Here is a 55552-nt window from a genome sequence, read left to right as displayed (position 1 = left end):
CTGGACGTTGTTCGGTAATGGCCACGATCACTCCCGTCGCTGTGGGTGGGTCCCGGAAAGGTGACCGGCCCAGGCAGGGGTTTGTGACAGCGGCACCGATGCGGTGAGCACGGTCCGGCGACGGGTGTGTGCAGGTGTCACACCTTGACGGAGTCCTCGGTCACACCGTTGGGCCCACAGCCCACAGCCCACAGCCCACAGCCCACAGCCGGAGAGGAGCGACGGAATGACGTACGTCATCGCGCAGCCCTGTGTCGACGTCAAGGACCGGGCATGCCTGGCCGAATGCCCGGTGGACTGCATCTACGAAGGTGTCCGCACGCTGTACATCGACCCCGCGGAGTGCGTCGACTGCCACGCCTGCGAACCCGTGTGCCCGGTCGAGGCGATCTTCCCGGAGGACGGACTGCCGCCCGAATGGGCGCACTTCCGGTCCGTCGACGAGGAGTTCTCCGCCGGACGGCCGGGGCGAGCGGACGGCCCGCCGCGGGAGCCCGGCGACCATCCCTTGGTCGAGGCCCTGCCCCCGCAGCACCCGCGCCGGAAGGGGATCGCCGCGTTCGCCGTCCGCAAGGAGGAGGCCGCCGACGTCGAGCCCTGGTTCCCGCTCTGAGCGCTGAGGGCGCTCCGACCGCTCAGGGCGCGAGGGTGATCGTGGTGGGCGTGCCCCGCCACGCCATGCGCGCGTAGGGACACAGCCCGTCGGCCCGCTCCACCAGCCGCGTGGCCGTCTCGCGCGGGACGCCGGGCCATCGCACCACCAGGTCGACGTGGAGCAGATAGCCGCCGTCCCCGGGATCCCGTCCGAACGCGACGGTCGCGAGGACCGAGACGGCCGAGGGATCGAGCCTCTCCTGCCGTGCCAGCAGGCTCAGCGCGCCGTGGAAGCAGGCGGCGAAACCGGCCGCGAACAACTGCTCCGGGTTGGTGCCCTCACCGCTGCCGCCCAGCTCGGCCGGCATCCGCAGGTCCAGGTCGAGGGCGCCGTCGCAGGAGCGTGCCCGGCCGGACGCCCGCCCGTGCGCGACCGCACCGCCGTCCACGGTCACGGTCGTCGTGTAGAGGGGCGAGAACGCGTCCCCGGTGAAGTCCTTCGCGGTGGACAGGGCGGGCAGCGGGATCCGGTCGGTCACGGCATGGCTCCGGGGCGTGGTGGTCGGGTGGCGGCAGCGGGTCCGCCTCCTGCATGACCGGGGAACCGCCGCTCCTGTGACGCCGGTCAGTCCCGCAGGGAGTCCACGTACGGCGCCAGCTTGGCCGGGTTCATCACCCACATCACCCGGTCGACGCCCTCCTCCGAGACGTCCAGGGACAGCAGGCTGACGGCCTCCCCGCCGGAGGAGACGAGCACCGCCGGCAGACCGTTCGCCTCCACCCACCGGACCTCCGTGCCCGGCCAGAAGCGCGGGGCGAAGGCCGCGAGGTACCGCGCCACATGGTCCCGTCCGACCACCGGGATCTTCGACGCGCCCCGGATCCCGCCGCCGTCCGAGTAGCTGACGACGTCGGCGGCCAGGATGTCCTCCAGGACCGACAGATCGCCCGTGCGCGCCGCGGAGAGGAACACCTTCAGCAGCCGCCGGTGGGCGGTCGGCGCGACCCGTGCCGTGCGCTCGGCGGCCAGATGCTTGCGGCCCCGGCTCACCAGCTGCCGCGCGTTGGCCTCGGTCGTCTCCAGGATCTCCGCGATCCGGCCGTAGGGGTAGTCGAACGCCTCCCGCAGCACGTAGGCGGTGCGCTCCACCGGGTTCAGCTTCTCCAGGAGCATCAGCACCGCCAGCTCCAGCGCCTCGGCGCGCTCCGCCCCCAGCTGCGGATCCTCCGTCGTGTCGACGGGGTCGGGCAGCCACGGCCCCACGTACGACTCCCGGCGCACCCGGGCGGACTGGGCCAGGTTGATCGCCAGCCGGGTGACGACCGTGGTGAGGAAGGCCGCGGGTTCCTTGACCTTCGTGCGGTCCGTGTTCTGCCACCGCACCCAGGTGTCCTGCACGACGTCCTCGGCCTCCGCGACGCTCCCCAGCACGCGGTACGCGATGCCGAAGAGCTGGGGGCGGGCCCCGAGAAAGTCCTCCGTCGCCCGGTCGAGGGTGTCCGGTTGGCTGCCAGCGTGCATGAAGAGTCCCTTCCGGCTCGTGCCCACCATGTTACAAGCGGTGCGGTGGGACGGCCGCGCGGCCGACCGCCCGTCCCCACTCCTGACACTTCCCCTGTCACACCATGTCGTTCACGGCGCGTTCCCGGGGTGTCACGGATCGGTCGAGCGACTGGTCAATGACGGTGTACGGCACGGATTCCGGAAGGTGCACACAGTGTGGGAGATGACGTCCATGGCCACCCCCGTCGACGTCGAACACGGTTTGCTCACGGTGGTGTTCTCGCTCGTCGCGGCGCACGCGCTGTGGCAGGGCGCGCGGTTCCCGGGCGATCGGCGCCGTGACCGGGTCGACCACCTCCTGCACGGCGTGATGGCCGCCGCCATGGCCGCGATGCCCTGGAGCCTCGGCCGCGTGCTGTCCGGCCGGACAGCGCCCCTCCTCTTCACGGCCGCCGCCCTGTGGTTCCTCCTGACCGCCCTCGACCGCCGCACGGCGCACACCCCGGCGGCCGGGGCACGGCTGCCGTCCGCCGCGGGCATGGCGGCGATGGCGTGGATGCTGAGCCCCTTCCACCACCGCAACGGCGCGGTCACCGTCCTGCTGACGTCGTATCTCCTGGCCTGCGCGCTCCGGTCGTTGACCCGCCCCATGCCCTCGCTCCGCGCGGTCGCCCGCCGTACGCCCGGTGCCGTGGCGGCGGACGTGTACGGGCAGACGCGGCACGGGGCGATGGCGCTGGGCACCGCGCTGATGCTGCTCATGCCCCACTGAGCCCCGGCGGTGCGGAGCGGTCAGGGAAGGAGGCTCTCCAGGGGGACGCCGGCATCGGCGAGGACGGCGTCGTCGGTCTCCGCGCCGGACTCGACGAGGGCCCGGATCGGATCGATGACGTCCCACACGTTCACGCTCATGCCCGCCAGGACCCGCCTGCCGGACATCCAGAAGGCGACGAAGCGCCGCTCCTCCCGCGCGCCGCGGAAGACGACCCGGTCGTGGCCGCCCGGCTCCGTGTGGCCGGTGTACTCCATCCCGAGGTCGTACTGGTCGGTGTAGAAGTACGGCAGCCGCTCGTAGGCCGCCTTCTCGCCCAGCATGCTCAGCGCGGCGGTGCGCGGCTGGTGCAGGGCGTTGGCCCAGTGCTCCACCCGGATGTGGCGGCCCAGCCGCGGGTGATAGGCGTTGGCGACATCACCGGCGGCGTGGACGTTCTCGTCGGAGGTCCTCAGGCCCGCGTCCGTGACGATGCCGTCGCGGACCTCCAGGCCCGCCTCCTCGGCCAGCCGCACGTTGGGCGTGATCCCCACGCCGACGACCACCGCGTCGGCGGGCAGACGGGTGCCGTCGGCGAGCAGGACACCGTCCGCACGCCCGCCGCTCCCGGTGACCCGCACGAGTTCCGCGTGGGGCCGCAGCACGACGCCGTGCTCCCGGTGCAGGCCCGCGAAGACCTCGGCCGCCTCACGGCCCAGCACCTTCAGCAGGGGCAGCTCCCCGCGCTCCAGCACGGTCACGTGCGCCCCGGCCGTCCGGGCCGCCGCCGCGGTCTCCAGGCCGATCCAGCCGCCGCCGACCACCACGATCCGCGCGCCCTCGGTGAAGGCCGCCCTGAGCCGGTCGCTGTCGCCCAGGCGGCGCAGGTACAGCACGTTGTCGAGGTCCGCCCCGGGGACCGTCAGCCGGCGCGGCGTGGAGCCGGTGGCCAGGAGCAGCCGGTCGTAGGGCACACGGTCGCCGTCCTCCAGCGTCACCGTGCCGCCGTGCCGGTCGAGGGAGGTCACGGTCCGGCCGAGAAGCAGCTCGACATCGTGCGTCCGGTACCAGTCCTCGGGGTGCACATGGACCGACTCGCGGTCCTCCTTGCCCAGCAGATAGCCCTTGGACAGCGGCGGCCGGACGTAGGGCCGTTCCCGCTCGTCGCCGATGACGACGAGGGGTCCGTCGTGACCGTGCGCGCGCAGTTCCTCCGCGGCCTTGCCCGCGGCGAGACCGCCTCCGACGATCACGAACGTCTTCACACGCGACATGAGGGGATTCCCGTTCTGGAGAGTGCGGCCCGCACAGCGGGCCGTGTGGTGGGTCCGACCGGAAGACCGGACGGCGCGGGCAGGTGTGACAGAGCGGCGAAGGGACCTCCGCGCCACCGGTGTCTCACCGGTGGCGCGGCAGGGTGACGGCCAGCAGCCGCGGGTCCCCGGGGCCGGGGAGCGGGACGAATCCGTGCGGCGCGAGCTCCGCGGCGAGCCGGGAGCGGGTCGCGGGCCACATCCAGAACGTCTCGGTGTGTTCCCGCAGCACATGCTCCGCCTGCCTGACCCAGTAGTCGACGCGGGTGCGGATGCGGTGACCGGCCGCCGACATCGTGATGCGCCCGCCGTACGTGTGCTCCCCGACGCGTGTGTCCCCCAGCGGGCGCACGACCGCGCCGACGGGAAGCCGGGCCGGCGGCAGCTCGACGAACAGCGAACCACCGGGGGTGAGGGCGGCGGCGATCGCGGGCCACAACTCCTCGCGTACGGCGGGCGGGAGACAGCCCACCATGTTGTGACAGACGGCCACGTCCGCGACCGCGCGCAGCGGCGCCTCGTCCAGCGGGAGCGGGTGCACGGTCACCCGCTCCCGCTGGACGGCGGGCAGCGCGGCGAGCCGGGTCAGCAGCGACGTGCGCATGGCCCGGGCCGGCTCCACGGCGTGCACGTCGGCCCGCGAACCGGCCAGCGCCAGCATCGTCACCCGCCCGGTCCCCGCCCCGACGTCCAGCACACCGTGGCGGGCCCGGGCCACCTCACGGCCGTAGAGGCGACGGACCCGTGCCGCGTCCTCGTCGGCCTGGAGGATGTCGTAGAACTCCGCGGTGACCGCGTAGGAGTCCGGATCCCGCCGGAGGCCCGGCGCTCTGGTCATGACAGTGTTCATGCCCGATATGACAAGGTATGGGAACGACGTGTGACAGCCGGTCCCCTGGTGAGCCCCTGGGACGGCCCGCGACCGGGACGACCGCCCCGGTGCCCGGTGCCCGGTGCCCGGTGCCCGGTGCCCGGCGGCCGGTGCCCGGCGGCCGGGGAACGGGAGAACAACGTCACACACTGACACCGGACCCGGAAACAATGTCACACCTTTGCGTGCTCGCCGGTCTTGGAAGAGACGGCAGTTCACGACGAATGGTGACGAGATGGGCAACGACAGCCGGCCGACCGAGCCGGAGCGGGAGGAGCCCGCGGAACAGGGGCGTGGCGGGGACCGTTTCGCCACCTGGGTGGACGGCCGGACGGGCCTGCGCGCCCCGATCCGCTCCGTACGGCGCCTGGTGTTCCCCGGGCACTGGTCGTTCCTGCTCGGCGAGATCGCGCTCCACAGCCTGATCGTCCTCCTCGTCACGGGCGTCTACCTCAGCCTCTGGTTCCACCCCTCCTCCGACCTCGTGGTCTACGACGGCGGATACCTGCCGCTGCGGGGCCTGCCGGTGTCGGAGGCCTACGACTCGACCCTGCGCATCTCCTTCGACGTCCGCGGCGGTCTCCTCGTCCGCCAGGCCCACCACTGGGCGGCCCTGGTTTTCGTCGCCGCGATCTTCACGCACCTGATGCGGGTCTTCTTCACCGGCGCGTTCCGCAAGCCGCGCGAACTGAACTGGGTCCTCGGGTTCCTGCTCCTCGTCCTGGCCATGTTCGCGGGCCTGACCGGCTACGACCTGCCCGACGACCTGCTGTCCGGAACCGGCCTCCAGGTCGTCAACGGCACGCTCCTGTCCCTCCCGGTCGTCGGGACCTACCTGTCGTTCCTCCTGTTCGGCGGCGAGTTCCCCGGCGACGACCTGATCCCGCGCTTCAACACCCTCCACACACTGGTCATCCCCGCGCTGATCGTCGCCCTCCTCGCCGCACACGTGGCCCTGGCCGTACGCCACCGGCACACGCAGTACCCCGGGCCCGGCCGTACCGAACGCAACGTCGTCGGCCTCCCGTTCAAGGTGCGGGCCGTCAAATCCGCCGGCTTCCTCTGCCTCGTGTCGGGCGTGATCTTCTTCATGGCCGCCGTCGCCCAGATCAACCCCGTGTGGAACTACGGTCCCTTCCGTCCCGACCAGGTCTCCGCCGGGTCCCAGCCGGACTGGTACATGGGCGTCGCGGACGGCCTGCTGCGCGTCATGCCCGGCTGGGAGACCGACCTGTGGGGCCACACCCTGGCCCTCGACAACCTCGTGCCCCTGCTGGCCGGCACCCTGCTCTTCCTCGCGATGGGCGCCTACCCCTTCCTGGAGGCCTGGGTCACGGACGACGACCGCGACCACCACCTGCTGGACCGTCCCCGCAACCGCCCCGTGCGCACCGCCCTCGGGGTGGCCTGGCTCAGCGTCTACGCGGTGGCGCTCATCGGCGCCGCCAACGACATCATCGCCACCCGGCTGCACGTCTCCGTCGAGTCCGTGACCTGGACCGTACGCGTCGGCCTGTTCACCGTCCCCATCCTGGCCTTCGTGCTCACCAAACGCCTCGCCCTGGCCCTCCAGCGACGCGACCGCGACCAGGTCCTGCACGGCCGCGAGACCGGCGTCATCAGACTCCTGCCGCACGGCGAGTACGTCGAGGTCCACGAGCCCCTCGACCAGGCGCGCCTGCACACCCTCACCGCGCACGAGCAGTACCGGCCCCTGGAGAACGGGCCCGACCGGGACACCGGCGGCCCCGCCCCCACCCGCACCCGGCGTCTGCGCGTCGCGCTCAGCCGCGCCCTCTACGGCCCCGGCGCCCAGATCACCAAACCCTCCCGCACCGAGTACCGGCGGCTCACCGGCCGGCACCGCCCCTGACCTCCCCCCCCCGCATGGCCCCCTCACCACACGTCCACCCGCCTCCCGCCCGGGAGACGCGGGCCCCCGACCCGCCCGAAAGGCACCCGACATGACCCGTCCCGCCCTCACCCACCGGACCCGCATCGCGCTCACGGCGCTCGCCGCCACCAGCGTCTTCGCCGCACTGCTCGTCACCACGACCGGCCGGGCCGCCGCCGACAAGGGCTCCACCGAACGCCCCAAGCCCACCGTCGTCCTCGTCCACGGCGCGTTCGCCGACTCCACCAGCTGGGACGACGTCATCCGCAAGCTGCGCCACGACCACTATCCGGTGGTCGCCGTCGCCAACCCGCTGCGCTCCCTGAGCGGCGACTCCGCCTACCTCAAGGAGGTCCTCGCCGGCATCGACGGCCCCGTCGTCCTGGCCGGGCACTCCTACGGCGGGTCCGTCATCAGCAACGCCGCCACCGGCAACAAGAACGTCAAGGCACTCGTCTACATCGCCGCCTTCCTGCCCGAGAAGGGCGAGAGCGCGGTCGACCTGTCGGGGAAGTTCCCCGGCAGCACGCTCGGCGACGCGCTGCGACCGGTGCCGACCACCAACCCCGACGGCTCCCAGGTCAACGACCTCTACATCCAGAACGACAGGTTCCCGCACCAGTTCGCGGCGGACGTGCCCCGCGACAAGGCGTACCTGATGGCCGTCACCCAGCGGCCGATCACCGACGCCGCCCTCGCCGAGGGCGCCGCCGAACCCGCCTGGAAGACCATCCCCTCGTGGGTCCTGGTCGCCACCCAGGACCTCAACATCCCGCCCGCCGCACAGGAGTTCATGGCGAAGCGGGCCCAGGCCCACGTCTCCGGGACGAAGGCCTCCCACGCCGTGAGCGTCTCCAAGCCCTGGAAGGTCACCGAGGTCATCGAGGACGCCGCGCACTCGGTGCGCTGACCCCCGCCGCACACCGGCACCCGACACGCCCCGACGCCTCACGTGCGGACGGGTCCGCCCACGGCGGACCCGTCCGCACCTCGCGTCCGCCCACTGCGCGCACGCCGCCCACCGCGCCCACAAGGACCAGCCCATGCGCCGCGAACCGCGGATCACCCCCACCGGCCCCGCCGACCTCGCCGCGACCGTGGCCCTCCACCGCCGCTGCTCACCGCAGACCCTGTGGAGCCGCTACCACCGGGCGATGCCCGACCCCGCGACCTACCTGCCCACGCTGCTCAGCCGCCCCGGCTCGGTCCACCTGGCCGTACGCGACGACACCGGACGCCAGATCGCCGTCGCCCATCTGATGCCGGACCGCTCGGCCGCCGAGGCCGCCCTCCTGGTCCAGGACTCCTGGCAGGGCCGCGGACTCGGGACCCTGCTGCTGCGCGGACTGGCGCGGCACGCGGCCGACGGCGGCTGGGAGACCCTCTACGGGCTCTTCCTGTCCGGCGACGACGGACGGATCGACACGATCCTGCGCCACGCGGACGTCCCCGTGCACCGCACGGAGGAGGGCGACACCGTCACCGCCTGGGCCCGCGCGCGCGACCTCGCGGCCCTGCGCACGACAGGGGAGAGCCGGTGCGGTCCGTGAAGGACCGCACCGGCTCTCCCCTGCGTTCACGCCACCGTGCCGGCGTACGCGTCGCGTCCGGCGCCCCTCAGCGGTCGAGGCCGTAGCGCTCACGGGCCCGCCCGACCGTCGCCGGGGCCACCTGACCGGCCCGGGCCAGCCGGTCCAGGGCGGTCACGACGATCGACTCGGCGTCCACCCGGAAGTACCGGCGCACGTCCTCCCGTGTGTCGGACAGACCGAACCCGTCGGTGCCCAGGGAGTAGTAGTCCTGCTCGACCCACTGGCCGATCTGGTCCGGCACCTGCCGCATCCAGTCGCTGACCGCGAGCACCGGGCCCGGCGCACCGGCGAGCGCCCGGGTCACGAACGGGGTGCGCTCCTGCCCGCGCAGCGTCGCCTCGTCGGCGCGCATCGCGTCCCGGCGCAGCTCCGTCCAGGACGTCACCGACCACACGTCCGCACCCACGCCCCAGTCGGCGGCGAGGAGTTCCTGCGCCCGCAGCGCCCAGTGGACGGCCGTACCGGACGACAGCAGCTGCAACCGCGGCCCGCCGGCGCCCGGTTCGGCGGCCCGGAACCGGTAGATGCCCCGGACGATGCCCTCCTCGATGCCCGGCACGGCGGGCATCGGCGGCTGGCGCCGCGGCTCGTTGTAGACGGTCAGGTAGTAGAAGACGTCCTCGGGCCGCTCGCCGTACATCCGGCGCAGACCGTCCCGGACGATCACCGCGATCTCGTGCGCGAAGGCCGGGTCGTAGGCGACCGCCGCCGGGTTGGTGGCGGCCAGCAGATGCGAATGGCCGTCGCCGTGCTGCAACCCCTCGCCGGTCATCGTCGTGCGCCCGGCGGTGCCGCCGACCACGAAACCACGGCCCATCTGGTCGCCCAGCGCCCAGAACTGGTCGCCGGTGCGCTGGAACCCGAACATCGCGTAGAAGATGTAGAACGGGATCATCGGCTCGCCGTGCGTGGCGTACGACGTCGCCGCCGCCGTGAACTCGGCGACGGAACCGGCCTCGGTGATGCCCTCGATCAGGAGCTGCCCGGTGGCACTCTCCTTGTAGTGCAGGAGCTGGCCGGCGTCGACCGGGTCGTAGGTCTGCCCCTGCGGCGCGTAGATGCCGGCCGTCGGGAACATCGACTCCATGCCGAACGTTCGGGCCTCGTCGGGGATGATCGGCACCCAGCGCGCTCCGCTCACCTCGTCCCGCATCAGATCCTTGACCAGCCGGACCAGCGCCATGGTGGTGGCGATCTCCTGGTGGCCCGACCCTTTCTCCAGCTCCTCGAAAGGCCTGGCCGGCGGCTCGGGCAGCGGCCTGGCCGTCACCCGGCGCAGCGGGAGGGGCCCGCCCAGCGCGGCCCGCCGCTCCCGCAGGTACCGCACCTCGGGCGAGTCCGGCCCCGGATGCCAGTACGGGACCTCGTCCCCGGCGAGCGCACTGTCCGGTACGGGCAGCTCCAGCACATCACGCAACTCACGGAACTGACCCATCGTCAGCTTCTTCATCTGGTGGTTGGCGTTGCGCGACTCGAACGCCGAACCCAGGGTGTGCCCCTTGACCGTCTGGGCGAGGACGACCGTCGGCGCGCCCCGGTGCTCCACCGCGGCCCGGTAGGCGGCGTACACCTTCAACGGCTCGTGTCCGCCACGGGAGTTCTCGAACAGGTCGACGACCTGCGCGTCGCTCAGCGAGGCGGAGAGCGCGGACAGGGCGTCCCCCGTGAAGAAGGTCCGCCGGACGTACGCCGCGTCCCGCGCGGCCAGCGTCTGCATCTGCGCGTCGGGCACCTCGCCCAGCCGCCGCACCAGGTCACCCGTGGTGTCCCGCCCCAGCAGCGGGTCCCACGCCTCACCCCACAACGTCTTGACGACGTTCCAGCCCGCGCCCCGGAACCGGGCCTCCAGCTCCTGGACGATCTTCGAGTTGGACCGGACGGGCCCGTCCAGACGCTGGAGGTTGCAGTTGACGACGAACGTGAGGTTGTCGAGGTTCTCTCGGGAGGCGAGCGTCAGGGCGGCCGTCGACTCCGGCTCGTCCGTCTCCCCGTCGCCCAGGAACGCCCACACCCGGGAGGCGGAGGTGTCCTTGATGCCGCGCGCGTGCAGATAACGGTTGAAGCGGGCCTGGTACACGGCGCCGAGCGGGCCGAGCCCCATGGAGACCGTCGGGAACTCCCACAGCCACGGCAGCCGCCGCGGGTGCGGGTAGGAGGGCAGACCGTGACCACTCGCCTCCCGCCGGAAACCGTCCAACTGCCGCTCGCTCAGCCGCCCTTCGAGGAACACCCGGGCATACACACCCGGGGAGGCGTGCCCCTGGAGGAACAGCTGGTCGCCGGAGCCGTCGCCGTCCTTGCCGCGGAAGAAGTGGTTGAAGCCGATCTCGTACAGCCAGGCCGCCGACGCGTAGGTGGAGATGTGGCCGCCCAGCCCCAGCCGGGAGGCCCGGGTGACCATCGCGGCGGCGTTCCACCGGTTGAGCGCGGTGATCCGGGACTCCATCTCCAGGTCGCCGCCGAACGACGGCTGGGCGGCGGCCGGAACGGAGTTGACGTACTCCGAGGACAGCAGCCCGGGCAGCGGGGCCCCCGACGTCTGCGCGAACTCGAGCACCCGCCGCATCAGATACGCCGCCCGCTCCGGCCCGGCGTTGCGCACGACGGCGTCGAGAGAGGCCCGCCACTCGGCGGTCTCCTCCCGGTCCCGGTCGGGTAGCTGGTCGAGCTCACTGAACGCGGGCGGCTCAGTGGGCCGGGACGGATCGTTCATGGCGGCCTTTCTGTCACGACGTGGAAGTGGAGGAGGGAGGGGGCGGGGCCGTCGAGCCCGGCTCAGCGGCTCTTGAGCCACTCGGTGAAGGTGTGGTGGCCCAGACGGGCGTCCGGACCGGGCAGCAGGGCCCGCTCGGCGAGCACCGCGCCGAAGACGGGGGCCCGCGGGTCGGTGACCACCGGTCCGGGCCGGCCGAGGACGGCCAGCAGCTCACCGGCGGCCTCGTCGAGCCGCAGCTCCTCCGGACCCGCCACCTCGGTCACCCCGAACAGGGGCAGCCCCACCGCGGCGTGGGCGACGGCGACGGCCACGTCGTCCGTCGACACGGGACGCACCAGCAGCGGCGCCACATGCACACCGTCGGGCCGCTCCCCGTCCGCCGCGATCGCCTCCACGGACTCGTGGAACGGGGCGGAACGCACCACGGTGCAGGGCACGGTGGCGTGCCGCGCCAGGTCCTCCTGGGCGGCCTTGGCCCGGAAGTAGCCCGAGTCGACGCAGTCCGCGCCCACCACCGACAGCGCCACGTAGTGCTCGGCGCCCGCCGCGGCGGCGGCCTGGAGGAGATGGCCCGTCGAGGCGGTGAAGAACGCCGTACTGACCGTCTGCTCGCGGGAAGGGGCGTCGGTGACGTCCACGATCACGTCCGCGCCGCGCAGGGCCCGTTCCAGGCCCTGCCCCGTGCTCACGTCGACCGCGTCCGCGCGGGAGACCGGGACGACCTCCACACCGTGGTCGCGGAGCCGGGCGACCGTCCGGGAACCGATCAGACCGGTGGCGCCTGCAACGACGACTCTCATCTGGATCTCCTTCGTCGGGGGCCGATGACCCCGCCGGGTGTCCGAAGGGCGGCCGGCGGCGCGGGCATCCGCGGGCCACCGTGCTCACCACACCGACGTAGACAGGCGGACGCCGGTTCTTGTGACACCGTGTCGATCAGAGGGGACGTCACCACGTGTCACAGATCCCGGGGCCACCCGGTCAGGTGGGTCGAGCGGTCGTCGCGACCGCGACGACCACGTGACGGCGCGGACGGCTTGCCGCGCGGACACGGTGCAACCACGGAAGGTGCGACCCAGTGTCGGAGAACTCAGAGCACACCCACCACGGCCACCACGGGCACGGAGGGGGCGGGGAGGACGACCCCGGCTGGACCCGGGCGGCGCGGATGCTCCAGGACGCCTCACCGCTCGTCATCGCGGAGGGCGCCTCCGCGATGACCATCCATGTGCAGTGGGAGCCCGGCGACCCCGGCACCCCGCCGCACCGCCACTCCGGCCCGGCGTTCGGCTACGTCCTCAAGGGCGCCGTCCGCTTCGAACTGGAAGGGGAGCCGGAGCGCGTCGTCGAAGCCGGCGGCACCTTCTGGGAGCCCGGCGGCGACGCCATCCACTACCAGGACGGCAACGCCCTGGACGACGAGCGGACCGAGTTCGTCGTCACCATGCTGTGCGCGCCCGGCAAGCCCATGCTGGAGCTCGTCGACGAGGCGGAGCTGAAGGAGCGCGCCCACCTGCGCGCACCCCGCCCGACCGCCTGACGCACGGCGCGGGGCCCCGCGTCCGTGACCTCCGGGTACCACCGGTGTCACGGAGGCGGGGGCCCGCGCCTGTTGCGTGCTTCTACCTCCTGCTTCGCCGGGTCCTGTGGCGGCGCACCGCTGACCGTGGTCGAGCAGTACATGGAGAAGCAGAAGTGGCCCGTCTGACCGTCACGGCGGAGGCGCAGAGAGCTCCGGCGCTTCGCGGCTGCGCCCCAAGGATGGCCTTCACCCCTGCCCTGAAGGGCGGAGCACTGGCCGAGATCAGACTTGCGCGGCATCCGGGCCGACACTCCCTTGAGGGAGTTGACCAGCTTCGAGAGCTGGACCTTCGGTGGGTGGTGCGCCAGGAGGTGCACGTGGTCGTCCTCGCCGTTGAACTGTTTCAGCTCGGCCTCGAAGTCTGCGCAGACCTCCCTGATGATTTCCTCGTACTGCGTCAGCATGGTGTTGGTCATGGCCTTGCGCCGACACCTGATGACGAAAACCCAGTGGGCATGCAGGTTGTGGACGACGTGACGGCCAGTGCGTACATCAGGATGTGGATTCCGTCGTGGTGACATGGGCCAAATGCCATAGTGATCGGCATGCAGCTTCGGTACAGCTTCCGTCTGTACCCGGGCGCCGGCCAGCGCACAGCCCTGGCGAGGGCGTTCGGGTGCGCGCGGGTTGTCTTCAACGACGCCCTCCGGGCTCGTGAGACCGCCCGTGCCGCCGGGATGCCGTTCATCCGGTCCGGTGAGCTGTCCAAGCAGCTCGCCGTCTCGAAGAAGACCCCCGAGCGGGCGTGGCTCGCCGAGGTTTCCTCGGTCGTGCTGCAGCAGTCCCTCCGGGACCTGGACACCGCCTACAAGAACTTCTTCGACAGCCTCAAGGGCAAGCGGCCGAAGGTGGGGCCGCCCCGGTTCAAGTCCCGCAAGGACACCCGGCAGTCGGTCCGGTTCACCGCCAACGCCGGATGGAAGATCACGATCGGCGGGAAGCTCCGGTTGCCGAAGGTCGGTGACGTTCCGGTCAGGTGGTCACGCTCCCTGCCGTCCACCCCGTCCACGGTGACCGTGGTCAAGGACAGCGCGGGACGGTACTTCGCGTCGCTCGTCGTGGAGACGGACGGCTCCGAGGCCCTGCCTGGGACGACAACCGAGGTGGGTGTCGATCTGGGGCTCACCCACTTCGCCGTCCTGTCCGACGGCCGGAAGATCTCCGCCCCGAGGTTCTTCCGCCGAGCGGAGAAGAAGCTCCGCAAGGCACAGCAGGCTCTCGCCCGGAAGGCGGAGGGTTCCGCGAACCGCAAGAAGGCTGTCGTGAAGGTCGCGCGGGCTCACGCCCGCACGGCCGCCGCGCGCAAGGACTTTCACCACAAGCTGTCGACGACGTTGATCCGCGAGAACCAAGCGGTGTACGTCGAGGACCTCGCGGTGAAGGGACTCGCCCGCACACGGCTTGCCAAGTCCGTCCACGACGCCGGATGGTCGACGTTCGTGAGCATGCTGGAGTACAAGGCGACCCGGTACGGACGCACCCTCACCCGCGTGGACCGGTTCTTCCCGTCCTCGCAGATCTGCTCGGCCTGCGGGCTCAAGGACGGCCCGAAGCCGTTGGACGTCCGGGAGTGGACGTGCACCGACTGCGGGACCGTCCACGACCGGGACGTCAACGCGGCCCGCAACATCCGCACCGAAGGATCCAAGGTCGCCGCCGGACAGGCGGAGACCGTAAACGCCCGTGGAGCGCGGGTAAGACCGGTATCCGTACCGGCACCGCGCGCAACCCGTACCCCCCGGTTCGGAAGAAGCAGGAACCCACCCGAAGCGGCCAGCCAACCGGCTGGATGCAGACGGGAATCCCCGGCCTTTGGGCCGGGGAGGATGTCAATCCACGAAGTACGAGTCGTGCCGGTCGAAGAACGCGGCCCGCTCCTCCTGCGAGGCGTGCGCCAGTTGCGACACCTGCTCGAAGTACTCCTCGCGCGGAGCGCCCGGCGTGAACAGCAGCAGCATGTCGGCCGGGGCGTCGGAGTCGTTGCGGAAGGCGTGCAGCCCGCCCTGCGGCACATGCAGGAAGTCGCCCTTGCGGGCGTCGACCCAGCGCACGCCGTCGAAGACGCGCACGGTGCCGTCCAGGATGTAGAACGACTCCGAGATCCGCTTGTGGAAGTGCGTCTTGGGCCCGCCCGCGCGAGGGCTCATCTCGACCCGGTAGAGCCCGAACTCGCCCCGGGTGGTGGCGGTCGTCGCGAGATAGTGGGTGGCGTCCTTGCCCGTCCCGCTCTCGCCGCGGTCCGGGGCAGTGGTGGCCGGCCGGAAGACGGCACTGACCTCACCGTCCTCGCCCCAGTACTTCTGCTCGGGATACGGATACGACATGGGGGTTCCTTCTTTCTGTGACCGGACGTCGCACCCCCGGCGGGGTTCAGTCGACGACTCGGCGCCCGGGGCGAGGGGAGTGATGGGGGTGGTGGGTGAAGCGGGAGACCAGCGGCGGCTCGAACGACCAGCCGTGGAGCCACCGTTGCGGCGTCGTCGGCGGCCGGTGCGGGGCCGCGGAGGGCCGCCGCAGCAGGGTGAACGCGAGCGCCGCGCCGAGGACCGGCAGAGCGGCGCACAGCGGCATGGCCCTGCGGAACGACAGGTCGAACGCGGTGCCCGACCGGTAGGCGTCCGGCCCCATCCCGACCAGCAGCGGCAGCGCCGCCACCGCCACCAGCCCGGCCGCCCGCGCCGCCGCGTTGTTGATGCCGCTGGCCAGCCCGGCGTTGGAGGCGTCCACCGAGGACAGCAGGGTCACGGTCAGCGGGGCGACCAGCACGACCATGCCGGTGCCCGTCACCAGCAGCGCGGGCAGGACGTCGGCCGTGTAGGACGCGTCCGGCCCCACCCGCAGCATCAGCAGCATGCCCGCGCCGCACGCCAGCGGCCCGAGCGTGAGCGGTGCGCGGGGCCCCAGCCGCTGGGCCAGCACGCCCGCCGCGGAGGAGAACAGCAGCATCAGCACGGTCGTGGGCAGCATGGCCGCACCGGCCGCCAGGGCCGAGTACCCGACGACGATCTGGAGGTGCAGCGCCGTCAGGAAGAAGAACCCGCCGGTGCCCGCGTACACGCACAGGGTGATCAGGTTGACGGCGGTGAACTGCCGGGACGAGAAGATCGCCGGCGGCATCATCGGGTCGCTGCCGTGCCGCTCCACTCGGAGGAAGACGGCACCGCAGACCAGGCCGCCGAGCGCCGCGACGACGGTCACCGCGCCGCCGTCGCGTGCCGTGGTCAGCGCGTACGTGGTCAGGGCGAGCGCCAGGGCGCCCAGGACTGCTCCGGGCACGTCGAAGGCGGGCCGCGCCCGGGCCGCGCCTCCGCGCGCCGTGTCCTGCCTCAGGCCGCCCACGGACTCCGGGACATGGCGCAGCGCGACGGGTACGCAGAGCAGCGCCGGGACGATGCTCAGCGCGAAGGTCCACCGCCAGCCGGGGCCGTCGACCAGCCAGCCGCCGAGGAACGGGCCGAGGGCGGCGGCGACACCGCCGAAGCCGGACCACAGGCCGATCGCGCGCGGCCGGTCGTCCGGGTGGAAGGACGCCTCGATGATCGCGAGGGAGCCGGGGGTGAGCAGGGCGCCGCCGACGCCCTGCAACGCCCGGGCGGCGATCAGCGTCCGGGCGTCCGGGGCGAGGGCGCACAGCAGGGACGCCACCGCGAACCAGCCGGCGCCCACGACGAGGACCCGCCGCCGCCCGAGCCGGTCGCCCAGTGCGCCGCCGAGCAGGATCAGCCCGGCCAGGGTCAGCATGTAGGCGTTGACCGTCCACTGGAGCACCTCCAGCCCGGCGCCGAAGTCCCGGCCGATGCGGGGCAGCGCGACCTGGGTGACGGTGGACGCGAGCAGGACCACGCTCGACCCCAGCACCGTGGCCAGCAGGGTCCACCGGCCGCGCGCGTCGGCGATCCGGAGGACGGCGGCGGGAGCGGGTTCGGGAGCGGGGTCGGCGCCGTCCGGGGTGTCGGGGTGCGTCATGGCGTGTCCTGGCTCGGGGCGAGCGGATACCGGGGTGTGGGGCCCGGGTCGGGGGTCACGGAGGGGCCGCCGCCCGGCCGGTGGTCGGGGGGCCGGGGGACGGACCCGTGCGTCCGGCCGGGCCGGAGCGGTCGGCTCAGCCGAACATGCCGGGCTTGTAGCCGCCGGCGGGCTGCCGGTTGATGACGTTGATGCGGTTGTAGGCGTTGATGACCGCGATCAGCGAGATGAGCGCCGCGAGCTGGTCCTCGTCGTAGTGCTTCGCGGCGTTGGCCCACGCCTCGTCCGACACCCCGGCCGAGCCGTCCGCGAGGCGCGTGCCCTGCTCGGTCAGTTCCAGGGCGGCGCGCTCGGGCTCGGTGAACACCGTCGCCTCGCGCCACACGGCCACCAGGTTCAGCCGCTGCTGGTCCTCGCCGGCGGCGGCGGCGTCCTTGGTGTGCATGTCGGTGCAGAAACCGCAGCCGTTGATCTGGCTGGCACGGATCTTCACCAGTTCCTGGGTGGCGACCGGAACGGCCGAGTGCACCGCCGCGCCGGCCGAGTTGAGGTGCTTCATGACCTTGCCGGCGAGGGCGTTGCCGAAGTAGTTGATGCGAGCTTCCACGGGGGATCTCCTCAGATGTCCTCAAGGACGGAACGGTTACGGTGCACTGACCGGGCACCCCGCACTTCTGTGACAGCGAGGGTCACCGGACCGGTGCCGGGCCCGTGGGACATCGTGTGAAGATGTTGGCACCACCCTCGGCGAACACAAGGTGATCATCATGGCAACCGAAAGTGTGCTGCACCCCCGCCTCATCGTCCCGATCGGGCATGTGGAACCCGTTCCGCGCCGTGTCCGGGGGACCGTCGCCGGCCGGGTCGTCTTCGACACCCGCCGCGCCCTGTACGTGTGGGAGTGGCAGGCTTACCCGCAATTCAGCATCCCGGTAGCCGACTTGGTCGACGGGGTGCTCAGTGACGACGGGCACATGGAGCAGCTCGGTGCCGGTCCCGCACACCGTCACACTCTTCAGGTCGGGCCCGAGGTCCGGGCGGGGGCGGCGTGGGTATGGGGCGAGGGGGCGCCCGGCCCGCTGCATGACACCGTGCGTTTCGAGTGGGAGGCGCTGGACTCCTGGCTGGAGGAGGACGAGCCGGTCTTCGTGCACCCCCGCAGCCCCTACTCCCGGGTCGACGCCCTGCGGTCGAACAGCAGCGTCCGCGTCGAACTCGACGGGGTCGTGCTCGCCGAGGCGGACACCTGCGTCAAGCTTTTCGAGACCGGCCTGCCGACGCGCTACTACCTCGACCCCGCGACCGTCCACCGGACCCGGCTGCGGCCCTCGGACACGGTCACCCGCTGCCCGTACAAGGGCACGACCAGCGCGTACTGGTCCTTCGACGGCATCACCGCCCACGAGGACATCGCCTGGACCTACGACTTCCCCACCGTCCAGGCCCACCGCATCGCGGGCCTGACCGCCTTCTACAACGAACACGTCGACCTGTACGTCGACGGCTCCCTCCTGCCCAAGCCCACCGACATCTACCGGACTTCGTCCGACTAGGCACACGGGCACACGGTCCGGGTCCGTTCGCCCGGTGCGTCACACATTGACCCCCGGCCCGGTCTCTGGGGTGGAAGGAACTTCCGCTCCAGCACCCGTAAAGGACCGCGCCATGAGTGACATCGTTCTCGAACCCGCCGCGCAGGAGTTCGCCGACGCGACCGCCAAGCCGCCGCTGCTGTACGAACTGGGTGTCGAGGGTGCCCGCAAGCTGCTGGACGACGTCCAGTCCGGGCCGGTCGGGAAGCCCGACGTGGACGAGAAGTGGATCACCGTCCCCGCGGAGGCCGGCGACGTGCGGGTGCGCATCGTCAAGCCCGTCGGCAGCACGGGCGTCCTGCCCGTGATCCTCTACGTCCACGGCGGCGGCTGGATCCTCGGCAACGCCGGCACCCACGACCGGCTGGTGCGCGAACTGGCCGTGGGCGCCGAGGCCGCCGTCGTCTTCGTCGAGTACGACCGCTCCCCGGAGGCCAGGTACCCGGTCGCCGTCGAGCAGGCGTACGCCACCGCCCGCTGGATCACCGCCCGGGGCGGTGAGGAGGGCCTGGACGGGACCCGGCTGGTCGTCGCCGGTGACTCCGTCGGCGGCAACATGAGCGCCGCCCTGACCCTCCTGGCCAAGCGGCGCGGGGACGTGACCTTCCTGCACCAGTCGCTGTTCTACCCCGTCACCGACGCGGGACAGGACACCGAGAGCTACCGCCTCTTCGCCCACGGCCCGCACCTGACCGCGAAGGCCATGGAGTGGTTCTGGGACGCCTACACCACCGACCCCGCCGAGCGCGACGAGATCACCGTCTCCCCGCTGCGCGCCACCCTGGACGAACTGCGGGGACTGCCGCCGGCGTTCGTCGTCGTCGACGAGAACGACGTCCTGCGTGACGAGGGCGAGGCCTACGCGCGCAAGCTCACCGAGGCCGGCGTCCCCACCACGAGCGTCCGCTACAACGCCACGCTGCACGACTTCATGATGCTCAACCCGCTCCGCGCGACCCAGGCGTCCAGCGCCGCCGTCGAACAGGCCGTCCACGTCCTGCGCAAGGCCCTCGGCACCCACTGACCGCGCACGCGTGCACGCGCGCACGCCGCGGAACGCGTCCCCTCCCTCCCCCAGAGGGCTCCCTCGAAAGGCCACCCATGTCTGCACAGCACCCCACCGTCGTCCTCGTCCACGGAGCGTTCGCGGACTCGTCCAGCTGGAACGGCGTCATCGAACGGCTCCAGGCCCACGGCCACACGGTCGTCGCCGCGAGCAACCCGCTGCGCGGGCTGAGCAAGGACAGCGACTACGTCCGCCAGCTCGTGCGGTCCCTCGACGGCCCCGTGGTCCTCGTCGGACACTCCTACGGCGGATCGGTGATCAGCGCCGCCGCCCACGGACTCGACCACGTCAAGGCGCTCGTCTTCGTCGCCGCCTTTCTGCCCGACGAGGGCGAGAGCGCCGTCGGCCTGTCGGGCAGGTTCCCCGGCAGCACCCTCGGCGAGGCACTGCACCCCGTTCCGGTCGCCCTCCCCGACGGCGGGCGGATCGCGGACCTGTACATCGAACGCGGCACGTTCCACGAGCAGTTCGCCGCCGACGTCCCCGAGGAGATCACCGCGGTCATGGCCGCCACCCAGCGGCCCGTCGCCGACGCCGCGCTCGCCGAGGGCGCCTCCGCCCCGGCCTGGAAGGACATCCCGTCCTGGGTCCTCGTCGCGACCGAGGACCGCAACATCCCCGCCCAGGCACAGATCTTCATGGCGGAGCGCGCGAAGGCCACCGTCGTCACCGTCGACGCCTCCCACGCGGTCGCCGTCTCCCACCCCGGCGACGTCGCCCGCCTGATCGCCGAGGCCGTCCGGGCCACCGCTTGAGCCGGCACAAGGGCGTGGTGCCCCGTCACCGCGCCGTCCTCGCGGCCCGGCCCCGCCCCCGGCGCCGGGCCGCCGACCCCCGGGAGCCCACATGAGCACGGAAGAGCAGGCCGCTCGCGGCCTCGCCGACATGGAGGCCTACCTCTACCGGGAGGCCCACCTCAGCGGCGCCCGGCTGCGCGTGGCCGCCTTCGTCGCACGGTCGGCGGAGCTGACCCACCAGCAGAAGCGGGCCATCGAGGACTGGTACCTCGACGAGCAGAAGTGCGTCGCCCAGATGGTGACCGAGCACATCGCCGACAGCATCGCCGCGGCCGACTCCGCACACCACCGCCGCTTCCTGCGGGGGATGCGCCGCATGCTGATCGCGGTGGCCGCCCTGACCCTGCTGACCTTCGTGGGCACCGTCCTCGTCGTGACCGCCGTCGCCTGACCCGGACGAGCCGGGGAAGGGGCGGTTCCGGGCCGGCCGCAGCCGCCGTGAACAGCGTGAACACCGGGGTATCGTGACCGCGGGAGGCGGCCATGGCGAGGGACGGGGCACGGACCGGGCTCATCGGGAGACAGGATGAGTGCCGTGTCCTGGACGACCTGGTCGCGCAGGCCAGGGACGGACACAGCGGCGTCGTGGTGGTGCGCGGCGAGGCCGGCATCGGCAAGACCGCACTGCTGAGCCGGCTCATCGGCCAAGCCACCGGATTCCACGTCCTGCGGGCCGCCGGGGTGCAGTCCGAGATGGAACTGTCCTACGCCGGACTGCACCAGCTCTGCGCCCCCTTGCTGCACCGTCTCGACGACCTCCCCGGACCGCAGCGCGACGCCCTGCGCACCGCGTTCGGGATGCGCGCCGCGGACACCCCCGACCGCTTCCTCGTCGGACTGGCCACCCTCAGCCTCCTCGCCGGGGCCGCGGGCGACCAGCCCCTGCTGTGCGTGGTCGACGACGCCCAGTGGCTGGACCGCGTGTCGTCCCAGACCCTGGAGTTCGTCGCCCGCCGGCTGCTCGCCGAATCGGTGCTGCTGGTCCTCGCCGTCCGTGAGTCCGGCCCCCGCGAGATCCTGGCCGGACTGCCCGAACTCCTCGTCCACGGCCTGGACGAACAGGACTCCCAGCGACTCCTCGACTCGGTCGTCACCGGCCCGCTCGACCCGCGGGTCCGCGACCGCATCGTCGCCGAGACCCGCGGCAACCCGCTGGCCCTGCTCGAACTCCCGCGCGGCCTGACCGCCGTCGAGATGGCCGGAGGCTTCGACGGCCCCACCGCCCGCCCTCTGGCCGGCCGGATCGAGACCGGCTACCTCCGCCGTATCCACGCACTCCCGGCCGACGCCCAGCGACTGCTGCTCGTCGCCGCCCTCGAACCCGTCGGTGACGTCTCCCTGCTGCGGCGGGCCGCCGCGCGCCTGGGCATCCCGGTGGACAGCGCCGTCACCCACGCCGAGGCGTCGGGCCTCCTCACGCTCGGCACCTGGGTCCGCTTCCGCCACCCCCTGGTCCGCTCGGCCGCCCACCGCTCCGCCGGCTTCGAGGAACGCCGCCGCGTGCACCAGGCGCTCGCCGACTCGATCGACGCGAGCCTCGACCCCGAACGCCGGGTGTGGCACCGCGCCAGCGCCGCCGTGGAGCCCGACGAGACCGTGGCCGCGGAACTGGAGGGTTCCGCCGGCCGCGCCCACCGCCGCGGCGGACTCGCCGCCGCCGCGGCCTTCCTGCACCGGGCCAGCGAACTGACCCCCGACGCCGAACGCCGCGGCACCCGCACCCTGGCCGCCGCACAGGCCAAGTACCAGGCGGGCGCCTACGACACCGCGCGGGAACTCGTCGACATGGCGGACCTCGACCCGCTCGGCGAGGTCGGGACCGGCCGCGCGAACCTGCTGCGCGGACAGATCACCTCGGCCGCCCGCAGCGCCGGCGCCGGACTGCCCCTCCTCCTCCGGGCGGCCCGCCAACTCCAGCCGTACGACTCCGAACTGGCCCGCCAGACCTACCGGGACGCCATCTACGCGGCGCTCACCGCGGGCCGCCTCGCCACCGGCGGCGTCCGCGACGTCGCCGAGGCCGTGCTGAGCGTCCCCGGCCCCGAGCGCCCCACCCACCGCGAGGACCTCCTGCTGACCGGCATCTCCCGGATGGTCACGGAGGGGTACGCCGTCGGCGCCCCGCTCGTCCTGGACGCCGTGGACGCCTTCCGCACGGAACGCCGCACACCGCGGGACGCCCTGGGCTGGCTGCCGCTCGTGTGCCGCATGGCCCACAGCGTCTGGGACTTCGCCGCCTGGTCCGAGCTCTCCGCCCGCCTGGTCGCCTCCGCCCGGGAGGACGGGGCCCTCGCCGTGCTGCCCGCCGCCCTCCTGCTGCGCCTGTCGAACCGGGTGTTCGCGGGCGACCTGCGCGCCGCCGACTCCCTCCGCGTGGAGGCCGACGCGATCGGCGAGGCCACCGGGAGCAGCTTCTTCGCCCACTACGGCTCCCTCGTCGTGGAGCCCTTCAAGGGACGCGAGGCCGCGACCCGGGAGGCCATCGCCGCCGTCACCCACGACCGGCTCCTGGAGAACGAGGGCAAGGTCGTCACCGCCACCCAGTGGGCGGAGGCGGTCCTGTGCAACGGCCTCGGCCGCTACGAGGAGGCCTGTGCCGCCGCCGAACGCGGCTGCGAGAACCCCCAGGAACTCGGCCTGTCCCTCCAGTCCAGGATGGAACTCGTCGAAGCGGCCGTCCGGCTCGGCCGCACCGCCCGCGCGACCGCGTCGGTGGCCACGATCGAGGAGATGGCCCAGGTCAGCGGAACCCCCTGGGCGCTCGGCACCTCGGCCGCCGCCCGCGCCCTGCTCACGGAGGGACCGGACGCCGAGCCCCTGCACCGGGAGGCCGTCGAGCGACTGGACCTGGCCGGGACCCGCATGGACGGCGCGAGGGCACGCCTGCGCTACGGCGAGTGGCTGCGCCGGCGAGGCCGCAGGGCGGACGCCCGGACCTGGCTCGGCGAGGCCCACGAGATGCTCGGCGAGGCGGGCGCCGAGGCGTTCGCGGAGCGCGCGCGGACGGAACTGCGGGCCGCCGGGGTGAAGGTGCGCCCGCAGAGCGCGCCGACGTCCGTCACGTTCACCGCGAAGGAGGCCGAGATCGCGCGGCTGGCCCGGGACGGCTTCACCAACCCGGAGATCGCCGCCCGGCTGTTCCTGAGCCCGCACACCGTGGAGTGGCATCTGCGCAAGGTGTACGCGAAGCTCGGGATCTCCTCCCGCAAGGACATCGGCTCCGTGGACCTGGACACCCTCGCGACCGGTTCCTGACCCGGCCGGCCGCGCCCCCGCTCACGCGGTGGGCCGGGCCCCGGTCAGGCTGTGGGCCGCGCCTCGGTCACGCGGTGGGCCGTACCCCGGTCACGCGGTGGGCCGGGCCCCCGGTCAGGCCGTGGGCCGCGCCCCGGTCACGCGGTGGGCCGTACCCCGGTCACGCCGCCGGCGGCGTTCCGGCGGGGGAGACGGCGTCGGGCTCCGCCAGCAGCGCGGGCACGGTGACGATCTGCATCTCGCGCGTCAGTAGCCGGTGCACGGGACAGCGCCCGGCCGCCGCCAGCAACTGCTCCCGCTGCGCCGGCTCCAGAGCACCGGTCAGCCCCACGTTCTTCACGACGCGCCCCTGCCCGCCGAACCGCACGGCCACGTCCACCCGCTCCAGCGGCCAGCCGCGCCGGTCCGCCAGGGCCCGCACCGCCATGGACGTGCACGAACCCAGCGCGGCCAGCAGCAGTTCACCCGGGGTGGGGCCGGCGTCCGAGCTCGCCGGCTCCGGTTCGTCGGCGGTCAGCATGTGGCTGCCGATCGCGACGGAGCGGGTGAGGCGCTCGCCTTCGGCGACGGACACAAGGCGCGTGTTCATGGGGTCTTCCTATCGGCCGGGACACGGGACCGCGGCGAAACGTGTCCCTGCCCTACAGACCGCACCGGCAGCACACCTGTGACACCCCAGGACAGCCCGCCCGTCAGAGCGCCGAGTCCAGCTGCCGACGCGAGGCGATCCCGAGCTTCGCGTACACCTTGCGCAGATGCCACTCCACGGTGTGCGGGCTCAGGAACAACTGCGCGCCGATCTCGGAGTTGGTCAGTCCGTCCCGGGCCAGCCGCGCGATCTGCGCCTCCTGGGCGGTCAGCGCCGCCGCGGCACCGCCGTCGCGCCGGGCCACCGACTCACCCGCCGCCCGCAGCTCCCGCACCGCACGGCCGGCGAAGCCCTCCGCGCCGAACCGGGTGAACAGGGCGTGCGCCGCGTGCAGTTGCTCCCGGGCGTCACCGCGCCGCCCCTCCCGCCGCAGCCACTCCCCGTACAGCAGATGCGCCCGCGCCCGTTCCATCGCCACCCGGGTCCGCCCGAGCCGCTCGATCGCCTCACGGTGGAGTCCCTCCGCCGTCTCGCCCTCGGCGAGCAGCGCCCGGCAGCGGGCCCCGACCCCCAGCGCCCAGTCCGTGCCGGCGGCCTGTGTGGTCCGCGCGAGCCGGTCCAGGGCGGTCCGGGCGGCGTCGGGGCGACCGCTGCGCACGGCCGCCTCCACCAGCTCGATCAGCCCCCACTGGGCCGCCACCAGGTCCTGCGGATGCGCGCTCGCCGCGAGCGCCGCCGCGAACGCCTCCTCGAACCGGCCCAGACCGTTCAGAAGCACCGCCTCGGCCCTGCGCGCGACGGCCACACCGATGCCCTCACCGCGCCGAACGGCGTTCTCCAGGCCCGCCTCGATCAGCGGCAGGGCCTCGTCCGCCCGCCCCTGCCAGGCGGCCACCGTCACCGTGCCGAACAGGGTGAACGCGCTGCCGACGGCCTCCTGGACGCGGCCGGTCTCCGCGATGAGCTGGGCCGCCTCTTCGAGTTCGCCGGCACAGGTGTGGACGGCCACCCGGGAGTTGAGGGCCAGCGGCAGCTCGGCCAGGGCACCGACCGCGCGGGCGGTCCGCACATGGCGGGCCGCGATCTCCGTCCAGCTCTCGTCGTCCCACATCTCGGCCGCCAGCGCCGACGCCAGCCACGACCAGCGCAGGATCCGCTCCGGGTCGCTCTCGCGGCGGAACAGGTCCAGCACGGCGTGCGCGGAGGGCACCGCGTCGGCGTAGCCGTCGGTGAACCGTGTCGCCAGGGCCTCCAGCAGCAGATCGGCGGTGCGTTCCGGCCCGGCCGGGGACACCGGTGTCCGGGGCGCGGCCTCCGCCACCGCGCGGGCGTCCGCGTCCGTGGCGAGGCGCCCGGCGAACACGGCGGCCGACAAGGCGTCCAGGAACGTCTCATGGGCGAGGCCGGTGTCGAGCGGCAGCAGACGCCGCGCGGTCCCCAGCAGCAGCGGGACCGCCTCGCCCAGACGCCCCGAGGCGAAGGCGATCTGCGCCTGGACCAGATCCGCGCGGGCCCGGTGCGGTGCGTCGAGGGGGCCGCTGCGGGCCAGCGCCAGCAGCTCGCGCGCCGCGGCGGGCGCACCGGCGCGGACCTTCGCCTGCGCCGCGGCCAGGGCCCGCGTCCCCTTGCGGCCCGGGTGGGAGGTCAGGACGGCCGCGTGGGCCAGGAACGCCGCCGCGGCGGAGGTGGCGCCGCGCGCCGCGGCCCGTCCGGCCGACGCCTCCAGCTCGGCGGCGATCGACTCGTCCGGCCGCACGGTCGCCCGCGCCAGATGCCAGGCACGCCGGTCGGGATCGAGGGCGGGGTCGGTCGCCTCCGCCAGCACCCGGTGCGCCTCCCGGAGTTCGGCGAGACCGGCCGAGCGGTACACGGCGGAGCGCAGCAGCGGATGCCGGAACCGTACGAGCCCTCCGACGGCCAGCAGCCCCGCCGCCACGGCCGGGTCGAGCGCGCTCGGACCGACGTCCAGGCGTTCGGCGGCCCGCCGCAGCAGGGCGACGTCACCGATCGGCTCGGCGGCGGCGATCAGCAGCAGCCGCTGCGTCGCGGCGGGCAGGGCGTGCACCCGCGCGAGATAGCTGCGCTCGATACGGCCCGACACGGGGCCGGGGACACCGCGGTGCGGGGCGCCCCCCGTTCCCAGGTCCGGGCGGTCGTGGGGCAGTTCCAGCAGCGCGAGCGGGTTGCCGCCGGCCTCGGCGAGGACACGGTCGCGGACCCGGCGGTCCGTGGGACCGTCCGCCGACGCGTTCAGCAGGGCGCGCGCGTCGGTGTCGTCGAGGCCGCCCACCGTCAGTTCCGGCAGGCCCGCCAGGTCGTCGCGTCCCCGCTGCTCCCGGGAGGCGAAGACCAGCGCGAGCGGTTCGGCGAGCATCCGCCGCGCCACGAACGCCAGGGTCTGCGCGGAGACCCGGTCGAGCCACTGCGTGTCGTCCACGAGGCAGAACAGGGGCTGCTCGGCGGCCACGTCGGTGAGCAGCCCGAGGACGGCGAGGCCGACGAGGAACCGGTCGGGCGGCGGGCCGTCGCTCATCCCGAACGCGGTGGCCAGGGCCTCCCGTTGCGGCGGCGGAAGACGGTCGAGACGGCCGAGGAACGGGGCGCACAACTGGTGCAGCCCCGCGAACGGCAGCTCCATCTCGGACTCGACACCCGCCCCGCGGGCGACACGGTGCCCGGCGACCCGGGCCTCCAGATGGTGCAGCAGCGCGGACTTCCCGATCCCGGCGTCGCCCCGCAGGACCAGAACGGCGCTCCGTCCGGCCTCCACCTCCGCGGCCAGGGCGTCGAGCGCCTCACGCTCACGGCGGCGGCCCCGCAGCTGCCCCGGACCGTTCTCGCTGCTCACGCCGACCCCTGCACGAGCCGGAGCATAACAACCTCACAGGTCGCGACCGCCGCCGCGGTCCGGCGGGACGGCCCGCGCACCGTGACGCGGATCATGGGTCCGGGAGGGCATGGATGCCGTGCGGCGCCCGGTGTTCCCTGGCGGCATGAACGAAGAACGCGCGATCCGTCCCGCCCCCTTCCCCGCCCCGTCCCACTGGATCGACGGCCGTGCCGTGCGCGGCGCGGGACCCCTGGCCGACGTCCTGAACCCCGCCGACGAGTCCGTCGTCGCCACCTTCCACGAGGGCACCGCCGACGACGTGGACCTGGCGGTCGACGCCGCGCTCGCCGCGTTCCCCGGATGGGCGGCGACACCGGTGGAGCACCGGGCCGCCGTCATGCGGCGCCTGGCCGAGGGCCTGGACGCGCACCGCGAGGAACTCGCCGCCACCGTCACCCTGGAGATGGGCGCGCCCATCGCCTTCTCCCGGCAGGCCCAGGTGGGCTTCCCGGTCGCCTCGGTCCTCGCCGCGGTCACGGCGGCCGAGGAGTTCGCCTGGACGTCCCAGGTCGGCAACTCCCTCGTCGTCCGCGAGCCCATCGGCGTCGTCGGCGCGATCACCCCGTGGAACTTCCCGCTCCAGCAACTCGTCACGAAGGTCGTCCCCGCGATGCTCGCGGGCAACACCGTCGTCCTCAAGCCGTCCGAGATCTCCCCGCTCAGCGCGCGGATGTTCGCCGGGATCGCCGCCGAGGCGGGCCTGCCCGACGGTGTGTTCAACGTCGTGCAGGGCACCGGCCCCGTCGTCGGCGAGGCACTGGCCCGGCATCCGAAGGTCGACATGGTCTCCTTCACCGGATCCACCCGCGCCGGGCGGGCCGTGTCCGTCGCCGCCGCCGGCACCGTCAAGCGGGTCGCCCTCGAACTCGGCGGCAAGGCCGCCCACATCGTCCTGCCCGAGGCCGACCTCGACGCCGCCGTCACCCGCGGTCTCGCCTTCGCCTGGGCCAACGCCGGCCAAGCCTGCGGCGCCTACGTCCGGATGCTCGTCCCCCGGGACCTCCAGGACACGGTGGTCGAGAAGCTGCGCGCGGCGGCCGGGGAGTACGTCGTCGGCGACCCCTGCGACGAGGCCACCCGCATCGGCCCCCTCGCCTCCGAGACCCAGCGCCGCCGCGTCGACGACTACATCCGCCGCGGTGTCGCCGACGGCGCCACCCTCGTCGTCGGCGGCCCCGGCCGCCCCGAGGGCCGGCCGACCGGCGCCTACGTGAGGCCCACGATCTTCTCCGACGTCGACCCCGCGTCGGTCATCGCCCAGGAGGAGATCTTCGGCCCCGTCCTCGTCGTCATCCCCTACGCCGACGACGACGAGGCCGTCGAGGTGGCCAACGGCACGATCTACGGCCTCACCGGCGCGGTCACCGGCGACGAGGAGCACGCCCTGGCCATCGCCCGGCGCCTGCGGGTCGGCCAGGTCGACGTCAACGGCGGGCCGCACAACTTCCAGGCGCCCTTCGGCGGGTACAAGCAGTCCGGCAACGGCCGGGAGATGGGCCGCGCCGGTCTGGAGGAGTTCCTGGAGACCAAGGCGATCACCCGATGACACACGGTGTCACGGGAATGCATTGTCCTCGCCACATCGTTCACCCGGGCAGACAGCCGGAGCCGGACATCTGGATAGCCGGATAGCCGGGCGGCCGGGAGCCAGGGAAGCCGCAGAGGACGGGGAGGACGACGATGGCGGACCGAGCGGCGCTGGCGGCCTTCCTCCGGGCCCGCCGCGAGGCGCTCCAGCCGGAGGACGTCGGCCTCCCCCGCGGGCGCCGTCGGCGCACCGGGGGACTGCGCCGCGAGGAGGTCGCGGCCCTGTGCGACCTGTCGGCCGACTACTACGGCCGCCTGGAACAGCCCCGGGGCCCGCATCCCTCGGAACAGATGCTGGCCGCGCTCGCCCGCGGCCTGCGCCTGTCCCTGGAGGAACGGGACCACCTCTTCCGGCTCGGCGGCCACGCCGTGCCCCGCCGGGTGCGGCGCGCGGACCACGTCGACCCGGGCACGATGCGCATCCTGGACCGGCTCGAGGACACCCCGGCCCTGGTGATGAACCACCTCGGGGAGACCCTGCGGCAGACCCGGCCGGCCGTCGCCCTGCTCGGCGACACCATGGCTTACACCGGACCGGCGCGCAGCGCCCACTACCGCTGGTTCACCGACCCCGCCGCCCGGCTGGTCCGTCCGCCGGACGACCACGCGGAGCACAGCCGGCTGATGGTGGCCGACCTCCACGGCGCCCGCACCCGCGACGGCGCGGACTCACGGGCCGCCGAACTCGTCGACGTCCTCGGCCGGGAGAGCGCCGAGTTCGCCGCCATCTGGCGGGAACACCCCGTCCTGGGCCCCGTCTGCGCCCCCAAGCGCTTCCTCCACCCCCAGCTCGGGGAGATGGAACTGCACTGCCAGACACTGCACGACCCCGAACGCTCCCAGCGGCTCGTCGTCTACACCGCGACCCCCGGGACCGAGAGCGACACCGACCTGCGCCTCCTGTCCCTGCTCCCCGACCACCTGTCACAGAACCAGGGCGCGTCCGGTCGTTGACGTATGAGCCGGTCCCGGACGGACCGGTCCCGGACGGACCGGTCCCGGACGAGCCGGTCCCTGAACGCGCGCACCGGTGGCGACGGCCCGGTCACCGTCATCCTGGACGGCGGACGGCGGATGTTCGACGGCCCCGGACTCCACATCACCTCGGAGCCCGCCGGCTACCGCGTGGGCGCCCGGTTCGGCCCGTCCTGACCCACGGCCCCGCGCGGCGTCACAGGTCCCGGTCCGGTGACGCCGTGTCCGACGGGACGTCCCGCATCAGCTCGGCGAGATGGGTGGGAGTGGGCGGAAGGGCCTCGCGCCGCACCCCGGTGGCCGGGGACCACACCAGCGTGACCGTCAGACCGGGGTCCACGTCGGGGTGGTCGGACCGGTGGTGGCTGCCCCGGGTCTCCCTGCGCTGCTTCGCGCACTCCAGCGTCGCGCGCGCCGCGAGCAGGGCGGACCTGAGGTCGTAGGCGTGGGCGAGGTCCTGGAAGCCGCCGATGTCGACATGGACCCCGGCGTCGGCCGCGCGGGCGTCGATCTCGTCCAGCCCGGCGAGCCCGGCGTCCAGCCCTGCCTCGTCGCGGACGGCGCCCGCGTGCTCCGTCATCAGGTGCCGCACCGAGCGCAGCAGTCCGCGGACGTTCTGCTCGCCGTCGGCGGCCAGCAGCCGGGCCGTGTCCGTCTCCGCGGCGCGCACCGCGCCGGGGGAGCGGTGCTGCACGGTGAGCCGGGCCGAGTACTCCGCCGCGGCCCGGCCCGCGATCCGGCCGTGGACGAGGAGTTCGACCAGCGTGTTCTCCTCCAGCCGGCTCGCGCCGTGCAGCCCGCCGGCCGCCTCCCCGACCACGTAGAGCCCGTCGACGTCGCTGCTCTGGTCCTCGGGCCGCACCCGGACGCCGCCCAGGGAGTACCGGGCGGTCGGCGCGACCTCGACCGGGTCACGGGTGAGGTCGCGCGTCCGCACGTCGAGCGGCGTCCGGCGCACCCCGGACAGCCGCGTCAGGACCGTCTCGCGCGAAAGCGGGGACAGGTCGAGCCACACCCCGCCCGCCTGGGTGCCGCGGCCCTCCTTGATCTCCGTGTACGCGGCAGCCGCGACCCGGTCCCGGCTGCCGCGCTCCATGCGCTGGGCGTCGTAGCGGGCCATGAACCGTTCACCGAGGTTGTTGAGGAGCACCCCGCCCGCGGCGCGGGCCGCCTCGTCGACGGGCAGTCCGGCCGTGTGCTCGGGCCCGACCAGGCCGAGGGGGTCGAACTGCACCAGCTCCGGGTCGCGCAGCCGGGCGCCCGCCTCGACGGCCAGCCGGAAGGCGTCCCCGCCGCTCTCGTCACGGCGCGCCGACGTGTGCCGCCAGATACGGGTGTGCCCGCCCGCCGCGAGGATCACGGCGTCGGCGTGCACCAGGTAGCGGGAGCCGTCGGCGAGGTCGAACCCGTAGGCGCCGAACACCGTCCCGTCGTCGACCAGCAGCCGGGTGACGCACACCCCGGTCAGGACGGGGACGCCGAGCTCCGCCGCGCGAGTGCGCAGCGCCCGGTGCAGGTCCGGCCCGCCGTGACCCTCGCGGTCGTGACCGGTGCCGAAGCGTTCCATGTCCTGGAAGGCCCGCTCGGTGTGGCGGGCGACGGTCTGGGCGGCGCCCGGGTCGGCCAGCAGGCGCCCCTCCCGCAGCGTCCGGGCGGCGTGGTGCTGCCACGCGCCCTCGCGGTGGGAACAGGCCGGCGGCAGCGCGCCCGGCCACGACGAGTGCCGGGTCACGGGGGCGGCGGATCCCCCGGCCGCCGCGGCGTGCTCGGGCATCCGCCTGGCCACGGCGACGACCGCGACCCCGGCCTCCGCGACCTCGATGGCCGCACGGAGGCCGGAACCACCCGCTCCCACCACGAGAACGGATGTGGCGAGCTGGTGTCCGAGCGAAGACATGGGGAACCTCCTGCGGCGGCGGGCGGGATCATCGGCACTGGTCGACAAGACAGCGGCCCCGTTTGTGACAGCCTCCGGAGAATTCGGGACGTGGAGACCGTCACAGGCGACGAACACACAGGGTGTGATCGGTTCCGGGTATCGTTGCAAGGCTTGTTCCGACACTGTTGTGGGGCCTCGTTCGTCCCCGAATGTCCCGAGGAGCCGCGTCGCATGATCGCCAGTCCGCTTCCCGACCTGGTCGGCCGGCAACGCGAGTGCGCGGCGCTCGACGACCTGCTGGCCGGGCTGAGCGACGGCGGGTCACAGATCCTGGTGGTCCGCGGCGACGCAGGCATGGGCAAGTCGGTGCTCCTGGAGTACGCCGCCGCGCAGGCGTCCCGGGTGAAGGTGACCTGGGCGCACGGCATCGAGGCGGACATGGAACTGCCCTACGCCAGCCTGCACCAGGTGTGCACGCCCTTCCTCGGCGAACTGGACGACCTTCCCGAACCCCAACGCGACGCCCTGCGCGTCGCGTTCGGCATGGCCGCGGGAGATCCCCCCGACCGGTTCCTGGTCGGCCTGGCCGTCCTCACCCTGCTCACCCGGGCCTCCGAGACCCGCCCGGTGCTCGTCCTCGTCGACGACGCCCAGTGGCTCGACCAAGTCTCCCTCCAGACCCTGGAGTTCGTCGCCCGCCGGCTGCTCGCCGAAGCCGTCGCCATGGCGTTCGCCGTACGCGACCCCGAGGGCGCCGCCGCCCTCAACGGGCTGCCGACCCTCCCGCTCGAAGGCCTCGACACGGTGGCGGCCGGCCGCCTCCTGGAATCCGTCGTCGGCGGACGCCTGGAGAAGCGGGTCCGGGACCGGTTCGTGACCGAGATGGACGGCAACCCGCTCGCGCTGCTGGAGTTCTCCCGAGGCCGCAGCGCCGCCGAACTCGCCTACGGCCTCGACTCGCCGGCCCGTCCCGGCGCCCACTGGCCGGTCGCGAGCCGCGTCGAACGGGACTTCGCCGGCCGTATCGCCTCCCTGCCCGAGGCGACCCGCACCCTGCTGCTGATCGCCGCGGCCGAACCCGTGGGCGACGCACGCCTGTTGGTGCGCGCGGCGGCCCGGCTGGACATCGTCCCCTACGCGGCACCGGCCAAGGCGGCCGGCCTGATCGAGTTCGGGGAGTCCGTCAGGTTCCGCCACCCCCTGGTGCGTTCCGCCGTCCATCAGGGCGCCACCTCCGAGGAACGCCGAGCCGTGCACCGGGCACTGGCCGACGTCACCGACCCGGTCCTGGACCCCGACCGGCGCGCCTGGCACGCCGCCCAGGCCACCGACGGGCCGGACGAGGACGTCGCCGCCGGACTGGAACAGGCCGCCGACCGTGCCCGCCAGCGCGGCGGCATCGCCGCCGAGGCGGTGCTGCTGCAACGCGCCGCCGAGGTCACCCCGGACGCCTGGGCGCGCGGACGCCGGGCGCTGGCCGCCGCCGAGGCGCACTTCTCCGCCGCGGCCCCCGACCGGGCCACCGAACTCGCGACGGTCGCCGAACTCTGCCCCCTGAGCACCCTGGACCGGGCCCGGCTCGCACGCCTGCGGGCCAGGATCCTCTTCGCCCGCAGCCGCGGCGACGAGGCGGCCCCCCTGCTGCTGGAGGCCGCCGCCCAGTTCACCGCCGCCGGATCCCCGCTGGCCCGCGAGACGTACCTGGAGGCGATCAGCGCGACCATCTTCGCCGGCCGCGTCCACGGCCCGACCGGCGCCCGCGCGGCAGCCATCGCCGCCCGTGACTCGGGTGCGCCCCCGTCCGGTTCGGAGGCCGCCGACCGCCTCCTCGACGGCGTCGCCGCGCTCCTCGCGGACGGCTACGAAACCGGGGTCCCCGCCCTTCAGGGCGCGCTGGATCTGCTCATGGACGAGGAACTCGGCACCCGGGAGGCGGTCATGCGCTGGCTGCTGCTCGTCCCGGTCGCCCTGGAGGCGTTCATCCACTACGCCTGGGACCTGCACGCCTGGGACGCGCTGTCGAAACGGGCCGTCCGCCTGGCCCGCGACATCGGAGCCCTCGGCGCCCTGCCCCCGGCCCTCATCTACGCGGGCGGCGTGCACATCCACTACGGCGACTTCGCCGAGGCCGACCGGATGATCGACGAGGCCGACGCCCTGACCGCCGCCACGGGCCACGCCCCGCACCAGTACGCGACGCTGGTCCTGGCCGCCTGGCGCGGTGAGGCGGACGTCGCCACCGGCATCATCGACGAGGCCCGCCAGCGCGCCGAACAGACCGGCGAGGTCTCCCTGCTGGGCGCCACGGGCTACATCCAGGGAGTCCTCTTCAACGGCCTGGGGCGCTACGAGGAGGCCCTGGAGGCCGCCCGGACCGGCATCGAGCACGACGGATTCAACTTCACCGGCCTGTCGCTGGTCGAGCACGTCGAGGCCGCCACCCGCTGCGGTGAACCCGACCAGGCCCGCGCCTCGCTGGCCCGGCTCGTCGAACTCACCCGGGCCGCCGACTCCGGCTGGGCCCGCGGCGCCGCCGCCCGCGGCCGGGCCCTCCTGGCCGACGGCGAGGAGGCCGACCGGCTGTACCGCACCGCGATCGACGAGTTCCGGCGCGGCGGGGTGGCCGTGGAGGTGGCGCGCACCCATCTGCTGTACGGGGAGTGGCTGCGCCGCGGCCAGCGTCGCGCGGCGGCCCGCGACCAACTGCGCACGGCGCACGAGATGTTCGACGGCATGCGCGCGCACGCCTTCGCCGAGCGGGCCCGCCGTGAACTGCTCGCCACCGGCGAGCACGTCAGGGAACGCGAGGACCGGCCGACCAGCGCCCTGACCCCGCAGGAGTTCCAGGTCGCCGCGCTCGCCGCCGACGGCATGACGAACGCGCGGATCGGCGCGGAGCTGTTCATCAGCCCGCACACCGTGGAGTGGCATCTGCGCAAGGTGTACATGAAGCTCGGCATCAACTCCCGCCGCGCGCTGCCCGGTGCCCTGGGCGACGCCCCGGACGCCACCGGCCTCGACGACCAGGACACGATGCGCAGCGCGTGACGCCCCGCCCTCCGTGGGTCGGCGCGGCGCGTGACGTGCGTGGCCCCCCGGGTGCGGGGGAGGCCGGGAGCGGGCCCCATGGGGTCGACCACGGATTCCCCCGTGGGACCCCCGGATGGTCCACGGGGGACCCACGGGGTCCCACGGACCGCACCACGGACAGCAAGGGCGCGGCGGCCGGGGCCCCGCGGCCAGGGTGGAACCACTGCCCCCGACGGGCGTCCTTCCACCCCGAGGAGTTCCCCATGTCCGCGACCGGACCCCGGACCACGACGCCGGACGACCCCGCGCTCACCCACCCGGCCGGGGACGGCATGGACGCCGCCCTCGACACCTTCCTGGCCCAGCGCACCCGGCTCTTCCGCGTCGCCCACCGGATTCTCGGCGATGTCGCCGGAGCCGAGGACGTGGTGCAGGAGGTGTGGCTGCGCTGGCAGCTCACCCGGCGCGAGGAGATCGACAACCCGGCCGCGTTCCTGGTGACGGCGACGACCCGGCTCGCCATCAACGTCGTCCGCTCCGCGCGCCACCGCCACGAGGTCCCGGTCGAGCCGAAGCTCGCCGACCTCGGCGACCGGGCCGCCCAGGACCCCGTGCTGAGCGTCGAGCGGAGCGTGGCGGTCGAGAGCGCCCTGGCCCTGCTCATGGCACGGCTGACGCCGGACCGGCTGGCCGCCTACGTGCTGCGCAAGGGCTTCGGCTACGCCTACGCCGAACTGGCGGCGCTGCTGCGGATCAGCGCCCCGAACGCGCGCGTGGTGGTGCACCGGGCGCAGGCCCGGCTGGAGTCCGGCCGGGAGAAGCCGGTCCCCGCCGAGTCGCACCGCCGCCTCGCCGCCGCGTTCCGCACGGCGGCCGACACCGGGGACCTGGACGGCCTGCTGCGCGTGCTCGCCCCGGCCGGACCCGTGCGGCAGGCCGCGTGACGGTTGTTGAAAGTGTCACACTGTTCAAAATTTGACTGTCACACGCGGGCGAACCATTGTGTTCAAGTGCCAGTGACAACACCGGCGAGACCGCCGAGCAGTGACGAAGGCAAGGAACGCGCGATGTCCGCAGACTCTTCCCAGCAGATCTCCGACCGGATCGCCCACCGGATCTCCGACCAGCCCTCCGACCGGATCTCCGACCAGACCTCCGCCGACACCCATGACCGGACCTTCGCGGGCCACGTGGCCGTCGTCACCGGAGCCGGCTCCGGGATCGGCCGGGCCGTCGCCCTCGCCTTCGCCCGGTCCGGCGCGCACGTGCTCGGGGTCGGCCGGCGCGAGGCACCCCTGAAGGAGACCGCCGCGCTCCACCCCGGCATCGACGTCCTGGCGATGGACATCCGCGGCCCCGGAGCCCCCGCCGAGGTGATCGCGACCGCCGTCCGCCGCTGGGGACGCGTCGACCACCTGGTCAACAACGCCGGTGCCACGGCCGTGATGCCCCTGGCCGACACCGACGAGCGGACCGTCCGCGACCTCCTCGACCTGAACGTCGTCGCACCGAGCCTCCTCGCCCACGCCGCCCTGCCCCACCTGCGCGAGACCTCCGGCACGATCGTCAACCTCTCCAGCACCTACGGCCACCGCCCCATGGCGGGCGGCGCCCACTACGCGGCCACCAAGGCCGCCGTCGAACAGCTCACCCGCAGTTGGGCGCTGGAACTCGCGGGGCAGGGCGTACGGGTCAACGCGATCGCCCCCGGTCCCACGCGCACCGACGTCATGCTGCACGCCGGACTCACCCCCGAGGCCGCCGACGACATGTACGCCTACGAGCGCGACCGCATCCCCACCCACCACATCGCGAGCGCCGACGAGGTCGCCCACTGGGTCCTGCGCATGGCCGAACCGGCCGGACGGCACGCGACCGGCCAGGTCGTCACGGTGGACGGCGGCCTGGAACTCGTCTGACACGGCCCGGGAGGGAAGTCGCCTCACGCGGGGAAGCCGGGGAAGCCCGGGAAGTCGGGGAAGTCGAACAGGCGGTACCCCCACACCGACGTGAAGCCGAACCGCCGGTACAGCGCCTCCCCGGCGGGACTGGCCACCAGGGCCGCCGCGTCCATGCCGCGCTCCCGCCCCACCCGGAGCGCGGCGGCCGTCAACGCGGCCCCCACACCCCGCCGACGGTGCTCCTCGGCCACATGGACGAGGAAGATCCCCGCCACACCGTGGGCGGCGATCACCGTGGTGGTCCCGACCACCTCCCCCTCCAGCACCGCGGCCAGCCGCACGATGTCCGCGCCGTCCGCGCGCCCCGCCTCGGCACGCACCATCCCGGCCTGGAGGTCCGGTCCGACACCCATCGAGGTCCGGTACGTCCGCACCAGCCCGGCCAGCCGTCCGGCGTCCCGCACCTCCTCCACCCGCAGTCCCGCGCAAGGCCGCCCCGGTCCGGCCGGCCCGTCCAGCGAGCGCACCATCACCGGAAGGCTCGCGATCTCCCGGCCGCCGTGACGCCGCAGGAGCCCGGCCGTGCCCGGCGGGCTGTCCGGCCCGACCCACCACCACCAGGGCACCCCCGCCAGCTCCCCGCGGACCGCCGCGACCGACTCCTCCACCGGCCTGTCGGCCCCGGCCGACGGCAGAAGCCGCACCACACCGTTGAACTGCGGGGTGGCCAGCCCACTGCGGAACCGGTCGACACCGATGTCCCCCCTCCGTCCCTCGGCACCCCAACCCAGCAGATACTGACGGAAGGTGGCGAACACCGAAGCCATCGGCACCGGCCGCCCCGTCTCCGCCTCGTCCAGCATTGACACTGTCTCTCCCACCTTGTGGCTACGCACACAGTGTGCACGACCGTGATCACGGCCGCGATCCACGGCTGTCACACATCGGGCTCCGGTCCGGTCAGACCGCGGAGGAGAGGAGGGCGGTCCGATGAAGATCGTCGTGTTCGACGACGGCGGGCTCCTGAGCGTCGAGACGGCGCTGTGGGTCAGGGACCACGGCCACGAGGTGGTCATGGTCCCGGCGCCCGCGGGGCTCGACCCGCTCACCCGGGAGGAGATCGCCGACGCCCTGCACGACTGCGCGGTCGTCATCGACCTCGCCCATCAGCCGTCCCCGGCCACCGGCACGCCCCCGGGCGGCCACGACCACGTCGGGGACGAGGCGTCACGCCTGCGTTCATGGCTCCGTTCCGTCGGCGGACTCCGGCGCGCCGTCCTCGCCGCCGGGGTGCGGCACCACGTGTGCCTCTCCGCGGTCGGCGTGGGCCGGGTACGCGGCCCCGGCGCCTTCCTGGCCCTGCGGGCCCGGGAGGCCATGATCGAGAGCGCGGGCACCCCCTACTCCATCCTCCGCAGCACGCAGTTGTTCGAGGCCGCCGAGGGGATCGCGGACGCGGCCACCGAGGACGGTGTGATCCGGCTGCCCCCGCTGAGGGTGCAGCCGGTGTCGTCGACGGACGTGGCGATGTTCCTCGCGCACCTCGCGGTCTCCCGCCCGGTCGGCGGAGTGCGCGAGATAGCGGGCCCCGAACAGGTCGGCCTGGAACGGTTCCTGCGGATCGCGCTGGCCGCGGAGGCGGCTCCCCACCGCCCGGTCCGCACCCACGCCCACAGCCAGTTCTTCGGCGCCCGCCCGCGCCCCGCGGACCTCCTCCCGGGCCCCGGCGCGTTCGTCGCGCCGACCAGCCACCGGGCATGGCTCGCCGCCCGCCCCACCCCCGACCCAGGAAAGAGCAGCAGATGACGACGACGACACTGGAGATCGAACTGCTCGGCGCGTTCCGCGGCCTCGCGGCCGTACCGCTGCCCTCGGGCACGTCCCGCCCCGACGGACGGCCCCTGCGCCGGTTCGCCGTGGAACTGCACGTCCCGGACGAGCGCCACCGCGAGCTGGAGGGCCAACTCCATGCGGCCGCCACCCCCGAGGGCCCGCACCTGCGCGGGAACGAGGGCCGCTGGCGCGTCCTGGACGGCTGGAGCAAGCTCTCCACGGGACGCCGCCACGAGATCCTCGTCTACCGCGTGGAGATCCAGGAGACGGACATCCAGGAGACGCAGATCGGGGAGACGGACATCCAGGAGACGCAGATCGAGGAGACGGACATCCAGGAGACGGAGATTCACGAGACGGAGATTCACGAGACGGAGATCCAGGGCGCCGAGGGCCGGGAGAGCTGAGCGGCCGGGGCCCGGCCCGGCACACGTGTCACACGGTGCGGCCCTCACCGGTCTTCAGGACGACAATCCGTCGCCGCGCCGCCCGCATCGGCCCGTGCCCCGAGGAGTTCGTGTGACCAGCACCGCCGAGACACCCCCGACACCGTCCCGGGCAGCCCGTTCCGCCCCGCTCGCCCACGTCACCTCCATCGCCGCCGCGGCCGCGATGGGCGGTTTCCTCTTCGGCTACGACAGTTCCGTGATCAACGGCGCGGTCGAGGCGATCCGGGACCGTTACGACGTCGGGTCCGCCCTGCTCGCCCAGGTGATCGCCATCGCCCTGATCGGCTGTGCGATCGGAGCGGCCACGGCGGGCCGGATCGCCGACCGCATCGGCCGTATCCGCTGCATGCGGATCGCCGCGGTCCTGTTCACCGTCAGCGCCGTCGGCTCGGCGCTGCCCTTCGCCCTGTGGGACCTGGCGATGTGGCGGGTCGTCGGCGGGATCGCCATCGGCATGGCGTCCGTGATCGGCCCCGCCTACATCGCCGAGGTCTCCCCGCCCGCCCACCGCGGCCGGCTCGGCTCCTTCCAGCAGGCCGCCATCGTCATCGGCATCGCGATTTCCCAGCTCGTCAACTGGGGCCTGCTGAACGCCGCGGGCGGCGACCAGCGCGGCACGCTGCTCGGCGTCGAGGCCTGGCAGGTCATGCTCGGCGTGATGGTGGTCCCGGCCGTCCTCTACGGCCTGCTGTCCTTCACGATCCCGGAGTCCCCGCGCTTCCTGATCGCCGCCGGCCGGCACGAGGAGGCCCGCCGTGTCCTCGCGGAGGTCGAGGGCGACGGGATCGACGTCGAGGCCCGCGTGGCCGAGATCGGGACGGCCGCGCGAGGCGAGCGGAGGCCGGCCTTCAAGGACCTGCTCGGCGGCGGCTCCTTCTTCAAGCCGATCGTCTGGGTCGGTATCGGCCTGTCGGTGTTCCAGCAGTTCGTCGGCATCAACGTGGCGTTCTACTACTCCTCGACGCTGTGGCAGTCGGTCGGCGTCGACCCGACGGACTCGTTCTTCTACTCGTTCACGACGTCGATCATCAACATCGTCGGCACCGTGATCGCCATGGTCTTCGTGGACCGCGTCGGACGCAGACCGCTGGCGGTGGTCGGCTCGGTCGGCATGGCCGCCGGACTGGCCCTGGAGGCATGGGCGTTCTCCGCCCGCGCGGCGGACGGCGGACTCCCCGCCACACAGGGCTGGGTCGCCCTGATCGCCGCCCACGCCTTCGTCCTCTTCTTCGCCCTGTCGTGGGGTGTCGTCGTCTGGGTGATGCTCGGCGAGATGTTCCCCAACCGGATCCGCGCCGCCGCCCTCGGCGTCGCCGCCTCCGCGCAGTGGATCGCCAACTGGGCCATCACCGCGAGCTTCCCGTCGCTGGCCGACTGGAACCTCTCCGGCACGTACGTGATCTACACGCTCTTCGCCGCGCTCTCCGTCCCCTTCGTCCTCAGGTACGTCGAGGAGACCAAGGGCAAGGCGCTGGAGGACATGGGCTGACCGCCCGCGAGGTGACACCAGGAGGGGGCCGTAAAGGCCAGGGATGACCGGGCACGGCCAGGGGCAACCAGGCACGGCCAGGTGATGGCCCGGCCCCGTACGGCCCCTCCATCCACCCCTACGCCTTCTCGTCCACCCAGCTCATCAGCTTCCGCAGCTGCTTGCCGGTGGTCTCCAGCAGCAGCTCGGAGTCCTGCTTCCGGTACTCCTGGTACCTCTTCAGACCGCCGTGGTACTCGGCCATCCACTCCCGGGCGAAGGTGCCGTCCTGGATCTCGGCGAGGACCTTCCTCATCTCGGCCTTGGTGGCGTCCGTGATGATCCGCGGACCGGTGACGTAGTCGCCCCACTCGGCGGTCTCCGAGATCGACCAGCGCATCTTGCCCAGGCCGCCCTCGTACATGAGGTCGACGATCAGCTTCAGCTCGTGCAGGCACTCGAAGTACGCGATCTCCGGCTGGTATCCGGCGTCGGTCAGCGTCTCGAAACCGGCCTTGACCAGAGCGGTGACACCGCCCGCCAGAACGGCCTGCTCACCGAAGAGATCCGTCTCGGTCTCCTCGGTGAACGTCGTCCTGATGACACCGGCCCGGGTCCCACCGATGCCCTTGGCGTACGACAGGGCCAGCGCGAGCCCGGCGCCGGTCGCGTCCTGCTCCACGGCCACGAGACACGGAACCCCGCGGCCCTCCTCGTACTGACGGCGCACCAGATGGCCCGGCCCCTTGGGCGCGACCATGCACACGTCCACCCCGGCCGGCGGCTTGACGAAGCCGAACCGGATGTTGAACCCATGGCCGAAGAACAGCGCGTCGCCGTCCTCCAGATGCGGGGCGATGTGCTGCTCGTAGATCTCGCCCTGGAGCGGGTCCGGGACCAGGATCATGATGAGGTCGGCCTCGGCGGCGGCCTCGGCGACCGTCACCACCCGCAGGCCCTGCTCCTCGGCCACGGCCCGGGACCGGGAGTCCTCGTGCAGACCCACCCGCACGTCGACGCCGGAGTCCCGCAGGGACAGCGCATGGGCGTGGCCCTGGCTGCCGTAACCGATGACCGCGACCTTGCGGCCCTGGACGAGGGACAGATCGGCGTCCGAGTCGTAGAACAGCTCTGCCATGGAACACACCTTTCAACGATGACATTGACACTATCGCACGGTCGATGGGTGTCGGATGCGTGGGAAACCGTAAGACAGTGTCATGTGCGGGGGCCCCGGGGCGGCGCGCGGCGCCTGTCACAGATGCCAGGACTCACCGGTCAGTGGTGTGACCTCGGAGGGTGTGCCCACACCGTCAGCACCCCTCGACTCCACCAAGCCGAGACGAGCCTTCCGCCATGCCCGGAACCCCGACCACCCCCACCTCCACGACCGCCGCCGCCACGACCGGCATCACCACCCTCGAAGACCTCCGCACACATCTGCAATGGGCGATCGAGATCGAACACTCCACCCTGCCGCCGTACCTGACGGCGCTCTACTCCCTCGACGCCGAACGCAACCCGGACGCCGTCCAGTTGATCGGCGGGGTGTTCGTCGAGGAGATGATCCATCTCGCCCTGGTCGCGAACCTGCTGAACGCGGTCGGCGGCCGACCCCGCCTGGACGCACCGCACATGCTGGCGCAGCATCCGCGAACCATGCCGCACGCCGACCCCTCCATCGAGCTGTCGCTCCTGCCGTTCGGCGAGGAGGCCCTCGCGATGTTCCTGCGCCTGGAACAGCCCGCGCACCCCGGGGACCTCGCGGAGAGCGACCACTACGAGACGATCGGGCAGTTCTACGACGCGGTCGAGAAGGGTCTGCGGGCCCTGTGCGCCGAACTCGGCGAGGAGCAGGTCTTCACCGGCGACCCCGCCCGTCAGGTCTCCGGCGGCCCCTTCGCCCACACCGCCGGTCACCTCGCCCCCGTCACCGACCTGAGCAGCGCGCTCGCGGCGCTGGAGGAGATCGTCGAACAGGGGGAGGGCGCGGCCCGCGCCGACGTCTGGGACGGTGACAAGGACCTGTTCCACCCCGAGACCCAGGCCGTCTCGCACTACTACCGGTTCCAGGAACTCGCCGTGGGACGGCGCTACCAACCCGGTGACACCCCGGAGTCCGGCCCCACCGGCGACCCCGTCACCGTCGACCCGGCGGGAGTGCGTCCGTTGCGCCCCGATCAGCGGCTGGCGGACCACCCCGAGGGCAGCCCGATCCGCACCGCGCAGGAGGCCTTCAACCAGACCTACTGCAAGATGCTCCAGATGCTGGAGCAGGCGTTCAACGGCAACCCGGCGATGCTCGGTATGTCGGTCGGCACGATGTACGCGGCCAAGGGCCAGGCGCAGAGCCTGATGGCCCTGCTGGACGACGACGGCCTGGCCGCCGCCCCGACCTTCGAGTACGTCGCCCCCGAGGACCGGCTCTAGGGTGCACCGCACCCCCGATGCTCCGTCGCCGGGGCACCACGCGCCGACGGCGGAGCCGCAGGACGGGGGGTCAGGGGCGAGTCGCGGCGGGCCGACCGAGGACGAGCGACCCTGCGATGAGCAGGGAGACGATCGCGCCGGTGCACAGCACGGGGTACGGCGCGGCCGTCGAGGCGAGGACGGCGACGGCGGCGACCGGCGCGAGTGCGTCGGCCGCCCTGGACACCTGGGCGATGCGCCGGTGCAGCAGCCACACGCAGACGACGAAGAGGGCGACGGGCACCGTGTAGACGGCGGCGGCCTGGACGTCGGTGAGCGCACGGCTGCCGGTGGCGTGGGCGACCTCGACCGCGAGCCCCGCGCCGACGGCAGCGGCTGCCGCGAACACGACGTAGTGGCCGTAGCCCCACAGCATTGCCGTCCGCTGCGTCCGGAGACGGCGCGGCGCGTCCTGTGCGAAGTACAGCCACCACAGGGCGAAGACGGTCAGCAGCCCGCCCAGCGCGATGGGCAGGACGGATCCGAGGCCGGCGTGACCGTCGAGTGCGGCACCGACGGCGACGCAGGCCGCCATCACGGACTCGCCGAGCACGATCAGGGTGAACAGCCCGTACCGCTCGGCTATGTGCCGCGGATGCCAGGTGGTGCCCTCGGCCCGCTCCGCCCAGACCGGCACGGCGAGTTCCAGCACGGCGAGCACCGCGAACGTGACCGTCCCGCCACCGTGCGGCAGAGCCAGCCGCAGCAGCCAGCCGAGCTGGAGGACGAGGATGCCGACGGCGTAGCGCAGGGCGGAGCGCCGACGCGCGCGGTCCGTGCAGGCGGCACGCACCCACTGACTGACCATGGCCAGCCGCATCACCACGTACCCCCAGGTGATGACGGTGAAGTCCCCGTGTTCCAGGGCCTTTCCGGCGCCGGCGGCCATCACGAGCGTGCCGACGATCTGCACCAGCGTCAGCAGCCGGTACGCCACGTCGTCCGTGTCGTACGCCGAGGCGAACCAGGTGAAGTTCATCCAGGCCCACCAGATCGCGAAGAACACCAGGGCGTAGCCGACCAGTCCCCGTCCCGCGTGCCCCGACGCCACCTCGTGCTCGAACGCGGACGACGCCTGCGCCACGGCGGCGACGAAACAGAGATCGAAGAACAGCTCCAGCGCGCTGGCGGCGCGATGCTCCTCACTCGCCCGGCGCCCCAGCATGGGCTGGTACCAGGCACTGAACACATTCGAGGACTGACTCATGACGCCCTGATCCTGACCTCTCGGACGAAACCGCATCGACGACGGCCACCGGCTGGCCGCCGTTGTCTACGACCGGGTCGGGCGGGGTTCTGTGACAGGTGTCCGTCGGACGGCGACGAGGATCACCGGCATTACTTGGCTAGCCACATATCCGGTGCTACTTTTATGTGGCTGGCCACATTAAGAGGGCTGGTGTCGGTTCGCGATCATGGAGGACAGTTATGAGGGCTATGAAGGCCATGAGGGTCATGAAGGCTGTCGTTTTCGACGCGTTCGGTGGTATCGAGGTTCTGCGTGAGGCGGAGCTGGAGGTTCCCGAGCCCGGTCCCGGGCAGGTCCGGGTGCGGGTGAAGGCCGTCGGGGTGAATCCGGTGGACGGCAAGATCCGTGCCGGGGGTATGGAGGCCGTCTTCCCGACCGCGCTCCCGGCGGTTCCCGGTGGTGAGATCGCCGGTGTGGTGGACGCCGTGGGCGAGGGCGTCGGCCTGAAGGTGGGGGATGAGGTCCTGGGCTGGTCCGACACCGGGTCCTACGCCCAGTACGCTCTGGCCTCCGCCGATGTTCTGGCCCCGAAGCCTGCCGCACTGGACTGGACGCATGCCGCCGCCCTGCCGGTCGCCACCGACGGTGCTGAACGTGTCCTGGACCTGCTGGACGTCGGCGCCGGCGACACCCTCCTCATCCACGGGGCGTCCGGGGCGTTGGGCACCATCGCCGTCCAGCTCGCCGTCGCCCGCGGCGCCCGTGTCCTTGGCACCGCCTCGCCCGTCAACCAGGAGTACGTCACCTCCCTCGGCGCCACTGCCCTCGTCTACGGCGACCAGCTCGTCGAACGGGTCCGCGCGCTGGCCCCCGAAGGAGTGGACGCGGTCTTCGACGCCGCGGGCAAGGGCGCGCTGGAGGACTCCATCGCCCTGCGCGGCACGACCGACCGGATCGTCACCACTGCCGACTTCCGCGCCCGTGAACTCGGTGTCGTCTTCGCCGAGGGCCCCCAGCGGCGCTCCGCCGCCCGGCTGGCCGAACTGGCCCGGCAGGCCGCCGACGGCACCCTGGTCACCACGATCAGCGTCACCCATCCCCTGACGGACGCGGCCAAGGCCCAGCAGGCCAGCGACGCCGGCCACAACCGAGGCAAGATCGTCCTCACCGTCAACTGACCCCGCACGACGAGGAACAGACCATGCCCGACACCCCCGCCCCCGCGCCCGATCCCGCCCCGGCCGCCGACCCCGCCCTCCCCGACACCGCACGCGACGGACGCCTGAGCTACGCCGTCTTCCAGCTCGCCCGCGCCCACCGCGCCCACGCCGCCACCATGCTCCGCGCGCTGAACCTGCACCCCGGCCAGGAACTCCTGCTGATGCAGCTCTTCGACCGCGACCACCGGACCCAGGCGGAACTCCTCGACCACGCGGGCCTCGACCACTCCACCGTCTCCAAATCCCTGCGCCGCATGCAGGAGGCGGGACTGCTGACCCGCGAGCCCGCCGAGCACGACCGGCGCGTCATGGTCGTCCACCTCACCGACCAGGGCCGCGCCCTCCAAGAACCCATCGCCGACATGTGGCGCGCCCTGGAGGAGATCTCCGTACGCGAACTCACCACCGAGCAGGCCGAGTCGTTCACCACCTGGGCCCGCACCATCGAGAAGTCCCTCAAGGACCACGCCCGGCGGTCGACGACGGAGTGACTGCTGGATCGGAGGGCTTTGGCGGAGTGACCTCCGGACGACCGGTTCCCGGCGGAGTGGCCGTCGGATCACCGGTGTTCGGTGGAGTGGCCGCTGGATCGCCGACTCCCGGTGGAGTGACCGTCGGATCACCGGTTCTCGGTGGAGTGGTTGCCGGGTGGCCAGCTTCCGGCGGTGGTTGCCGGGCTGCTGGTCGACGGCGGAGTGGCTGCTGGACCGCAGGCCTCCGGCGAAGTGACCGCCTGACCGCCGGCCGACGTGGGAGTCACCGTCGGACCGCCGGTCTCCGACGGAGTGACTACCGGACCGCCGACTGACGACGGAGTGGCTACCGGACCACTGGCGGTCTGACGGAGTCACCGCCGGACCGCCCGTCCGCCGGACCACCCACCGTCGGCTCCCGATCGACTGACCGACGAACTGCCGGGCGAGCGGCCCACGCTCCCGGGTCGCCCCGCCGACACCCCCGCTCCCCGCTCTCGGTGACGCGTACCGGGACGGGGCGGACGAAGGAGCCTTCACCACCGACGACCGCAGATGCCTCGAACTGATCGCCGACACTCTGCCAGTACCCCTCCGTCAGCATCGTGCCTCCGGCGCCCCTCCTCCGGCGCCCCTCCTCCGGCGCCCCTCCTCCGGCGCCCCTCCTCCGGCGCCCCTCCTCCGGCCCCCTGCGCCGGCACCGTCCCGCCGGCACCCCTCCGTCAGCCTTCTCCGACAGCCCCCCGGCGGCACGCTCTGCCAGCCCTCCCTCCGGCCCCCCCGAAATCCCTCCGCCCCTGCCCACGCACGCCCCGCCTACTCGCCGGCGAGCAGGCGCGCCGGTGAAGTGCGGTGCAGCCCGCGGATGCTGAGCGCGAGGACCCCGCAGACGAGGGCGACGCCCGCCAGGGTCGACAGCGCAGCCGCCCCGGTCATGACCAGGAACCGCCCGCCCCACAGGCCCCGGCCCACCGCGAGGACCGTGGCAAGTCCCGCCGCCGCACCGGTGATTCCGCCCAGGAGGGCGAGCCCGGCCCCCTCGTACAGGGCGAGGCGCCCGAGTTCGCGCCGCGACCAGCCGGAGGCGCTCAACACGGCCAGGTCGGCCGCCCGTTCACGCAGGGAGAGGATCAGGACGTCGACCGCGCCGGCCGCGCCGAGCAGCAGGGTCAGCGCGACGCTGAGATAGTCGGCCGCCCGGGCCTGCGCCACGACGGCGTTGCCCAGCAGCGACCCCGCCACCTCACCCTGGAAGGCGAGCGTCAGCGTGAGCAGCACGGTGAACGCGGCCACACCGAGCGCGAGTCCGGCGGCGCCCAGCGCGGTACGCCCCGGCACCCGCACCAGGTTGTTGAGGGCGAGGCCGACGACCGAACGGGCGCCCGCCGCGCGCCGCGCCCCGGTGACCGGGGGAGTGACGGCGTCCAACGGCTGGACCCGGGTGGCCCGCCACGCGGGGAGCAGTCCGGCGGCCAGCGTGAGCAGCAGCGCGACGGGCAGGACGAGGGCCGCCTTGGCCGTCGAAACGGGCAGGCCGAGCAGGGCTCCCAGGCCACGGGCGAGGAGGGCACCGAGGGTGCCCGCGCCGAGCCCGATCACCGCGAGCTCGCCGAGGATGAGCCGGAGGATCTCCGATGCGCTCCACCCGACGCAACGCAGGGTGCCGATCTCGGAGCGCCGGGAGCGTACGGAGGCCAGCGCGGCCTGCCCGACGAACAGGGCGCAGACCACCAGGACCAGGCCGAACAGGACCGCGCTCTTGGTGTCCACCGCCCTGAGGATTCTCAGGGCGACCCCCTTGGCCACCCAGTACTCGGTGACCTTGACGTTCTGGGGCAGGGCCACCGTCTGGGGCGCCGGGGAGCTGCCGACGGTCACGTCGACCTGGAGGTTCGGGTAGGCGGCGCGGATCTGCCCGGCGACGGAGTTGACGCGGGCGCGGGAGGCCGGGTCGACCCCGGTGACCCCGGCGACCCGGATGCGCACCGCGCTGACCGGCGCCTTCTCCTGCGCTGTGGGCTTCCTGCGGCTGTGGGTGATGACCGAGAGGGAGTCCATCGTGGTGAGCAGGGTGGGCGGCGGGCTGAGATAGCCGCCGAGGTTGCGGTCCGGCAGCAGCGGCCGGTCGCCGAGCAGCGCCCGGGACCGCTCGTCCGCACCGGTGACCTGCGGCGAGCGGTAGGTCTCCAGGGGGACCTGGGAGAGCGTGGAGAACCCGCGGAGCCGGTCGGTGTCGTAGCGGCCCACGATGTTCAGGATCGGCGTCGCGCCCCGCCCGGCGTTCTCGTAGTCGCAGCTCTTGGTGTTCATGCACGTCGTGGAGGCGTGGGCGGTGACCTCGCGGTACTGGGTGCCCTCGTTCTCCTCCGGGACGTTGGCCACCAGGCCGTCCTCCCAGTTGGTCTTCCACAGGTCGGGTGACTGGGCGGGCCGGGTGCGCGCGGTGAGGCCGTCCCCGGTGGGGGCGTAGTCGACGGGGCCGACGGTCCAGTACACGGGTATCTCGAAGTCGTCCGCGGTCGTCACGGTGCGCAGGCCCGCGCCGAGGTCGGCGCCCGCCCGGCCCAGTTCCGTGCCCTTCAGCGCGTTCACGAAGTCGTGCGCCCGGGGACTGCTCAGCCTGGCGGCGAGGGTGGCCGGGTCGCCGACGTCGAGCCGCCGCACGGTCGCCTCCAGGGTGCCGGCGGTCAGGGCGCGGTCGCTGAGGACCACCGGGACCTGCCAGTCGTGCTGGCGTTCGGACTCCACGGGGTTGAGGTCGAAGGCGTCCGGTCCCCAGAAGGGCCGGTCCTTCGCGGTGAGCATCCGGCCGGAGGAGACCGCGGAACGCAGACCCACCAACGCGTCCTCCGCGACCGGGTCGATCGCCGACAGCAGTACGGGGTAGGCCACCGGGACACGCGCGACGGCCTCGCCGTCGCCCGGGACGCAGGTCATGCGGGAACGGGCGTCGGGGGTGAACGCCGACTTCGGCACCGGGTTCCACACGAACAGCGGCTGTGGCAGCCGCTCGCCCAGGATGTCGTAGGTGTCGCCCTTCTTGTCCTCGTTGTAGAACCAGCACACCGCGTACCGGTCCGCGCCGTCGATCTCGTGCTGGAGACCGGGCCAGAGGGTCTCGTCCTTGTTCCACTTCTGGTGGGTGACGATGGGGTTGCGGGTGAGGTAGACGTACTGGTCGGCGACCGGATAGCTGCCCAGACCCACCGTCAGACGCGGTGTCAGACGCAGGAGTTGGGCGGGTTCGTCGCTGTCCCGGAACGCGGAGACGTCCACCGGGACCGTGCTCTGCACCATCAGATAGCCGACGTTGGCGACGGGCGCGGCCGTCTCCACACCGGCGAGGTCCTTGATCCGCTCGTACTGGCCGAGCGTGATGCCGCCGAAGACCCCCGAGAGGAAGTTCGCCTCCACCAGGCCCCGTTCACGTTCGACGGCGGTGCCGGTGCCCGGCGGGCGCACCAGGATGTCGTAGGCGGAGCGCGCGCTGTCCTCGACGAGTCCGGTCGTACGGGCCTGGCTGGTGGTGACCGTCGAGGTGAGCAGGGTGAAGCCGGTGGCCGCGACCAGGATGGCCGAGGTGAGCGCCAGGGCGCGGGCACGGCGCCGCCGCAACTGGGAGAGGATCATGGCGATCACGGGCGCAGGCCCCCGAGCCGGTCGAGCACACCGTCGGCCGGTGTGAGCGTCTCGTCCGCGACGACCCGTCCGTCGCGCAGCCGTACGATCCGGTCGCAGCTGACGGCGACCTCGGGATCGTGCGTGCTCAGCAGCATGGTCATGCCGTACCGCTCCCGCAGGGAGAGCAGCAGGTCGACGATCTCCCGGCCGGTCGCGCTGTCGAGGTTGCCGGTCGGCTCGTCGGCCAGCAGCAGACCCGGCCGGCCGATCAGCGCACGGGAGATGGCCACGCGCTGCTGCTGGCCGCCGGAGAGTTCGGACGGCAGCGCGTCGGCGCGCGCCGCGAGCCCCACCGCCTCCAGCAGCTCCATCGCGCGGGCCCTGCGGTCGAAGTCCACGCGGCGCGGCAGCACCGGAGCGAGCACGTTGTCCAGCACCGTGAGCGCGGGCAGCAGATGGAAACGCTGGAACACGAACCCGGTCCGCCGCCGGTGCGCGTCCAGCCGGCGGGGCGCGAGGAGCTCGCCGTCCACCTCGATCGTCCCCTCGTCGGGCCGGTCCATGCCGCCGACCAGATGCAGCACGGTGGACTTGCCCGATCCCGACGGGCCGGTGATCGCGACCGCCTCACCGTCACCGATCTCCAGATCGACGCCGTCCAGGGCGACCAGCCCCGGATACCGGCGGGTCACACCCCTCAACCTCACACCCACGGTTCGCTCCTCCTGCATTGCCACAATGCAGCGGTACATTGTCACAATCCAGGAGGTGTGTACATTGCCGCTGCACCACGCCGTGCTCGCCCTGCTCACCGAGGGCGAGAGCCACGGCTACGAGCTCAAGGGGCGCTTCGAGGACGCCATCGGGCCCCAGTGGGGCGGCCTCAACATCGGCCACCTCTACCAGATCCTCGACCGGCTGGTCCGCGACGGATTCGTCACCCGCTCGCAGGTCACCCAGTCCGACCGGCCCGACAAGACCCTCTACCGGCTCACCCCGGCCGGCCAGGAGGAGGTACGGGACTGGGCCACCACCGCCTGGGTGCGCACCGGCGGATTCCGCGACGAGCTCTTCCTCAAACTGTTCGGTGCCTCCGCCCTCGGCACCGACGCCCTGGACACCTTCGTCGAGGCCCAGCGCGCCACCTACCTCGCCGAACTCGCCGGACTCTCCCGGCTGCGCCGCACCCACACCGACGACCCACTGGTCACCCTGCTCCTCGACGCCGCCATCGCCCACACCAAGGCCGACCTGGGCCTGGTGGAGGGCGCGATCGACCGACTGGCCCCCCTCGCGACGGCCGCCGACAGCGCCGAGCCGTGCCAGGACCACGAGCCCCCGTCACTGCGCGAAGCAAGCGGCTGACCGAGCACGCAGGCCCCCACGATCGCGGGACCGCTCGGCGCCCCGGTCGGCTCGGGCCGGTGAGGAACGTACAAGACGGACGCCTCCGAGGCGCGACACGCTGAAGGCCCACCGCCTCCGGGCGGACCGACCACGAGAAGGGCCCCCGCATGTCCGCACAGTCGCCCGCCGTACCCGTCGACCTGGCCGAGAGGCTGTCGCAGTTCAGCGAGCTGTGGTCGCAGAAGAAGATCGCGACCTTCAACGACTACGAGGCCAAACTCGCCAAGCTGAAAGGGGAGTTCGTCTGGCACACCCATGAGGACACCGACGAACTGTTCCTGGTCGTCAGCGGCCGTCTGACCATCCAGCTCCGGGACGGGGACGTGGTCCTGGGACCCGGCCAGCTGTTCGTCGTGCCCCGCGGAGTCGAACACTGCCCCCGCGCCGAGGAGGAGACGGCGATCCTGCTGCTGGAACCGGCGGGAACGCTCAACACGGGCGACGCGGGCGGCCCGATGACCAGGCCGGCCGAGAACCTGGCCTGAAGCCCGCGCGTCCGCGCAGGCTGCCTGGGACGAGGCCGGCGCGGGTCGCACCCAGGCCGCTGAGGGATGGTCCCCGGCGCGGGGACACCCACCCCGTGAAGGCCATGGCCGACACCGAACAGGGCGTGCTGGGCTTGCCTAAGCCGCGTGCTCTTTGACGGCCTTCGCCAGGTGGCCGACTAGCGGCTGGGGCAGGTTCTGGCCGTGCACGGTGTCCAGGAGCGCCTCGGCGAGCAGGTGGAGTTTGATGTTGCTGTTCTGTGAGGTGCTCACCAGGACGTTCCATGCCTGCTCGGCGCTGAGGGTGTAGGAGGCCATGAGGATGCCGCGGGCGATGTCTATGGCGGGCCTGGTCTGCATGGCGCGTCGCAGTTGGTCGTTCTCCGTCCGGACGGCGTCGTCCGCCGGGGCCGCGCCCTGTTCCGGGTCCGGCGCGGTGAGGGTGTCGAGGGTGCCGGTCAGTTCGAGCAGGTGCTGCACGGCTGGGCTGGAGACCCTGACGGTGAGGGTCTTGGCCGTCTCGCTCGCGCGCCGGCGGATGAGCAGGAGGGCGTTGAGTCCGGAGCAGTCGCAGAACGAGATGCGGGCGAGGTCCACTTCGAGCCCGTCGGCGGACTGCTCCAGGGCGTCTTCCAGTGTCCGCAGGAGGGTGTGACTGCTGTCGAAGTCGATCTCGCCGGACGCAGTGACCAGGGCGTGCCGTCCGTGCGGGCCGGTATGGACGGTCAGCGACAGCCGCGGGAACGGCGAGGCGGAGCGCCATGGGGCCCCGCAGTCGGTGCACTTCTGACCGCCTGGCAGGGCGGTGAGGTGATCGGACATGGCGACTCCCGAACATCCGTCCTTCCGGGTTCCTTCCGTGATGGTTCCAGGATCCCCATCCACGCCTTACACGTCAAGTAATACATGAAATTGAAGTCGTGCTTTTGAAAGCGTGAAACGTCCGTCCTACTCTGTGGGTATGGACGAAGTCGCCGAGCCGTATGCGAGCTGGACCTTTCTGACCAACCACGCGCGAGTGCTGGCCGCCGTCGCCGAGAACGACACCACCCGCATCCGCGACATCGCCGCGCGCTGCCGCCTCACCGAGCGCGCGGTCCAGCGGATCATCGCCGACCTCGAAGAAGGCGGCTACCTGACCCACATCCGCCAGGGCCGCTCCAACCTCTACCGGGTCTCACCCGACACCGTGCTGCGCCACCCCGCCGACGGCGAAGCCACCGTCGCCGCCCTCCTCGCCCTGCTCGCCCCCCACGACCGAACCGACACCACCCCGGCCGCCCCGGACCCCGACGAGGAGCGGTGAAGGACGGTGAGGGACGGTGAGGGACGCTGAAGGACGACATCCGATGACGCTCCCCACCCCCCTGCACGTGATCAACGAAGGGCTGGCGTTCCTCCTGGAGTTGGCGGCCCTCGCCGTGCTCGCCTGCTGGGGATGGCAGACCACGGAGAACACCGCGGCGCGTCTCCTCCTCGCCGTCGCCGCTCCCACGGCGGCGGCCGTCCTGTGGGGCCTGTTCGCCGCCCCGAAGGCCCGGATACCGGTACGCCTGGCGGGCGTTCTCGCCGTCAAGGTGCTCGTCTTCGGTGCCGCGGCGGCTGCCCTCCACGCCATGGGCCTCCACGGCTGGGCCACCGTCTTCGCCGTCGTGGCCGCGGTCAACACCGTCCTCGCGACCCTGGACCGAAACGCCCTGATGCACCGGGCGGCCTGACGGGGCCTCATCCTTGCCTCCCCACCCCGACAGTGCCCGGTGAGACGCACTCAAGAGCCCTCCAACGAGCGGCGGTTGAGGTTGCGGAGCAGGCTCGCGCGCAGCGGGGCGGTACCGGGCAGGCCGATCTCGCCGGTGAGGGCCAGGGCCAGGGCCTGGGGCCAGGCCTCGCGAGCGAGCGGCAGCGAGCAGCGCCGCAGCGCACCGGGTGTTCCCGAGGTCGGCGAGATGGGCCTGCGCGTACTCGCCGAGATGATGATGGATGCACCCGAGGCTGCCCCAGGTGTACGCCTGCCCGTTGGCTTCGCCGATCTCCTCGCCCCGGGCGAGGGCTCGCCGGCCGTGGTCCGGCGCCGCCCACGGGTGGGCGTCGAGCCTGACGTGGTACCGGCCGATGCCGTCGAGGGCGATGGCCTGCCCGAGCGCATGGCCCGCGGCCGTGTAGCGCGGCAGCGCCAGATGGGCCTGCCGGAGTGCGTGCCGGTGCTCACCACGGTCCGACGCCGTTCTGCCGAGGTGTTCGTGGATACGGGCCCGGCCGGAGGCGGACGACGAAGCCGAGTGCCGATGTCCGGTCGGCGCCTGCTGTTCCCGACGCCGAAGCGGTGGGACCAGCAGGCGTTCCGGACGGCCGGCGCCACCCTGCCCGGCCGTCTCACAGACCGAAGGCGCCGCCTTCGACGAGGATGAGCAGGCCGATGGTGATCAGGACCAGGGGCAGCAGGACATGGCCCCAGCGGGCGAGGGCCTGTGCGACGACGGGACGGGTGGCGAAGAAGCGTCCGGCGAAGCACCACACCGCCACCAGGATGAGGAACACCACCGTGTAGACGGCCATCCCGCCGGTACCGGCCGTGGCGAGGACGGGAACATAGACGCCGATGTTGTCGCCGCCGTTGGCGAAGGTGACCGCTGCGACCTCCAACGGACCCGGCCCGCCGTCCCGGTCCGGCTCCCCTTCACCGCTGTCGCCGCGGTCCCTCCACGCCTGCCAGGCGGCCTTGAGGCCGAGCGCGAGGGGCAGCAGGCCGAGGTAGGGGATGACGGACTCGGGCAGAAACGTGGCTCCGACCGCCGCCGCCACGGCCACGACGAGGATCGCGGCGAATCCCAGGTACTGGCCGAGCACGATGCGGCGGGCGGAGCCCCGGTGCCCGGCCCCCTCGGCGAAGAACAGCGCCAGGATCACGATGTCGTCGACGTTCGTGACGGCGAACAGCCCTACGGCCTGCCCGACCATACCCAGGTCCACGCACGGTTGCCCTCTCCTCCGGCGCCGATGACCCGGCCGACGCTACCGGCTGGCCGCCCGCACCACCCCGCATGAACACCAGTGGGTGATCGGGTCGGCTACTCAGGTGGGGTTGAGTAGGTCGTCCGATGCCCGGGATCCGTCCGCGCGGCGAGTATCTGTCCATCGGCACAAGCGAGTTGGGCCGATCCGATCACATACTGACCAATCGTTGCGGAGTTGACCATGTCCCGTCGTATCGCCCTCCTCGTCTCTGCCGGTGTCGTCGTCCTCGGCGGTGCGGGTGCCTTCGCGTTCGCCTACGCCGGTGAACAGACTCCGTCGCTGTCGGACAGCACCGCCCGATACACCGCTCCGTCCGGGGACGGCGACGGCTCGCTGGTGTTCTCGACGGACGTGAAGGCGTCCTCCGGGGTCAAGAGCGTGAAGGTGCTGGCCTGGCCGCAGGACTCCTCCCTGGGCAAGAAGGGCCTGACGGCCGAGGACCTGGCCGACGCGGAGTCCGCCACCTGCACTCCCGCGGGCGACGACACGGTCCATTGCACCTACAAGGCGGCCGTCACCCGTGCCGAGGCCAAGGGCTCCCCGCAGGGTGCCTGGCACGTCGCCGTCCTGGCGACCGCCAAGAACGGCACCACCACCCTCGACACCACCGCCGCCGACTTCACCCTGCGCTAGCCAACCAGTCACATCCACAAGGGTCTTGGGGTCCACCGAGGCCGATCCCCACACAGAATCCGAGGAGCCGGCCATGTCCCCCCTCTCCGCGGCGACGGTCACCCCGTCCACCGACCTCGCGCCCGGCCGACGCCGGTTGCCGGCCGCGCTGGCGGTCCTGGTGACCGTCGCGCTGGCGGTCTCGGCATGGCACCCGAAGGACCCGACCACCTGGTTCCTGGAGACGGTCTGGGTGGTCCTGGGTCTCCCGCTCCTGATCCTTCTCCACAAGCGGTTCCCGCTCAGCAACTTGCTGTACTGCCTGCTCGCCGTGCATGCGCTGGTCCTGATGACCGGCGGGCACTACACGTACGCGGAGGTGCCCGCGGGTGACTGGGTTCGCGACTGGCTCGGCCTGTCCCGCAACCCCTACGACCGCCTCGGCCACCTCGTGCAGGGCTTCGTCCCGGCGATCCTGGTCCGTGAACTCCTCGTGCGTACCTCGCCCTTGCGCGGCAGTCGCTGGCTCGCCCCGCTCACCGTCTGCGCCTGCCTCGCCTTCAGTGCGGTCTTCGAGATGCTGGAGTGGCTCTCCGCGGTCATCGGCGGCGACGCCGCGGACGCTTTCCTGGGCACCCAGGGCGATGTCTGGGACACCCAATGGGACATGTTCTGCTGCCTCATCGGCGCCACCCTCTCCCTCCTGCTCCTCTCCCGCCTCCACAACCACGCCCTGACCCGCCTCACACCGACCGATGTCACGCGGGCTTCTGGCTCCTCCTGACGCATTACCAGCTGGACGGCCGCGCGATCGCCACGCGACACGAAAGCCGGTGCAGGCCCTCGGTGGTACTTCCTACGACTCCGGGCACGCTATGCTTGATCTTGAGCCGGTCACCGCAACTGCGGTCGAGTGGTGTTGCGTTGGTGGTCCAAGGAAAGACGCCCCGCTTCCTGCGGGGAAATG

The 55552-nt window shown here is 72.8% G+C and carries 50 protein-coding genes and 2 pseudogenes (1 of these 52 cut by a window edge); 31 read left to right on the top strand and 21 right to left on the bottom strand.

Going from position 1 to position 55552, the window contains the following annotated elements; genetic code table 11:
* Positions 1 to 25: the 5' end (the start) of an L-aspartate oxidase gene (locus ACIPSE_RS32330; protein ID WP_401669558.1), read on the bottom strand. 1706 nt of this gene lie to the left of the window's left edge; 25 of the gene's 1731 nt are visible here — the first part of the coding sequence; it begins with the start codon at positions 23 to 25; its stop codon lies beyond the left edge, outside the window.
* A gap of 201 nt (positions 26 to 226) precedes the next feature.
* Here ACIPSE_RS32330 and fdxA point away from each other — a divergent pair, with 201 nt between their 5' ends.
* Complete coding sequence (fdxA, locus tag ACIPSE_RS32325) at positions 227 to 613, top strand: ferredoxin (RefSeq protein WP_401669556.1); 387 nt, start codon at positions 227 to 229, stop codon at positions 611 to 613.
* Positions 614 to 635: 22 nt separating this feature from the next.
* Here fdxA and ACIPSE_RS32320 read toward each other — a convergent pair whose 3' ends face one another.
* On the bottom strand, positions 636 to 1133 hold the full coding sequence (locus ACIPSE_RS32320) for an Ohr family peroxiredoxin (protein ID WP_401669554.1): 498 nt from the start codon (positions 1131 to 1133) through the stop codon (positions 636 to 638).
* A gap of 86 nt (positions 1134 to 1219) precedes the next feature.
* Complete coding sequence (locus ACIPSE_RS32315) at positions 1220 to 2116, bottom strand: RNA polymerase sigma-70 factor (RefSeq protein WP_401669551.1); 897 nt, start codon at positions 2114 to 2116, stop codon at positions 1220 to 1222.
* Positions 2117 to 2321: 205 nt separating this feature from the next.
* Here ACIPSE_RS32315 and ACIPSE_RS32310 point away from each other — a divergent pair, with 205 nt between their 5' ends.
* On the top strand, positions 2322 to 2870 hold the full coding sequence (locus ACIPSE_RS32310; protein ID WP_401669549.1) for a DUF5134 domain-containing protein: 549 nt from the start codon (positions 2322 to 2324) through the stop codon (positions 2868 to 2870).
* Between the two features lie 20 nt (positions 2871 to 2890).
* Here ACIPSE_RS32310 and ACIPSE_RS32305 read toward each other — a convergent pair whose 3' ends face one another.
* Together ACIPSE_RS32305 and ACIPSE_RS32300 are read right to left on the bottom strand one after the other, a co-directional pair.
* Entirely contained in the window at positions 2891 to 4123 is a 1233-nt protein-coding gene (locus ACIPSE_RS32305; protein WP_401669547.1) for an NAD(P)/FAD-dependent oxidoreductase, read from the bottom strand.
* 124 nt (positions 4124 to 4247) lie between these two features.
* On the bottom strand, positions 4248 to 5000 hold the full coding sequence (locus ACIPSE_RS32300; protein ID WP_401669545.1) for a class I SAM-dependent methyltransferase: 753 nt from the start codon (positions 4998 to 5000) through the stop codon (positions 4248 to 4250).
* Positions 5001 to 5268: 268 nt separating this feature from the next.
* Between ACIPSE_RS32300 and ACIPSE_RS32295 the strand changes: the two genes are divergently transcribed.
* The 3 genes from ACIPSE_RS32295 to ACIPSE_RS32285 all read left to right on the top strand — a co-directional run bounded on the left by ACIPSE_RS32295 (position 5269) and on the right by ACIPSE_RS32285 (position 8477).
* Positions 5269 to 6906 (top strand): cytochrome bc complex cytochrome b subunit, encoded by a 1638-nt coding sequence (locus ACIPSE_RS32295; RefSeq protein ID WP_401669542.1) that lies wholly within the window; start codon positions 5269 to 5271, stop codon positions 6904 to 6906.
* Between the two features lie 91 nt (positions 6907 to 6997).
* Positions 6998 to 7837 (top strand): alpha/beta fold hydrolase, encoded by an 840-nt coding sequence (locus tag ACIPSE_RS32290; RefSeq protein ID WP_401669540.1) that lies wholly within the window; start codon positions 6998 to 7000, stop codon positions 7835 to 7837.
* A 133-nt stretch (positions 7838 to 7970) separates the two neighbouring features.
* The gene (locus ACIPSE_RS32285) at positions 7971 to 8477 is read left to right on the top strand and encodes a GNAT family N-acetyltransferase (protein WP_401669537.1); all 507 of its coding nucleotides are present in this window, start codon (positions 7971 to 7973) and stop codon (positions 8475 to 8477) included.
* A gap of 67 nt (positions 8478 to 8544) precedes the next feature.
* On the opposite strand, the gene aceE is transcribed toward ACIPSE_RS32285, so the two are convergent.
* Both aceE and ACIPSE_RS32275 read right to left on the bottom strand, forming a co-directional pair.
* Positions 8545 to 11232 carry a pyruvate dehydrogenase (acetyl-transferring), homodimeric type gene (gene aceE / locus ACIPSE_RS32280; RefSeq protein WP_401669535.1) on the bottom strand — a complete coding sequence of 896 codons (2688 nt, stop codon included), beginning with the start codon at positions 11230 to 11232 and terminating at the stop codon, positions 8545 to 8547.
* A 62-nt stretch (positions 11233 to 11294) separates the two neighbouring features.
* Entirely contained in the window at positions 11295 to 12035 is a 741-nt protein-coding gene (locus tag ACIPSE_RS32275; RefSeq protein WP_401669533.1) for an SDR family oxidoreductase, read from the bottom strand.
* Positions 12036 to 12313: 278 nt separating this feature from the next.
* Here ACIPSE_RS32275 and ACIPSE_RS32270 point away from each other — a divergent pair, with 278 nt between their 5' ends.
* Complete coding sequence (locus tag ACIPSE_RS32270; RefSeq protein WP_401669531.1) at positions 12314 to 12775, top strand: cupin domain-containing protein; 462 nt, start codon at positions 12314 to 12316, stop codon at positions 12773 to 12775.
* 272 nt (positions 12776 to 13047) lie between these two features.
* On the opposite strand, the pseudogene tnpA reads toward ACIPSE_RS32270, so the two are convergent.
* A pseudogene (gene tnpA, locus ACIPSE_RS32265) lies at positions 13048 to 13338 on the bottom strand (IS200/IS605 family transposase); the annotation flags it as partial.
* Positions 13339 to 13362: 24 nt separating this feature from the next.
* On the opposite strand from tnpA, the pseudogene ACIPSE_RS32260 reads away from it, so the two are divergent.
* Positions 13363 to 14391: pseudogene (locus ACIPSE_RS32260) on the top strand (RNA-guided endonuclease InsQ/TnpB family protein); the annotation flags it as partial.
* A 255-nt stretch (positions 14392 to 14646) separates the two neighbouring features.
* Here ACIPSE_RS32260 and ACIPSE_RS32255 read toward each other — a convergent pair.
* From ACIPSE_RS32255 to ACIPSE_RS32245, 3 genes are all read right to left on the bottom strand, one after another.
* Positions 14647 to 15141, bottom strand: coding sequence for a cupin domain-containing protein (locus ACIPSE_RS32255; protein WP_401669529.1), 495 nt, complete (start codon positions 15139 to 15141; stop codon positions 14647 to 14649).
* 46 nt (positions 15142 to 15187) lie between these two features.
* Positions 15188 to 16783 carry an MFS transporter gene (locus ACIPSE_RS32250; protein ID WP_401669526.1) on the bottom strand — a complete coding sequence of 532 codons (1596 nt, stop codon included), beginning with the start codon at positions 16781 to 16783 and terminating at the stop codon, positions 15188 to 15190.
* 136 nt (positions 16784 to 16919) lie between these two features.
* On the bottom strand, positions 16920 to 17390 hold the full coding sequence (locus tag ACIPSE_RS32245) for a carboxymuconolactone decarboxylase family protein (protein ID WP_401669523.1): 471 nt from the start codon (positions 17388 to 17390) through the stop codon (positions 16920 to 16922).
* A 160-nt stretch (positions 17391 to 17550) separates the two neighbouring features.
* On the opposite strand from ACIPSE_RS32245, the gene ACIPSE_RS32240 reads away from it, so the two are divergent.
* The 5 genes from ACIPSE_RS32240 to ACIPSE_RS32220 all read left to right on the top strand — a co-directional run bounded on the left by ACIPSE_RS32240 (position 17551) and on the right by ACIPSE_RS32220 (position 23493).
* On the top strand, positions 17551 to 18336 hold the full coding sequence (locus tag ACIPSE_RS32240; RefSeq protein ID WP_401669521.1) for a DUF427 domain-containing protein: 786 nt from the start codon (positions 17551 to 17553) through the stop codon (positions 18334 to 18336).
* Positions 18337 to 18448: 112 nt separating this feature from the next.
* Positions 18449 to 19399 (top strand): alpha/beta hydrolase, encoded by a 951-nt coding sequence (locus ACIPSE_RS32235; RefSeq protein WP_401669518.1) that lies wholly within the window; start codon positions 18449 to 18451, stop codon positions 19397 to 19399.
* 77 nt (positions 19400 to 19476) lie between these two features.
* A complete protein-coding gene (locus tag ACIPSE_RS32230; protein ID WP_401669516.1) occupies positions 19477 to 20196 on the top strand; it encodes an alpha/beta fold hydrolase in 720 nt (239 codons plus the stop codon).
* A 91-nt stretch (positions 20197 to 20287) separates the two neighbouring features.
* Entirely contained in the window at positions 20288 to 20629 is a 342-nt protein-coding gene (locus ACIPSE_RS32225) for a hypothetical protein (RefSeq protein WP_401669513.1), read from the top strand.
* Positions 20630 to 20721: 92 nt separating this feature from the next.
* The gene (locus ACIPSE_RS32220) at positions 20722 to 23493 is read left to right on the top strand and encodes an AAA family ATPase (protein WP_401669510.1); all 2772 of its coding nucleotides are present in this window, start codon (positions 20722 to 20724) and stop codon (positions 23491 to 23493) included.
* A 160-nt stretch (positions 23494 to 23653) separates the two neighbouring features.
* On the opposite strand, the gene ACIPSE_RS32215 is transcribed toward ACIPSE_RS32220, so the two are convergent.
* Together ACIPSE_RS32215 and ACIPSE_RS32210 are read right to left on the bottom strand one after the other, a co-directional pair.
* Positions 23654 to 24082 (bottom strand): OsmC family protein, encoded by a 429-nt coding sequence (locus tag ACIPSE_RS32215; protein ID WP_401669508.1) that lies wholly within the window; start codon positions 24080 to 24082, stop codon positions 23654 to 23656.
* Between the two features lie 103 nt (positions 24083 to 24185).
* Complete coding sequence (locus ACIPSE_RS32210; RefSeq protein WP_401669506.1) at positions 24186 to 26930, bottom strand: AAA family ATPase; 2745 nt, start codon at positions 26928 to 26930, stop codon at positions 24186 to 24188.
* A 145-nt stretch (positions 26931 to 27075) separates the two neighbouring features.
* Between ACIPSE_RS32210 and ACIPSE_RS32205 the strand changes: the two genes are divergently transcribed.
* The 3 genes from ACIPSE_RS32205 (at position 27076) to ACIPSE_RS32195 (ending at position 29711) form a co-directional block, all read left to right on the top strand.
* Positions 27076 to 28518, top strand: a complete 1443-nt coding sequence (locus tag ACIPSE_RS32205) for an aldehyde dehydrogenase family protein (protein ID WP_401669504.1) — start codon at positions 27076 to 27078, stop codon at positions 28516 to 28518.
* Between the two features lie 134 nt (positions 28519 to 28652).
* Positions 28653 to 29513 (top strand): helix-turn-helix transcriptional regulator, encoded by an 861-nt coding sequence (locus ACIPSE_RS32200; RefSeq protein ID WP_401669502.1) that lies wholly within the window; start codon positions 28653 to 28655, stop codon positions 29511 to 29513.
* 3 nt (positions 29514 to 29516) lie between these two features.
* On the top strand, positions 29517 to 29711 hold the full coding sequence (locus ACIPSE_RS32195) for a hypothetical protein (protein WP_401669500.1): 195 nt from the start codon (positions 29517 to 29519) through the stop codon (positions 29709 to 29711).
* A 19-nt stretch (positions 29712 to 29730) separates the two neighbouring features.
* Here ACIPSE_RS32195 and ACIPSE_RS32190 read toward each other — a convergent pair whose 3' ends face one another.
* Positions 29731 to 31431, bottom strand: coding sequence for an FAD-binding protein (locus ACIPSE_RS32190; protein WP_401669498.1), 1701 nt, complete (start codon positions 31429 to 31431; stop codon positions 29731 to 29733).
* A gap of 213 nt (positions 31432 to 31644) precedes the next feature.
* On the opposite strand from ACIPSE_RS32190, the gene ACIPSE_RS32185 reads away from it, so the two are divergent.
* The 3 genes from ACIPSE_RS32185 (at position 31645) to ACIPSE_RS32175 (ending at position 36362) form a co-directional block, all read left to right on the top strand.
* Positions 31645 to 34461, top strand: coding sequence for an AAA family ATPase (locus tag ACIPSE_RS32185; protein ID WP_401669495.1), 2817 nt, complete (start codon positions 31645 to 31647; stop codon positions 34459 to 34461).
* Between the two features lie 245 nt (positions 34462 to 34706).
* Positions 34707 to 35387 (top strand): sigma factor, encoded by a 681-nt coding sequence (locus tag ACIPSE_RS32180; protein ID WP_401669493.1) that lies wholly within the window; start codon positions 34707 to 34709, stop codon positions 35385 to 35387.
* Positions 35388 to 35510: 123 nt separating this feature from the next.
* Positions 35511 to 36362, top strand: a complete 852-nt coding sequence (locus ACIPSE_RS32175) for an SDR family NAD(P)-dependent oxidoreductase (protein WP_401669490.1) — start codon at positions 35511 to 35513, stop codon at positions 36360 to 36362.
* A 23-nt stretch (positions 36363 to 36385) separates the two neighbouring features.
* On the opposite strand, the gene ACIPSE_RS32170 is transcribed toward ACIPSE_RS32175, so the two are convergent.
* Complete coding sequence (locus ACIPSE_RS32170) at positions 36386 to 37207, bottom strand: GNAT family N-acetyltransferase (protein WP_401669980.1); 822 nt, start codon at positions 37205 to 37207, stop codon at positions 36386 to 36388.
* Between the two features lie 127 nt (positions 37208 to 37334).
* Here ACIPSE_RS32170 and ACIPSE_RS32165 point away from each other — a divergent pair, with 127 nt between their 5' ends.
* From ACIPSE_RS32165 to ACIPSE_RS32155, 3 genes are all read left to right on the top strand, one after another.
* Positions 37335 to 38150: an SDR family oxidoreductase gene (locus ACIPSE_RS32165; protein ID WP_401669488.1), complete on the top strand. Its 816-nt coding sequence runs from the start codon at positions 37335 to 37337 to the stop codon at positions 38148 to 38150.
* Positions 38147 to 38584 (top strand): hypothetical protein, encoded by a 438-nt coding sequence (locus ACIPSE_RS32160; RefSeq protein ID WP_401669486.1) that lies wholly within the window; start codon positions 38147 to 38149, stop codon positions 38582 to 38584. Before ACIPSE_RS32165 ends, ACIPSE_RS32160 begins: the two co-directional genes overlap by 4 nt.
* A 112-nt stretch (positions 38585 to 38696) precedes the next feature.
* Complete coding sequence (locus ACIPSE_RS32155) at positions 38697 to 40115, top strand: sugar porter family MFS transporter (RefSeq protein WP_401669484.1); 1419 nt, start codon at positions 38697 to 38699, stop codon at positions 40113 to 40115.
* 118 nt (positions 40116 to 40233) lie between these two features.
* On the opposite strand, the gene ilvC is transcribed toward ACIPSE_RS32155, so the two are convergent.
* The gene (ilvC, locus tag ACIPSE_RS32150) at positions 40234 to 41232 is read right to left on the bottom strand and encodes a ketol-acid reductoisomerase (RefSeq protein ID WP_401669482.1); all 999 of its coding nucleotides are present in this window, start codon (positions 41230 to 41232) and stop codon (positions 40234 to 40236) included.
* Positions 41233 to 41450: 218 nt separating this feature from the next.
* Between ilvC and ACIPSE_RS32145 the strand changes: the two genes are divergently transcribed.
* Entirely contained in the window at positions 41451 to 42524 is a 1074-nt protein-coding gene (locus ACIPSE_RS32145) for a ferritin-like protein (RefSeq protein WP_401669480.1), read from the top strand.
* A gap of 70 nt (positions 42525 to 42594) precedes the next feature.
* Here ACIPSE_RS32145 and ACIPSE_RS32140 read toward each other — a convergent pair whose 3' ends face one another.
* Positions 42595 to 43770 (bottom strand): low temperature requirement protein A, encoded by a 1176-nt coding sequence (locus ACIPSE_RS32140; RefSeq protein ID WP_401669478.1) that lies wholly within the window; start codon positions 43768 to 43770, stop codon positions 42595 to 42597.
* Between the two features lie 248 nt (positions 43771 to 44018).
* Here ACIPSE_RS32140 and ACIPSE_RS32135 point away from each other — a divergent pair, with 248 nt between their 5' ends.
* Complete coding sequence (locus ACIPSE_RS32135; RefSeq protein ID WP_401669476.1) at positions 44019 to 44930, top strand: NADP-dependent oxidoreductase; 912 nt, start codon at positions 44019 to 44021, stop codon at positions 44928 to 44930.
* Positions 44931 to 44953: 23 nt separating this feature from the next.
* Positions 44954 to 45463, top strand: a complete 510-nt coding sequence (locus ACIPSE_RS32130; RefSeq protein ID WP_401669474.1) for a MarR family winged helix-turn-helix transcriptional regulator — start codon at positions 44954 to 44956, stop codon at positions 45461 to 45463.
* A gap of 798 nt (positions 45464 to 46261) precedes the next feature.
* Here the strand turns inward: ACIPSE_RS32130 and ACIPSE_RS32125 are convergent.
* Together ACIPSE_RS32125 and ACIPSE_RS32120 are read right to left on the bottom strand one after the other, a co-directional pair.
* Complete coding sequence (locus ACIPSE_RS32125; RefSeq protein WP_401669977.1) at positions 46262 to 49075, bottom strand: FtsX-like permease family protein; 2814 nt, start codon at positions 49073 to 49075, stop codon at positions 46262 to 46264.
* Positions 49076 to 49080: 5 nt separating this feature from the next.
* Positions 49081 to 49758, bottom strand: coding sequence for an ABC transporter ATP-binding protein (locus ACIPSE_RS32120; RefSeq protein WP_401669472.1), 678 nt, complete (start codon positions 49756 to 49758; stop codon positions 49081 to 49083).
* Positions 49759 to 49834: 76 nt separating this feature from the next.
* Between ACIPSE_RS32120 and ACIPSE_RS32115 the strand changes: the two genes are divergently transcribed.
* On the top strand, positions 49835 to 50431 hold the full coding sequence (locus ACIPSE_RS32115) for a PadR family transcriptional regulator (protein WP_401669470.1): 597 nt from the start codon (positions 49835 to 49837) through the stop codon (positions 50429 to 50431).
* Between the two features lie 149 nt (positions 50432 to 50580).
* Positions 50581 to 50958: a cupin domain-containing protein gene (locus ACIPSE_RS32110; RefSeq protein WP_401669467.1), complete on the top strand. Its 378-nt coding sequence runs from the start codon at positions 50581 to 50583 to the stop codon at positions 50956 to 50958.
* Positions 50959 to 51096: 138 nt separating this feature from the next.
* Here the strand turns inward: ACIPSE_RS32110 and ACIPSE_RS32105 are convergent, their stop codons facing one another.
* Positions 51097 to 51780 (bottom strand): ANTAR domain-containing protein, encoded by a 684-nt coding sequence (locus tag ACIPSE_RS32105; protein WP_401669464.1) that lies wholly within the window; start codon positions 51778 to 51780, stop codon positions 51097 to 51099.
* A 139-nt stretch (positions 51781 to 51919) separates the two neighbouring features.
* Between ACIPSE_RS32105 and ACIPSE_RS32100 the strand changes: the two genes are divergently transcribed.
* From ACIPSE_RS32100 to ACIPSE_RS32090, 3 genes are all read left to right on the top strand, one after another.
* Positions 51920 to 52264 carry a helix-turn-helix transcriptional regulator gene (locus tag ACIPSE_RS32100; RefSeq protein WP_401669461.1) on the top strand — a complete coding sequence of 115 codons (345 nt, stop codon included), beginning with the start codon at positions 51920 to 51922 and terminating at the stop codon, positions 52262 to 52264.
* A 43-nt stretch (positions 52265 to 52307) separates the two neighbouring features.
* Positions 52308 to 52676, top strand: coding sequence for a YrdB family protein (locus ACIPSE_RS32095; protein WP_401669459.1), 369 nt, complete (start codon positions 52308 to 52310; stop codon positions 52674 to 52676).
* Between the two features lie 228 nt (positions 52677 to 52904).
* Positions 52905 to 53366, top strand: coding sequence for a hypothetical protein (locus ACIPSE_RS32090; protein ID WP_401669457.1), 462 nt, complete (start codon positions 52905 to 52907; stop codon positions 53364 to 53366).
* Here the strand turns inward: ACIPSE_RS32090 and ACIPSE_RS32085 are convergent.
* Positions 53332 to 53916 carry a cadmium resistance transporter gene (locus tag ACIPSE_RS32085; protein ID WP_401669975.1) on the bottom strand — a complete coding sequence of 195 codons (585 nt, stop codon included), beginning with the start codon at positions 53914 to 53916 and terminating at the stop codon, positions 53332 to 53334. The two genes, ACIPSE_RS32090 and ACIPSE_RS32085, sit on opposite strands and share 35 nt — an antisense overlap.
* Before the next feature lie 237 nt (positions 53917 to 54153).
* Between ACIPSE_RS32085 and ACIPSE_RS32080 the strand changes: the two genes are divergently transcribed.
* Positions 54154 to 54606, top strand: coding sequence for a DUF5707 domain-containing protein (locus tag ACIPSE_RS32080; RefSeq protein ID WP_401669455.1), 453 nt, complete (start codon positions 54154 to 54156; stop codon positions 54604 to 54606).
* A 73-nt stretch (positions 54607 to 54679) separates the two neighbouring features.
* Entirely contained in the window at positions 54680 to 55369 is a 690-nt protein-coding gene (locus ACIPSE_RS32075; protein WP_401669453.1) for a DUF2238 domain-containing protein, read from the top strand.
* Positions 55370 to 55552: the final 183 nt, after the last annotated feature.

Source organism: Streptomyces sp. NPDC090106, assembly GCF_044747265.1.
GTDB lineage: Bacteria > Actinomycetota > Actinomycetes > Streptomycetales > Streptomycetaceae > Streptomyces.
Note: the sequence above shows the minus strand (reverse complement) of the source record. Positions and strands in the feature narration are given on the sequence as shown.

What these genes read in the sequence shown, in the direction of transcription:
- fdxA (WP_401669556.1), top strand. Translation starts at nt 227, where the DNA reads ATGACGTACGTCATCGCGCAGCCCTGTGTCGACGTCAAGGACCGGGCA.
- ACIPSE_RS32315 (WP_401669551.1), bottom strand. Translation starts at nt 2,116, where the DNA reads ATGCACGCTGGCAGCCAACCGGACACCCTCGACCGGGCGACGGAGGAC.
- ACIPSE_RS32310 (WP_401669549.1), top strand. Translation starts at nt 2,322, where the DNA reads ATGACGTCCATGGCCACCCCCGTCGACGTCGAACACGGTTTGCTCACG.
- ACIPSE_RS32305 (WP_401669547.1), bottom strand. Translation starts at nt 4,123, where the DNA reads ATGTCGCGTGTGAAGACGTTCGTGATCGTCGGAGGCGGTCTCGCCGCG.
- ACIPSE_RS32300 (WP_401669545.1), bottom strand. Translation starts at nt 5,000, where the DNA reads ATGACCAGAGCGCCGGGCCTCCGGCGGGATCCGGACTCCTACGCGGTC.
- ACIPSE_RS32295 (WP_401669542.1), top strand. Translation starts at nt 5,269, where the DNA reads ATGGGCAACGACAGCCGGCCGACCGAGCCGGAGCGGGAGGAGCCCGCG.
- ACIPSE_RS32290 (WP_401669540.1), top strand. Translation starts at nt 6,998, where the DNA reads ATGACCCGTCCCGCCCTCACCCACCGGACCCGCATCGCGCTCACGGCG.
- ACIPSE_RS32285 (WP_401669537.1), top strand. Translation starts at nt 7,971, where the DNA reads ATGCGCCGCGAACCGCGGATCACCCCCACCGGCCCCGCCGACCTCGCC.
- aceE (WP_401669535.1), bottom strand. Translation starts at nt 11,232, where the DNA reads ATGAACGATCCGTCCCGGCCCACTGAGCCGCCCGCGTTCAGTGAGCTC.
- ACIPSE_RS32275 (WP_401669533.1), bottom strand. Translation starts at nt 12,035, where the DNA reads ATGAGAGTCGTCGTTGCAGGCGCCACCGGTCTGATCGGTTCCCGGACG.
- ACIPSE_RS32255 (WP_401669529.1), bottom strand. Translation starts at nt 15,141, where the DNA reads ATGTCGTATCCGTATCCCGAGCAGAAGTACTGGGGCGAGGACGGTGAG.
- ACIPSE_RS32250 (WP_401669526.1), bottom strand. Translation starts at nt 16,783, where the DNA reads ATGACGCACCCCGACACCCCGGACGGCGCCGACCCCGCTCCCGAACCC.
- ACIPSE_RS32240 (WP_401669521.1), top strand. Translation starts at nt 17,551, where the DNA reads ATGGCAACCGAAAGTGTGCTGCACCCCCGCCTCATCGTCCCGATCGGG.
- ACIPSE_RS32235 (WP_401669518.1), top strand. Translation starts at nt 18,449, where the DNA reads ATGAGTGACATCGTTCTCGAACCCGCCGCGCAGGAGTTCGCCGACGCG.
- ACIPSE_RS32230 (WP_401669516.1), top strand. Translation starts at nt 19,477, where the DNA reads ATGTCTGCACAGCACCCCACCGTCGTCCTCGTCCACGGAGCGTTCGCG.
- ACIPSE_RS32225 (WP_401669513.1), top strand. Translation starts at nt 20,288, where the DNA reads ATGAGCACGGAAGAGCAGGCCGCTCGCGGCCTCGCCGACATGGAGGCC.
- ACIPSE_RS32220 (WP_401669510.1), top strand. Translation starts at nt 20,722, where the DNA reads ATGGCGAGGGACGGGGCACGGACCGGGCTCATCGGGAGACAGGATGAG.
- ACIPSE_RS32215 (WP_401669508.1), bottom strand. Translation starts at nt 24,082, where the DNA reads ATGAACACGCGCCTTGTGTCCGTCGCCGAAGGCGAGCGCCTCACCCGC.
- ACIPSE_RS32205 (WP_401669504.1), top strand. Translation starts at nt 27,076, where the DNA reads ATGAACGAAGAACGCGCGATCCGTCCCGCCCCCTTCCCCGCCCCGTCC.
- ACIPSE_RS32200 (WP_401669502.1), top strand. Translation starts at nt 28,653, where the DNA reads ATGGCGGACCGAGCGGCGCTGGCGGCCTTCCTCCGGGCCCGCCGCGAG.
- ACIPSE_RS32195 (WP_401669500.1), top strand. Translation starts at nt 29,517, where the DNA reads ATGAGCCGGTCCCGGACGGACCGGTCCCGGACGGACCGGTCCCGGACG.
- ACIPSE_RS32190 (WP_401669498.1), bottom strand. Translation starts at nt 31,431, where the DNA reads ATGTCTTCGCTCGGACACCAGCTCGCCACATCCGTTCTCGTGGTGGGA.
- ACIPSE_RS32185 (WP_401669495.1), top strand. Translation starts at nt 31,645, where the DNA reads ATGATCGCCAGTCCGCTTCCCGACCTGGTCGGCCGGCAACGCGAGTGC.
- ACIPSE_RS32180 (WP_401669493.1), top strand. Translation starts at nt 34,707, where the DNA reads ATGTCCGCGACCGGACCCCGGACCACGACGCCGGACGACCCCGCGCTC.
- ACIPSE_RS32175 (WP_401669490.1), top strand. Translation starts at nt 35,511, where the DNA reads ATGTCCGCAGACTCTTCCCAGCAGATCTCCGACCGGATCGCCCACCGG.
- ACIPSE_RS32170 (WP_401669980.1), bottom strand. Translation starts at nt 37,207, where the DNA reads ATGCTGGACGAGGCGGAGACGGGGCGGCCGGTGCCGATGGCTTCGGTG.
- ACIPSE_RS32165 (WP_401669488.1), top strand. Translation starts at nt 37,335, where the DNA reads ATGAAGATCGTCGTGTTCGACGACGGCGGGCTCCTGAGCGTCGAGACG.
- ACIPSE_RS32160 (WP_401669486.1), top strand. Translation starts at nt 38,147, where the DNA reads ATGACGACGACGACACTGGAGATCGAACTGCTCGGCGCGTTCCGCGGC.
- ilvC (WP_401669482.1), bottom strand. Translation starts at nt 41,232, where the DNA reads ATGGCAGAGCTGTTCTACGACTCGGACGCCGATCTGTCCCTCGTCCAG.
- ACIPSE_RS32145 (WP_401669480.1), top strand. Translation starts at nt 41,451, where the DNA reads ATGCCCGGAACCCCGACCACCCCCACCTCCACGACCGCCGCCGCCACG.
- ACIPSE_RS32140 (WP_401669478.1), bottom strand. Translation starts at nt 43,770, where the DNA reads ATGAGTCAGTCCTCGAATGTGTTCAGTGCCTGGTACCAGCCCATGCTG.
- ACIPSE_RS32135 (WP_401669476.1), top strand. Translation starts at nt 44,019, where the DNA reads ATGAAGGCTGTCGTTTTCGACGCGTTCGGTGGTATCGAGGTTCTGCGT.
- ACIPSE_RS32130 (WP_401669474.1), top strand. Translation starts at nt 44,954, where the DNA reads ATGCCCGACACCCCCGCCCCCGCGCCCGATCCCGCCCCGGCCGCCGAC.
- ACIPSE_RS32125 (WP_401669977.1), bottom strand. Translation starts at nt 49,075, where the DNA reads ATGATCCTCTCCCAGTTGCGGCGGCGCCGTGCCCGCGCCCTGGCGCTC.
- ACIPSE_RS32110 (WP_401669467.1), top strand. Translation starts at nt 50,581, where the DNA reads ATGTCCGCACAGTCGCCCGCCGTACCCGTCGACCTGGCCGAGAGGCTG.
- ACIPSE_RS32105 (WP_401669464.1), bottom strand. Translation starts at nt 51,780, where the DNA reads ATGTCCGATCACCTCACCGCCCTGCCAGGCGGTCAGAAGTGCACCGAC.
- ACIPSE_RS32100 (WP_401669461.1), top strand. Translation starts at nt 51,920, where the DNA reads ATGGACGAAGTCGCCGAGCCGTATGCGAGCTGGACCTTTCTGACCAAC.
- ACIPSE_RS32095 (WP_401669459.1), top strand. Translation starts at nt 52,308, where the DNA reads ATGACGCTCCCCACCCCCCTGCACGTGATCAACGAAGGGCTGGCGTTC.
- ACIPSE_RS32090 (WP_401669457.1), top strand. Translation starts at nt 52,905, where the DNA reads ATGGGCCTGCGCGTACTCGCCGAGATGATGATGGATGCACCCGAGGCT.
- ACIPSE_RS32085 (WP_401669975.1), bottom strand. Translation starts at nt 53,916, where the DNA reads ATGGTCGGGCAGGCCGTAGGGCTGTTCGCCGTCACGAACGTCGACGAC.
- ACIPSE_RS32080 (WP_401669455.1), top strand. Translation starts at nt 54,154, where the DNA reads ATGTCCCGTCGTATCGCCCTCCTCGTCTCTGCCGGTGTCGTCGTCCTC.
- ACIPSE_RS32075 (WP_401669453.1), top strand. Translation starts at nt 54,680, where the DNA reads ATGTCCCCCCTCTCCGCGGCGACGGTCACCCCGTCCACCGACCTCGCG.